The organism is Pseudomonas vanderleydeniana, from assembly GCF_014268755.2.
GTDB classification, from domain to species: Bacteria; Pseudomonadota; Gammaproteobacteria; order Pseudomonadales; family Pseudomonadaceae; genus Aquipseudomonas; species Aquipseudomonas vanderleydeniana.
This window is the reverse complement of the sequence record NZ_CP077093.1, coordinates 1,892,320-1,948,260: the sequence shown is the minus strand read 5'-3', so window position 1 is coordinate 1,948,260 and position 55,941 is coordinate 1,892,320. Positions and strand designations below refer to the sequence as shown.

Genomic DNA, 55,941 nt, shown 5'->3' with positions numbered 1-55,941 from the left:
CGCCAAGGACGAGAAGGTCGCGAAGTACGCCGGCAGCGTCGCCGGGGTCTATTGCATCGCCTACGGCCTGGCCTGTGCGCTGATCGGCATGGCCGCCCACGTACTGATCCCGAACCTGGACAACGTGAACAACGCCTTCGCCGCCATCGTCAAGCTGTCGCTGCCGGATGGCATCCGTGGCCTGGTGATTGCCGCCGCCCTGGCGGCGATGATGTCCACCGCCAGCGCCGGCCTGCTGGCCGCCTCCACCGTGCTGACCGAAGACCTGCTGCCCAAGCTGCGCGGCGGCAAGCCATCGAGCCTGGGCCTGAACCGTCTGTTCACCTGCCTGACCGGCCTGGTGGTACTGGCGATCGCCCTGGTGGTGAACGATGTGATCAGCGCCCTGACCCTGGCCTACAACCTCTTGGTCGGCGGCATGCTGATCCCACTGATCGGTGCCATCTACTGGAAACGCGCCACCACGGCCGGCGCCATCGGCAGCATGGCCCTGGGCTTCGTCACCGCGCTGGTGTTCATGTTCAAGGACGGCCTGGATGCCAACACGCCGATCTACTACAGCCTGGCCGTCGGCCTGGTCAGCTTTATCGTCATCAGCCTGATGTCGCGTCGCCCGGCGACCGTGGCCAGCGCTATCTGATACTGCGTTTACTTCAGCGGGTGCGACGTCGGTTGTCGCATCCGTTTTTTTGCCGGTCGCCACTCTCCGACCAATGGTTGGATGCTTTTTGACCAACCTGTGCTGTACTGGCACTTAGCGACTGCCTTAGGCATTAGTCCAAAGGTACAAGGATCGCTGGTGTCATGCTCATGACAGCCATCGCAATGCCCTGGGAAAGGGAGCCACAACCCTATCCTTTCCTGCGAGGCCATCATGAACAGGTCCGAGATCCATCAACAGATCTGCCACTCCATTGAACAGCAATTGTCGATGAAATGGCTGCAAGATCCCTCCCACGCTGAAGAACACAGCTATTCCCTCGATATCGCCGCCCTGTTCCATGAACTGGAAGCCCAATTCCACGTGCAACTGGATATCAAGCGAGACCTGCGCGGTATCAACACGATCGAAGACTTGAGTCGTTTTATCTACGCGAAAACCCGAGCTGCCTGAGGATCGGGCCCCGGGCCAACGCGGATCCTCGCGGTTTCGCAACAGGGTACGACCCGCGTCGTACCCTGCCTCGCACCGCGAACGGTACCCGTTACCCGGTTCAGGAGGAGGTCGTGAGCCTGAAAGCGCCTAGCGGCGTGGCGGCTGGGACCGACGACGGCGGTCGTCGTCAGTGCGGATCGGCACCGGTTGCAGCGGGGGCTCGATCAGGCCGAGGGCGACACCGAGGTCATGGAGCCAGGTTTGCAGTTTGTCTTTCATAAAGCCCCCTTCAGGGTAATGCGAGCGACGTGGTTCTTAGCCGCCTCAAACAGATCATAGCTCCAAGTCCTGTTCAATGCTTCCTTTGCACAACCTTCATTACGCTAAATCATGGCAAAAAGCTACAAACCCGGCCAGAAGCCCCGGTTTTCCTGCCCAACGGCGTAGTCGGGCAGTCACTTCAGCTGGTTGGCGAAACGCCCTACCGCACCCACCACCTGCTTGGCGCCGTCCTGGATCTCGACGATCACCTCACCGGCCTGGTTGGCCAGGGACAAGCCCTGCTCGGCCTTGACGCGGCTGGTGGACATGTCCCGTACCGCCTCGTCCACCAGCTTCTGGTTCTGCTGAACCACCGTGACGATTTCCTCGGTGGCGGCGCTGGTGCGCCCGGCCAGTTGCCGGACCTCGTCGGCCACTACCGCGAAACCGCGCCCTTGCTCGCCGGCCCTGGCGGCCTCGATCGCCGCGTTCAGCGCCAGCAGGTTGGTCTGTGCGGCGATACTGCCAATGGTCTGGACCATCGAGGTGATCAACATCGACTGCTTGCCCAGCGCCTCGATACCTTCCGAGGCCGACTGCATCTCCTCGGAGATTTCCTGCATGGTCGCCACCGTGTTCTTCACCACCGAAGCACCGCGCTGCGCCGTGGTGTCAGTCTGCTGCGAAATACCGTAGGCGATGACTGCCGCCTCGCCGACCTCTTTCTCACGCACCACCTGGTCGGTCACCACGTTGGCGAACTTGACCACCTTGTACAACTGGCCCTGGGCGTCATGCACCGGATTGTAGGTTGCTTCCAGCCAGACCTCCCGACCTTGGCTGTCAAGGCGCATGAAGCGATCGGCGACATACTCCCCGCGGTTGAGCCGGCCCCAGAACGCCTGGTACTGGCTGGAGTTGGCCTCCTCGGTCGAGCAGAACATGCGGTGGTGCTTGCCGACGATCTGCGGCAACGAATAGCCCATGGCCCGCAGGAACTGGTCATTGGCCGTGATCACTTCGCCACCGAGGGTGAATTCGATCACGGCCGTCGAACGCAGCAACGCCTGGATGAAGGCCTCGTTCTCCTTCATGGTTTCGACCGTATGGGTGACATCACGGGCAAAACACTGGATATGCAGCAGATCGCCCTTCTCGCTCTTCACTGGCTGCCAACTGCCGTGCAACCAGGCCAGGCTGCCATCGGCGCGCAGGAACCGGTAGTTGTCACTGACCGATACGCCCTTGGCCACGGCGGCTTGCAGGTTGTGGAAACAGGGCAGGTTCTTGACGTAGGCCGGAACGAAATTATCCAGCGGGCGATCCCTCATCTGCTCGGCCTTGTAGCCCAGCAGGTCGAGAAAACGCTGATTGAAGTCGATGACACGAAACTGCGGATCGAGCACTACCGAGATCATTTCAGCGGTCATGCCGTGGAACAACTGCTTCAGCTCGAAAAGCTCTTCTTCTTTGCTCTCAAGTATCTTCTTCAGATGAGAATTGAACATGACTGCAAGAATCCCTTTTTGCCCCGCTATTCCAAGACTATCGGTACATTCGAGCAATCGCTGAGACCATTCGTCGCCGGCAAGCCGGCGCCGCAGATTGCTCGAAAAACCGACAGCCACCCGTCACCGGCCCGAACCGTTCAGGCGTAGTAAGGAAAAACATAGCTGAGTTCGGGAAAACTTGCCGAAAGAGAGTGGACACGAGGTTTATCGGCCCGAAACCGGCGGGATTGCGCATGAGCGCCAAGGCGCCGGGGACAATGCCGGAGCCTTGGCGATGGGGGTCAGCTCAGTTCGATGCGATCGGCATGGATGACGATCTGGCCCTGTTTGTAGAGTGCACCGATGGCTTTCTTGAAGTTGCCCTTGCTGACTCCGAACAGATCACTGATCAGCGCAGGGTCGCTCTTGTCGCTGACCGCCAGCACGCCGTTGCTTTCGCGCAGCTTGGCGAGAATCTTCGCGCTCAGGCTACCGGCGGCCTCTTCACCGACCGGCTGCAGGCTCAGGCTGATCTTGCCGTCGGCACGGATCTGCTTGATGTAGCCCTTTTCCTGCTTGCCGGAGCGCAGGAACTTGAACACCTCGTTCTTGTGGATCAGGCCCCAGTGCTTGTTGTTGATAATGGCCTTGTAGCCCATGTCGGTGGTTTCGACCACCAGCAGGTCGACTTCCTGGCCGACCTTGTAGTTGGCCGGGGTCTTGTCCAGGTAGCGATCCAGCCGCGCGGTGGCGGTGATACGACGGGTGTGCTTGTCGAGATAGACATGCACCACGCAGTAGTCGCCGGCATTGAGCTGGCGCTTTTCCTCGGAGTACGGCAGCAGCAGGTCCTTGGACAGGCCCCAGTCGAGGAACACGCCGATGCTGTTGACCTCCTTGACCTTGAGGCTGGCGAACTCGCCGACCTGGACCTTCGGGGTCTCGGTGGTGGCGATCAGCTTGTCGTCGCTGTCCAGGTAGATGAAGACGTTCAGCCAGTCCTCGTCCTCGCTGGGAACATCCTTGGGGATATAGCGATTGGGCAGAAGAATCTCGCCATCCTGCGCACCATCCAGGTACAAACCGAAGTGAGTGTGCTTGACCACTTGCAAGCTGTTGAAGCGCCCGACTAAAGCCATTTCCGATACCCTCATTGCGTGGCCGCCATTCTACCCGAGTTTGGCCGGGCTGTTTCAGCCGCGCCGGGCCAAAGCCGCCATCTTTGCATTGAACCGCCAGCCCATACGGTGTTCTATGGGGATAACGCCCCAGCAAGGATCCGCTCATGCCGTGCCGACGCGCCCTACTGCTCTGCTGCCTGGCCCTGAGCCTGGCGATCGCCGCCTGTACCCGGATCGGCCTGGCCTATCGCAACCTCGATGTGATCATCCCCTGGACCCTCGGCGACTACATCGACATGCATCGCGAGCAGAAAGGCTGGCTCAACGAGCGCCTCAAGGAACACCTGCAATGGCACTGCACCACGCAATTGCCCGGCTACCTGCAGTGGCTGGACCGCGTGCAGGCCATGGTCGAGAACGGCCAGGTCGATGACGCCCACTTGCAGGCGCGTACCGCCGAAGCCCGGGCCGCGATTGCCCAGGTCGCCCGGGAAATCACCCCGTCAGCCATCGAACTGCTCAAGGGCCTGGACGACCGGCAGGTGGCGGAAATGAACGAAACCTTCGCCAAGGAACAGCGCGAACGCCAGGCCGAGTATGTCGCGCCGCCGCTGGACGAGCAGATCCGTGATCGCGGCGAACGGATGAGCAAGCGCCTGAAGGCCTGGATCGGCCCGCTGAGCCTGAGCCAGCAGCAGCGGGTGATCGCCTGGTCGACGACCCTGGGTGAACAGAACCGCCTGTGGATCGCCAACCGGGCCTATTGGCAGACGCAACTGAGCGAGGCGGTCGCCGAGCGCCAGAATGCCGACTTCGAGCAGCGGATCGCGCAGTTGCTGCAACACCAGGACAGTTTTTGGACCGCCGAGTATCGACAGGCCTACGCCCATACCGAACGGGCAACCCGCAGCCTGATAGTCGATCTGGTGGCCGAAAGCAGCCCGACCCAGCGAGCGTTGCTGCTGAAGCGGATTACCGATCTGCGGCGCGATTTCAGCGAGTTGAAATGCCTGAAGGACGGTTAGGTGCATGGCTGGACGGCCCATTCGCGAATGAGCCCCCCAGACGACAAATCCGCTGAAGCCTCAGGCGATCTGCGCCTTGGACGCCACCTCATCGAACACCTGCGGATCCAGCGCATCCTGCTGGTCATCCAGCACCAACCGAGGGTGGTCATTGCCGGGAATACTGCTGTCGATCAGGCTCAGCAGGCTGGAACCGCGCGGCGTCAGCACGAAGTTCTCGCCATTGCCGCCTTCCTCTTCCGGGCGCGGCGCAATGAAGCCGTTCTTGAGCAGCAGGCGCTCGTAATCGGCGGCCAGGGCCTTGAGGGCATCGAGATTGCCCGGTGGCTCGCCCGCCGCTGCCTGGGCCGTGGCATGCTGCTCGGCATAGGCCCGCGGGGCGAAGTTGTGGCCGGCGCTGTTCTGCACCTCGTGGAGCAGACGTTCGATCAGTTCCCAGTTATAAGTCGTCATCCTGATACAACCTCCCACTGTGATAGGAAAAGTCTCCCTTCCCACTAGTGACAGGCAACAACCAGCGCCGTTCAGCCGGATTCCCCCAGCGCGACGACCGTCGGGCGGAAACGACAGGGGGCAGCCCAAGCTGCCCCCCGTCTGCACCCGGACATGCCAGCCAGCCGCTACTTGCGCTTGGAGCCAGAGGAACTGCTCGACGTGAAACTGAAGCTGAAACTGCGGGTGGTCGTCTCGCCGGACACCACCTTGGCGGCCTTGCGATGCCGCTCCACCTGCTGCTGCACCTGGTCCAGGGAGATACCGCCCCGCATGAAACCGGACATCAGCTTTGGCAGATCGATCTCCTCGGAGTAGCTGTACTGATTGCTGACATGCTCATCCGCCTGCATGTCGCGCTCGAGCTGCTTGGCCCGCTCGTAGTCGCTGGTGGCATCCCGACAACGCATCTCCAGCAGCGGGATGCGCACGCGCAACTCGTCCAGTTCGGTACGCAGGTCACGCAGGTGCAGCACCAACCGATCATCCGCGGTGCCGGTGGTCTGCCCGGCCAGGCGTTCCAAGGTCACGTTGCTCATCTCGGCCAATTGCCTGGCCAGCAGCTCCGAGGCCTTGGCGAAGTACGGATCCCGGCGATTGACGAACTGGTCGAGGCGCCCGTGCAGGACATTGGCCCCGGCCTTGCCGGCATCGAGTTCCTTCTGCGCCTGCTGGCGACGCTTCTGCAACGTCGTCAGGTCGACCGTCGCCAGTATCTCCTGCTGCAGGCGTGCCAGTTCGGCCTCCTGTATGCCGCGGTTGGTATCGCGCTGCCAACTGGCCGCCTCATTGGCCTCCTGCATGGCCAGCAGCGTACGCTCCGAGGCATGGTTCTCGCTGAAATTGCACAGTTTGGCCAGCCAGCGGTCAAGCGTGCGCCACAAGGCCCAGCTGGAATAGCCGTCAGTCCCGAAACCACGGGCCTTGAGATAGAGATAGAACGGATCGGTCTGAAACGCCGGCAGCTTGCGGCTGCACTCGGCACGCAGCTCCTTGTAGGAACGCGCCGCATCGCTGCACTGCGCCACCGCCTGCTCATGCAAGGCAAGCTGCTGCAGGTAACGTGGGTCCTGTTCCAGCTTGCGCTCGAGCGAGGTGGCCGCCTCTTCGAGCTCCTCGACCATGCGGGCCAGCGCCTCGGCCTGGGCGGCGATACCCTGCTCGACCTGCACCAGTTGCTGACGCAACCCGGCCTCGTCCTGGGTACGCTGGTCGAGCACAAGCTGCACCTCGCCAGAGATCGTCGCACCACCGGCCAACTGGTGCCCGGCCAGTTGCGGGAAGATCCTGCCGATCTCCTGCTGCAGGCGCAGCTCCTGATCGTGGGCATTGGACAGCTCCAACTGGAACTTGCGCAGTTCGTATTCGTATCGCCGGGAGTTCTCGTTCAGCGATGCCAGTATGCTGCTCGCGTTCATCGGTCCTCCTGGTGGGCCGTGGGCACCAGCCGCAGGCGGCGCCCCAGGTTGATATAGGCCTGTGCCAGCCGCCGGGACAACGGCCCGATCGAAGGCGGCTGGTAGGTCAGGCGGTTGACGAAGAAACTGCGCACGCCTTCGTCGACCACGGCGTCATCGACCTCCATGTTGCGGGCACGGTAGTACTCGCGAATCCGCTCGGCAATCTGCTGGCGCTGCAGCGGCAGGTCGAGATGCTTCTGCAGCTCGGCCTTGCTGTAGCGCAACTCATCGACAAGGGCCATCGCCCCCATCATCTCGGAGAGAGGGACGCCGCTCACGTCAGAGCCCCTTCTGCAGCAGCGCGGTGAACCGACGCTTGCTGTCCTCGGTGATCGATTCGATCTCGGCGGAGGCGGCGGTGGACTCCTTGCGCAGCTCCTGGATCAGATTCAGGCTGCTGGCCTGGAAGTCGACCACGGCATCGGCCAGGGCCCTGACCGAGCTGACTTTCAGGGTGGTGCCATAGCCGGCCTTGAGCGCGGCATTGAGCTGGTCGCCACCGACCTTGGCCTGGACCTCGAGGCTGGTGTTGATGCCATCGTTCATCGCATTGAGGGTGTTGGTCACCTCGGCCAACCCGCCGGATGCGGTAAAACCCGCCGCCAGGCCGGTGAACACGATCTCGTTGGTGGCGAAGAAACTCACCGCGCGCTGGTACAGCCGCTCCTTGACCGAGTGATACTGGCTCAGGCGGGCGAATACCAGCTCCGCGGCGTTGTAGCCGGCCTTGAGCTGGTCGGCGATGTCGGTGATGATCTGGAAACGCTTGTCCTCGTCCTGCAAATCACGCAAGGCCACGTCCCGCGCCAGCTCGCGCTTGGAACGCTCCGGGGCTTCCAGCTCGCCTTCCAGAGCGGCAGTGGCGTCGGCCAGGGCCTGGCGCCGGGCATCCATCCTGCCCTGGGCGATCTTCTGCACTTCGCTGGCATCGACCTCGGCGGTCTTCATCGCCAGGCGATAGTCCTGGTAGGAATCCAGGATCAGCGTTTCCAGGCGAATCTGCTCGTTGGCCGACTTGGCCACATCGAGGTAGGTGGTGCGGATCTTCTCGAAACGGTCCGGGATCGAGCCACGGCGCATGTTCAACCAGGCCAGTTGGATACGTTCGGAGAACTGCAGCTTGCCGTCGGCCATCCACTCAAGCATCTGCCGCGCATCGCTCTGGATCGAGTCGAAGCTGCTGGCGATATCGGCGTAGCGGGTGCTGATGTCCATGCCCTGCAGTTTGTCGCGGATCGCGGCGTTGAACACCGTGGACTGTTGCAGGGTGGCCGCGATATTGGTGACGCGCGTGCTGTCATACACCGCAACCTGGTCCAGCAGCGCCAGCACCGGGGCATTCTGGTCAGGAAAGGTAATGCCGATGGAGCGCAAGGCGGACATGGAGCGTTCGAGGTAGTTCATGAGCATATTCCCTATGTGGAGCCGTCCAGGGCTCCATCATCCTGCTGACGTGAGCGGGAAATACTACAGAGCGCGATAACCCCAGCGCCACTGTCCGCGCCGATCTTTTAGCAAAATGCTACTAGCGCCTGAGCGAACCCCATGAAACGCCAATGCCCCGGCAGGCGGGGCATTGGTGGGTGCATCGGTTTCAACCGGCCGACTGGCGGTTACTCGCCGGCCGAGGCCTGTGGCTTGCGCCGCTTGAGCGGCGCCATGCCATCCTGGCTGACCAGCTTCGGCGCATCGCTCTTCGGCCGGTTGGCGGTCTTGCGCTTGGTTGGCGTCTTGGCCGCCGACTTCTTCTTGTCGCCCTTGGCATCGGTCTTTTTCTTCTTGGTACCGGCAGCCTTGCCCGACGCCTTGACCTTCTTCGGCCCGCTGTAGGTGCCCTTGACCTCCTTGATGGTGCGGCGCTCGAAGCTCTGCTTGAGGTAACGCTCGATGCTCGACATCAGGTTCCAGTCGCCATGGCAGATCAGCGAGATCGCCAGGCCGTCGTTGCCGGCGCGACCGGTACGGCCGACTCGGTGTACGTACTCGTCGCCGCTACGCGGCATGTCGAAGTTGATCACCAGGTCCAGGCCATCCACATCCAGGCCGCGAGCGGCGACGTCGGTGGCGACGAGGATCTTCACCGCGCCCTGCTTGAGACGGTCGATGGCCAGCTTGCGGTCCTTCTGGTCCTTCTCGCCGTGCAGCACGAACGCCTTGTAGTGCTGGGCGACCAGGCGGCCGTAGATCCGGTCGGCCATGACCCGGGTGTTGGTGAAGATGATCGCCTTCTCGTAGGTCTCGTTGGCCAGCAGCCAGTTGATGATCTGTTCCTTGTGCTGGTCGTGGTCGGCCGTGATGATCTGCTGGCGGGTGTTCTCGGCCAGTTGGCTGACGGCGTTGAGCTGCAGGTGCTCGGGGTTGTTCAGCACCTTGGCGATCATCTCGCGCAGGCCGGAACCGCCGGTCGTGGCGGAGAACAGCAGGGTCTGCTGGCGCTTGGCGCACTCGTCGACCAGGCGCTGCACGTCGTCGGCAAAGCCCATGTCGAGCATGCGGTCGGCTTCGTCGAGCACCAGCACTTCAACTTCCTTGAGGTCCAGGTTGCCGGCGTTCAGGTGCTCGATCAGGCGGCCCGGGGTGCCGATCAGGATGTCCGGCACCTTGCGCAGCATCGCGGCCTGCACCTTGAAATCCTCACCGCCGGTGATCAGGCCGGACTTGATGAAGGTGAACTGCGAGAAGCGCTCGACTTCCTTCAGCGTCTGTTGGGCCAGCTCGCGGGTCGGCAGCAGGATCAGGGTCTTGATGCTGACGCGGATCTTCGCCGGGCCGATCAGGCGGTGCAGGATCGGCAGGACGAACGCGGCGGTCTTGCCACTGCCGGTCTGCGCCGTCACCCGCAGGTCACGCCCTTCGAGCGCGAGCGGAATGGCCGCTGCCTGCACCGGGGTGGGCTCGACAAAGTTAAGCTCGGCCACGGCTTTGAGCAGGCGTTCGTGCAGGGCGAATTGGGAAAACACGGGGGCTGACCTCGAAGAAATGCAAAATATCAGCTGCATAGGTTAACGGTTTCCGGCGCCGAGGCCGAGTTTCTTTGCACAACCGCCGATAAACAGTGACGTTTTTGTGAACGCACGTGTCTTCAACGGTCATCTTCACCCGGTTAAATGCTCTAATCCCTCCCCGCCATTTCCTGCAGAAGAATCCTTATCCCCATGGAAATCAAAAAGCTCTGGATCGGCGCCCAGGACCTCTGGGGCGCCCTCGACCAACATCCCCTGCTGCATACCGGGCTGGCGCTGGCCCTGCTGCTGGTCGTCGCGCTGCTGCTCGGCCGGCTGGCGCGCTACCTGATCCTGCACGCCACCCGCCTGCTGGGCCGGCAACCGGCGATGCACTGGCTCAACGACCTGCGCCAGAACAAGGTGTTCCACCGCCTGGCGCAGATGACCCCGTCACTGGTGATCCAGTTCGGCCTGTACCTGGTGCCGAACCTGGGCAAGACCGGCCTGCTGTTCCTCGGCAACGCCGCGCTGGCGGTGACCATCCTGTTCCAGATGCTGGTGCTGAGCGCCCTGCTCAACGCCCTGCTGGATATCTACGCACGCACCGAACATGCCCGCACACGCTCGATCAAGGGCTACGTGCAACTGGCGAAGATGGTGCTGTTCGTGCTCGGCGCCATCGTCATCGTCGCCACCCTGATCGATCGCTCGCCGCTGTTGCTGCTGTCCGGTCTGGGCGCCATGTCGGCAGTGATCCTGCTGGTCTACAAGGACACCCTGCTGTCGTTCGTCGCCAGCGTGCAGTTGACCAGCAACGACATGCTGCGGGTCGGCGACTGGATCGAGATGCCGCAGGTCGGCGCCGACGGCGACGTGGTGGACATCACCCTGCACACGGTCAAGGTGCAGAACTTCGACAAGACCATCGTCTCGATCCCGACCTGGCGCCTGATGTCCGAGTCGTTCCGCAACTGGCGCGGCATGCAGCAGTCCGGTGGACGGCGGATCAAGCGCAGCCTGTTCATCGACGCCAGCGGCATCCGCTTCCTGCATGACGACGAGGAACAGCGCCTGACTCAGGTACGCCTGCTCACCGACTACATAGGGCGCAAGCAGGCCGAGTTGAAAACCTGGAACGAGGCCCAGGGCAACGTCGCCGCGATGTCGGCCAACCGCCGGCGCATGACCAACCTTGGCACCTTCCGCGCCTATGCCCTGGCGTACATCAAGAACCATCCGGAAATCCAGCAGGGCATGACCTGCATGGTCCGCCAGATGCAGACCACCGCCCAGGGCGTGCCGCTGGAAATCTACTGTTTCACCCGCACCACGGTGTGGGCCGACTACGAGCGCATCCAGGGAGATATCTTCGATTACCTGCTGGCGGTGTTGCCGGAGTTCGGCCTGAGCCTCTACCAGCAGCCGAGTGGCGGCGACCTGCGCGCGGGGATGTTGCCGGCGTTGCTGGGGGCCAGCCATATTCCGGAGCCGCAGAGCCGGGCGCTGTAGCGGCACGGCGGCGAGGCCCGGAGGCCTCGCCTGTCCTGCTCAGGCGCAGCGCTTGAGGAGGGTCTTGATCGGGCGCCGCACCCGGCGCTTGGAAACCTGCCGGGCGCTGATCCAGCGGCACGCCTCGATTTCGTTGCAAGGGCGAGGTTTCGAAGCGGTCTTGCGGGCCTCGAACAGGTAGTGGATGACCTTGGCCTCGCGGAATTCGGAGATGTAGCGCAGCTCGTCGAATGCCAGGCCCGTCTCCTCGGCCATCTCCCGATGCGCGGCCTGCAAGGGCGTTTCATCGTGTTCGACGGTGCCGCCGGGCAGGTTCCACTTGGAATTGCGCTTGCGTACGAAAAGCACCTCCCCGTCCTTGCGGTAGATCACCGTCGCCCGGAGCTTGATACCTTTCCTTTTGGCTGTAGCAGTGTCCATTGCCTTCATGGGGGTCATCTCGAAATCAGTGGCCGGACTGACGTCTATTGAAAGAGCCTCGTCCGAGCGTAATGGTTCAAGATGTCGATTGGATGACGGCCGGAAGCGACCTGCTTGCCCGCTTGCAGCTTCGCCGAAAACGCGATCCGACCTCTCGCCCAACCTAGCAGCCAGATCAAGAGCATGCCTTGACGCGGAGCAGGCCACTTGCTTTCCAACAGGACACGGATAAAGATGAATGCCCTGTTGGCAGGCAACACCATAGCTGAAGAATATGATGAATCTCGTTAATAGCAGTCGCCGTGAGCTGATTGATTTTACTACCGGACAACTGACTGTCTTTTTTCCAGACGGAAGAAGCGCCCCTATCAAAGGCGTTATCGAACAACATATCGATGAGGCCCTGGCGAGATTGCGACACTGCATCAACGCGGTGAAAACCTGGGAGCAGGACAGTTTCAACTACCTGCATTCTTCCCAGTACTGTACCTACCTTTATTTCCTGGCCAACACCATCTGGCGCAACACTCGAGAAATTGAAGTTCCTACAAAGCTTTTCCTGCTGAACAAGCTGTTGAATGGCATCGACATGTTTTACGAGATAGCCATGCCGGACATCTTCTTCATCGGGCACTCGACAGGTATTGTTCTGGCGAAGGCAAACTACAGTAACTACCTGGTCATCTATCAGAATTCAACAGTAGGCAAAAACCACGGTGCGGCGCCTTCACTGGGAGAAGGGGTCATCATGTACCCAAACTCAGCGATCATTGGCGGCTGCAACATTGCCGACCACTCGATCATCGCCCAAGGCGTGAGCGTAGTGAACAACGATATACCGGGCCGCTGCATGGTTTTCTCCGGAAGAGAATCGGTTGTCTGCAAGCCACTGAAGCGAAACATCATCGAAGATTTTTTCAGGTTTTAAGCTCTCAATACCGGAAAGCATTCCCACTCTCGAAACAGTTTGAGGCTCCCTCATTCTGGAGTCGGGAATCGTATCTGGAGGGATGGAGTGACGGCTCCAACCACCGGGTTGGAGATTTGCCATGTTCAAGGTCACCCCGAACCTGCCACAGGAAACGATGAATCCCCAAACGGCCGGCTACGCCTTCGCACACTACGAACTGCCATCCGCCGCTGCACTCAACGACCGGTACCACTGCGCATAGGGCGTTCGCATGACGTTGTGCCGGTTGTAGTCCGGGCTCCCATCGGTCCACCAGGGCGCGCCGCGTTCGCCTAGCGCCACCTTCGCCGCATCGACCCGTGCCCTGGCAACCTTCAGCGCATGGGCATCGTCGTTGCCCATCGCCTGCTTCACGTCTCGCCGCGCCTGCATCAGTTCGTTCACATGCTGCTGGCGCAGCGATTCCGGCAGCGCGGGATTGGAACACCGCCAAAGCCGGTCCTTGACCACGAAGTATCGACCGTCTGGAGTCTGTGGATACCACATGGATGCTCCCCCTCTCTACCCTTTCCAATATCGACAGGGCAAAACCGCTGCAGGCTCCGTTCCGGACAGACTGCCCACCCTCCGACATCACCAAACCGACACCGACAGCGAAGGCCAAAACCGCTCAAGCCCGGGCACGCCAGCAAAGGTTTGACTGTGCCAACTCACAATTATACATTATGTATACATTGTGAATTCATTGATCCACATCAACACATTCAGCTGCCCAGAGCGCGGCGCATCGCCAGAAACCGTGTGCCTGGCGACGTTTGAAAAGTTTTCCCTCCTCTCAGAGTTAACCTGAAATGACCGTCTCACGAAGAAATCTACTGATTGGCGCTGGCGTAGGTGCCGGTATCGTGGCAGCCGGGGGCGCGGCGTCGCTGCTGTCCGATGGTTTGCCAAGCGATCCGGACAGCCTGCAGCGCATCGGTTCGCTGCCCAGCGACGACTCCTCCCCCGGCTGGTTCCACACCAGCCGCCTGCGTCAGCCGCGCCCGCCACTGATTGGCGATGCCCAGGCTCCCTGGGTGGTGATCGGTGGTGGCTTCACCGGCCTGGCGGCAGCCCGCCAATTGGCGCTGAACTTCCCCAATGACACGGTCATCCTCGTCGAGGCCCAGCAGGTCGGTTTCGGCACGTCGGGGCGCAACGCCGGCTTCCTCATCGACGTGCCCCACGACATCGGCGCACCGGACTACATCGGTGACCAGGCCAACGCCAAGAACATCCTGGCGCTGAACCAGCGCGGCCAGCACATCCTTCGTGACCTGGTGGAGCAGCACAACATCGTCGACGCCCAGTTGCGCCACTCCGGCAAGTACCAGGCGGCCATCGAGGACAAGGGCATCGCGGTGCTCAACGCCTACCGTGGCGGCCTGGAGAAACTCGGCGAGAAGGTGCAGCTCATCGAGGGCGACGAGCTGAAGGAGCACATCGGCACCTCGTTCTACCGCAAGGCACTGTTCACCCCGGGCACCATGCTGGTCCAGCCATCGGCGCTGGTCAAAGGCCTGGCCGACAGCCTGCCGGAGAACGTCAAGCTGTACGAAGACACGCCGATCACCGCGGTCGATTACGGTCAGAAAACCACCCTGCACCACCCGACCGGCCGGATCATCGCCGACAAGCTGATCCTCGCCAACAACGCCTTCGGCCAGTATTTCGGCTTCCTGCAGGGCCGCATGCTGCCGATCTTCACCTACGGCAGCCTGACCCGCCCACTGACCGCGGCCGAGCAGGCCAGCATCGGCGGCAAGGACTTCTGGGGCGTGATCCCGGCCGATCCGTTCGGCAGCACCCTGCGCCGCACTCACGACAACCGGATCCTGGTGCGCAACAGCTTCAGCTTCAACCCTGATGGTCGCCACAAGCCGGGCTACACCGACAAGGTTCGCCAGTCCCACCGGTTGTCCTTCGAACGGCGCTTCCCGACGTTGACCAATGTCGAGTTCGAACACACCTGGGGTGGCGGCCTGGCCATGACCCGCAACGGCCAGGGCTTCTTCGGCCAACTGCGCGAGAACGTCTACGGCGCGTTGGGTTGCAACGGCCTGGGCACCGTCCGTGGCACCGCTACCGGCACGTTGCTGGCCAACATGCTGGCAGGCAAGAACGAGAGCCTGACCGAGTTCCTGCTGGCGGCACCGAAGCCGAACTGGAATCCGCCGGAACCAGCGCTGTCGATCGGCGTGAATTTCACGCTGCGTACCGGCCAGGCCCGCGCCGGGCTCGAAGCCTGAGACCCCGAGGGGTTTTATTGAAGAGACAGTCGAACCCGCGTCGGCCAGCCGTGCGCGGGTTCAAGTGTCGATCACTTGAGGATGCCTGCAATGATCAGCAAACTTTCCATCAGTCTCATCAGCGCCCTGGCCTGCAGCTACGCCTTCGCCAACCCACCCGGCAAAGCCGAAGACGTTGCCTATGCGATCGAGAATCCGCTGCGCCCGGGAGCCAAGGCACCGTACTGCGAGACGCAGACTGAAGCCTTCGATGGCTGCACTTTCCACAGCGTCGCCGGCGATGCCTACCGTGCAAAACTGATGGTCAAGCAGGGTGAAACCTGGGTCGCCAGCACGTCGGATGCCGCAACGATCAAGTTCCAGGACGCTGCCGCGACCGAAGTCGTGGATGGCAAGACCTACCAGGTCATCAAGGTCGAGCCCAGCCCGGCGAAAAACGCGGATGTGACCGTCACCTTCGACAAGCTCACCGGCGGCGCCGGCGCGCTCAAGGTCATCGAGCGGCGGCGGATCAACGTCATGATCCACCCGGCGTGATCGATTCAGGGCCTGCACTGCAAATCTCCCTGAAGCGCCGCCCGCAGCAGACTACCGCCGATCGTTCCCACGTACTGCGTGGAAATGCCTCTCTGGACGCTCGGCGTCCGCTCTTGTGACGCAGAGCGTCACGGGCTGCATTCCCACGCGGAGCGTGGGAACGATCAAATCACCTAGTTGCACCACGGACCAATGTGGCGAGCAGGCTTGCCTGCGCTGGGGCGCGGAGCGCCCCCAGATCCGGTCAACGCGATGCATCAGCGGGGTTACGGCTGCTTTGCAGCCGAGCGCGGCGGTGCAACGTCCCGACAAGCCCGCTCGCCACAAAGGCTGCGGCGTGCCCCTTTCGGTTTTTACCGGACACTAGTGACGCGGAGCGTGGGAACGAGCACGCCTACAGGGGACAGTGCGCTTATGCACAATGAGTGTCAGATCGGCGCACGCCCAAGCGGCTGATCCAGACCGCAGCCAGGATGACACCACCGCCCACGAACAGGCGCAGCAGATCTTCGTGCAGGTTCCAGATCAGCAGATTCATCAACAGCCCAACCGGAACGTGCAGGTTGTTCATCACCGCCAGGGTGCCACCGTTGACCAGGCACGCCCCCTTGTTCCACCAGTACATGCCCAACGCCGTGGCGACCAGGCCGAGGAACACCAGCACCAGCCACTGCGCAGTGCCATCCGGCAGGTAATGGGCCTTGCCGAACAGCAGGAAGGCCGGCAACGCCACCGCCAACGCCCCGAGGAAGAAGTAGCCGAAATGCCGGTAGTGCGGCTGGTCGCTCGGATGGCGTGCGACCAGGTGCTTGTACATGACCTGGCCCGCAGCGTAGGTGAAGTTGGCCAGTTGCAGCAGCAGGAAGCCCATGAAGAAGTCCGGGTTGATCCGGTCATAGCGGATCACCGCCGCACCACTGACCGCCACCAGGGCCGCGACCAGCGCCCACGGGTTGAAACGCCGGTTGAGGGCATCTTCGATCAGGGTCACGTGCAACGGCGTGAGGATGGTGAACAACAGGACTTCCGGCACCGTCAGCACGCGAAAGCTCAGGTACAGGCAAACGTAGGTGACGCCGAACTGCAGAGCGCCGATCAGCAGCATGCCGCGCATGAACGCCGGTGGCACCTGGCGCCAGCGGGTCAGCGGGATGAAGATCAACCCGGCCAGTACCACCCGGACCAGTACCGCGAAATAGCTGTCGACGTGACCGGCCAGGTATTCGCCGATCAGGTTGAAGGAAAACGCCTGGATCAGCGTGACGATAAGCAGGTAACCCATGAGGCCTCGTAGATGTTGTGGCCGAACACAACCTCTGTGAGAGCCGGGCTTGCCCGCGAAGCTTTCAGGCTATGTATGAAATCGCTTGAAACTTGGTTATGCGGCGTTAAAAACCGGCTCGGAATGCTCATTGACAACCAGTCAAGTCGGGCGCGCCCCCGGTCGTTCCTCGCCGGTTTTTGCCTTGCTAACCCGCGTTTCAAACAATTTCACACACAGCCTAGCGGCCTTGAGGGCCCATTCGCGGGCAAGCCCGGCTCCTACAGGAGTGGTGTCAAGCCAGGGGAATCAGGAATTTCGCACAAAATGAATGGCGGCGACCTTAACGGCTTTTCCGGCGCGCGGCCATAAAAAAACCCGATCGGGCACGGGGGCCGGATCGGGTTACATGCACTCAGGAGCAACCAGTGCAAAGGGAGGTTCGATGCGCAAACAACTTGAAGGGGCTGTTTGAAGAACTTGCAGACAGTTAACCCCTTCGCGATTAGCTGAAGATTAAGACCTCAGGCGATCTGGGCCAGGCGGGCTTTCGCCTGGTTCAGGCCCTTCTCGTGCAGGTCGCCGCCCATGTTCAGGCCTTCGGCATGGATGAAGTCCACGTCATGGATGCCGATGAAGGCCAGCACCTGGCGCAGGTAGGGTTCCTGGTGGTCGTTGGTGCCACCGGCGTACAACCCGCCACGCGCGGTCAGCACGTAGGCTTGCTTGCCGGTCAGCAGGCCCTGCGGCCCGGTTTCGGTGTACTTGAAGGTCACGCCGGCACGCAGCACGTGGTCCAGCCAGGCCTTGAGGGTGCTGGGGATGGCGAAGTTGTACATCGGCGCGGCCAGCACCAGCACGTCGGCCGCCAGCAGTTCGTCAGTCAGCTCGTTGGAACGTTCCAGGGAAGCCTGCTCGATCGCGCTGCGTTGTTCCTGCGGTTTCATCCAGCCGCCCAGCAGGTTGCTGTCCAGGTGTGGCACCGGGTTCTGCGCCAGGTCACGCACAGTGATCTCGTCGGCGGGATGCGCGGCTTTCCATTGGCTGATGAACTGCTGGGTCAGCTGACGGGAAACCGAGTCTTGCTGGCGGGCGCTGCTTTCGATGATCAGTACGCGGGACATGGGAAGTGCTCCATCGGTGAATGCGTTAAGTCGATGGAGCAAAGATTAAACAGGACGATATCGATTAAAAAGCGGAAAAATCTGCTTCAACCTATCTATAAATTTGTTCATAGAAGGCGCATGCTTATCGGTAATGGAACGGTGGTGTCATTTCGCCGTGCAACTGAGGTTCATCCGCAGCCGGATGATCTTGCGGTTGAACTTGGCGGTGACGTTCACGCTTTTACCGGCCAGCACCTCCACCTGGCGGGTCTTCGGCGCCTCGGGGCCATTGGTGAACACTACCCGGCACAGCGCGTCGGTCTTGCCGTAGTTGTTCAACTGGAGGGAGCCGATGTCCTGGTCGGTGTCATGGGCCGTGTAGTCGATGCTCAGGCCATTGAGCTGTTTCTCGACATCGATCGGGTAGGCAAAGGCGCTGAGCGGTAGCAAGGCCAGCAACACACAACAGAACTTTCTCATTCGGCGGTCTCCAATGTGGACCGCCAGCTTAGGACAAGAGGAACCCAACTTGAAAGCGCCCCGCGTGACCCTCGATCAATGGCGAACGCTGCAGGCCGTGGTCGATCATGGTGGCTTCGCCCAGGCGGCCGAAGCCCTGCACCGCTCGCAGTCGTCCGTCAGCTATACCGTGGCCCGCATGCAGGATCAGCTCGGCGTGCCGCTGCTGCGTATCGACGGGCGCAAGGCGGTGCTGACCGAAGCCGGCGAGGTGCTGTTGCGACGCTCGCGGCAACTGGTCAAGCAGGCCAGCCAGCTCGAGGACCTGGCGCACCACATGGAGCAAGGCTGGGAGGCCGAGGTGCGGCTGGTGGTCGATGCCGCCTACCCCAACGCCCGGCTGGTCCGCGCGCTGACCGCGTTCATGCCGCAGAGCCGCGGCTGCCGCGTTCGCCTGCGTGAAGAAGTACTGTCCGGGGTCGAGGAGGTACTGCTCGAGGGCGTCGCCGACCTCGCTATCAGCAGCGTCAATATTCGCGGCTACCTGGGTACGGAAATGAGCACGGTAGAGTTCGTCGCCGTCGCCCACCCGGAACACGCCCTGCACCGTCTGCAACGACAACTGACCTTCCAGGACCTGGAGAGCCAGTTGCAAGTGGTGATCCGCGACTCCGGCCGCCAGCAGCCACGGGACGTCGGCTGGCTCGGCGCCGAACAGCGCTGGACCGTCGGCAGCCTGGCCACCGCCGCCAGCTTCGTCGGCAATGGCCTGGGCTTCGCCTGGCTGCCGCGCCACCTGATCGAACGGGAAATCCGCGAAGGCCTGCTCAAGCAACTACCCTTGGACCAGGGCGGCAGTCGCCACCCGGCGTTCTACCTGTACTCGAACAAGGACAAACCCCTGGGGCCGGCCACGCAGATTCTCGTCGAACTGCTGCGCACCTTCGACACCGCACCGCTGGATGCACCGTTTGCCGCTCCCCTGCAAGCCTGACAGGACGTTGACCGATGGCCTATTTCGAACACGATGGTTGCAGGCTGCACTACGAGGAACACGGCGAGGGCACGCCGGTTCTGCTGGTCCACGGGCTGGGCTCCAGTGGCCTGGACTGGGAACTGCAGGTGCCGGTCCTGGCCGAGCGCTATCGGGTGATCGTCGTCGACATCCGCGGCCACGGCCGCTCCGACAAGCCACGCCAGCGCTACAGCATCGCCGGTTTCACCGCCGACGTGGTGGCCCTGATCGAACACCTGGAGCTGGGCCCCACGCACCTGGTGGGCCTGTCGATGGGCGGCATGATCGGTTTCCAGCTGGCCGTCGACCGCCCCCGGCTGCTTCGCAGCCTGTGCGTGGTCAACAGCGCGCCTGAGGTCAAGGTCCGCACCGCCAACGATTACTGGCAGTGGGCCAAGCGCTGGAGCCTGGCGCGCCTGCTGAGCCTGAACAGCATCGGCAAGGCCCTGGGCTCGATGCTCTTTCCCAAGCCGGAACAGGCCGAATTGCGCCGCAAGATGACCGAGCGCTGGGCCAGGAACGACAAGCGCGCCTACCTCGCCAGCTTCGATGCCATCGTCGACTGGGGCGTTCAGGAACGACTGTCGGCGATCACCTGTCCAACCCTGATCGTCAGCGCCGACCGCGACTACACGCCGGTCTCGCTCAAGCAAAGCTATGTCAAACTTATTCCCGATGCCCGACTGGTAGTCATCAACGACTCCCGTCACGCTACCCCACTGGACCAACCCCAGGTCTTCAACCGGACCCTGCTCGAGTTTCTGAGCGCAGTCGAAACCACCACCCAGGATCACTGAACCATGCTGAAAAAAATCGCCCTGTTCACCGGCTCCGTCCTGTTCGCCGCCAACCTGATGGCCGCCACCGAGGCAGCCAAGGCGCCTCACGTGCAACTGGTGACCACCAACGGCACCATCGAAATCGAACTGGACCCGGTCAAGGCGCCGATCAGTACCAAGAACTTCCTGTCCTACGTTGACAGCGGTTTCTACAACAACACGATTTTCCACCGGGTGATCCCGGGCTTCATGGCCCAGGGTGGCGGCTTTACCGCGCAGATGAGCCAGAAGCCAACCAACGACCCGATCAGGAACGAAGCCAGCAACGGCCTGCACAACGTCCGTGGCACCCTGGCCATGGCCCGCACCTCCGACCCGAACTCGGCCACCAGCCAATTCTTCATCAACGTCAAGGACAATGACTTCCTCGACCCGGGCCGCGATGCCGGCTACGCGGTGTTCGGCAAGGTGGTCAAGGGCATGGACGTGGTCGACATCATCGTCAACTCGCAGACCACCAACCGTGGTGGCATGTCGGACGTACCCGTGGACCCGGTCTACATCAAGTCGGCCAAGCGCATCGACTAACGGCGGCAGCCGGCCGTGGGCAGGAAGCCTCGGCCGGCTCTGCGTCACCTTCAAGGAGAGCCCGATCGACGGGCACCAGATCCCATGCTCTATCGTCGCTTTGAACAACTGATCGATATCTTCCGCGACGCGCCCACCGCCGCGCCTCCCAACAAGGTCCTGCCCTTCTACCTTTATTACCTGCGCCAGGTCTGGCCGAGCTTCGTCGCCCTGCTGATCGTCGGGCTGTTCGCCGCCTTGATCGAAGTGGCGCTGTTCAGCTACCTGAGCCGGATCATCGACCTCGCCCAGGTCACCCCCAATACCCAATTCTTCTCGGTGCATGGCGGCGAGCTGTTGTGGATGGCAGTGGTCGCGCTGGTGCTGCGGCCGATCTTCTTCGGCCTGCACGACCTGCTGGTACACCAGACCATCAGCCCCGGCATGACCAGCCTGATTCGCTGGCAGAACCACAGCTACGTGCTGCGCCAGAGCCTGAATTTCTTCCAGAACGACTTCGCCGGACGCATCGCCCAGCGCATCATGCAGACCGGCAACTCGCTGCGCGACTCCGCCGTGCAGGCGGTCGACGCGCTGTGGCACGTGCTGATCTACGTGATCAGCGCCATGGTGCTGTTCGTCGAGGCCGACTGGCGCCTGATGATCCCACTGCTGCTGTGGCTCGCCGGCTACTGCGGCGCGCTCTACTACTTCGTGCCGCGGGTCAAGCAGCGCTCGGTGGAGTCCTCCGACGCGCGCTCCAAGCTGATGGGGCGGATCGTCGACGGCTATACCAACATCACCACCCTGAAGCTGTTCGCCCACACCCATTTCGAGCAGCAGTACGCCCGCGAGGCGCTGGTGGAGCAGACCGAGAAGACCCAGCTGGCGTCAAGGGTGGTGACCAGCATGGACGTCGCCATCACCAGCATGAACGGCCTGCTGATCGTCAGCACCACCGGGCTGGCATTGTGGTTGTGGACACAGTCGCTGGTATCGGTCGGCGCCATCGCCCTGACCACCGGGCTGGTGATCCGCATCGTCAACATGTCCGGCTGGATCATGTGGGTGGTCAACGGCATCTTCGAGAACATCGGCATGGTCCAGGACGGCCTGCAGACCATCGCCCAGCCCATCACTGTCACCGACCGCGAACAGGCGCCACGCCTGGCGGTGAGTCGTGGCGAGGTACGCTTCGAGCATGTCGACTTCCACTACGGCAAGCGCAGCGGGGTGATCTCGGACCTCAACCTGACCATTCGCCCGGGCGAGAAGATCGGCCTGATCGGCCCTTCCGGCGCCGGCAAGTCGACCCTGGTCAACCTGCTGCTGCGCCTGTACGACGTGCAGGGCGGGCGGATCCTGGTCGATGACCAGGACATCGCCCAGGTCGCCCAGGAGAGCCTGCGCGAGAGCGTCGGCATGATCACCCAGGACACCTCGCTGCTGCACCGCTCGATTCGCGACAACCTGCTCTACGGCAAGCCCGATGCCAGCGACGCGCAGCTCTACGAGGCGGTGCTCAAGGCCCGTGCCGACGAGTTCATCCCGCTGCTGTCGGACGCCGAGGGACGCACCGGCTTCGATGCGCATGTCGGTGAGCGCGGGGTGAAACTCTCCGGCGGTCAGCGCCAGCGCATCGCCATTGCCCGCGTGCTGCTCAAGAACGCACCGATCCTGATCATGGACGAAGCGACCTCGGCACTGGACTCGGAAGTGGAGGCGGCGATCCAGGAAAGCCTGGAAACGCTGATGGAAGGCAAGACCGTGATCGCCATCGCCCACCGCCTTTCGACCATCGCCCGCATGGACCGCCTGGTGGTGCTGGAGCATGGCCGGATCGCCGAGACTGGCAGCCATGCCGAACTGCTGGCACGGGGCGGCCTGTATGCGCGTCTGTGGCAACACCAGACCGGTGGCTTCGTCGGCATTGACTGAGGCCTGTACAGGCAGAGGTTTGAGACCAGAGGTTTTCTTGCGGCGAGCGAACCTCTTGTAACGAACAGGCCTCTTGTGGCGAGCACACCTCTTGTTGCGGGAAGCAGACCTCCTGTCTTGGGGAGTAGACCTCTTGTCTTGGGGAGCAGACCTCCTGTCTTGGGGAGCAGACCTCCTGTCTTGGGGGAACAGACCTCCTGTGGCGAGCGGGCTTGCCCGCGCTGGGGCGCGAAGCGGCCCTGAAACCGACCACCCCGCTCTACCTGATGTACCGAGGTAGCTGGTCCAGGGGCTGCCATGCAGCCCAGCGCGGGCAAGCCCGCTCGCCACAAAAAGCCCGCTCGCTACAGGAAAGAGAGCCGTCCCAAAAACGCAGGGCAGCCATGAAAGCCTACCAGCCCAAAACCTCAGGGCTGCCGGTAAGGCAGCGCCGCCCTCGCCTCTTCGGCATACTCCAGGATGCCAACCCGCTCGCGTTCAAGGAAGTCCGCCACCGCCGCCTTGAGGCCGGGATGGCGCAGGTAGTGCCAGGAATGGGTGATCACCGGTTCGAAGCCGCGAATCAGCTTGTGCTCGCCCTGGGCGCCGGCGTCGAAGCGCTTCAGGCCGTGGGCGATGGCGTAGTCCATGCCCTGGTAGAAGCAGGTCTCGAAGTGCAGTCGGTCGAACTCGGCCAGGCAGCCCCAGTAACGCCCGTAGAAGCTATCGCCACCAACCAGGCTGAACGCCATCGCCACCGGCCGGCCATCCTGCTGCGCCATGACCACGCGGATCGCCTCCGGCATGCGCTCGGCCAGCAGGCTGAAAAACGTTCGCGTCAGGTACGGCGCCTGGCGGCGTACCGCGTAGGTGTTGGCATAGCAGGCGTAGACGAAGTCCCACTGCGCCTCGCTCAGTTCGCGGCCTTCCAGCCACTCGAACTCGAAACCCTGGGCCGCGACCTGCTCACGCTCCTTGCGCATCTGCTTGCGCTTGCGCGAGCTCAAGGCATCAAGAAAGTCCTGGAAGTCACGGTAACCGCGGTTCTGCCAGTGGTACTGGCAACCCAGGCGCTGCAACCAACCAGGCTGCCCGGCCAGCGCGGCATCGGCCAGGGCATCGGTGAAGTTGATGTGGGCGCTGGACAGTTCCTCGATCTCCAGGTAGCCCGGCAGTGCCGCCAGCAACTCGAAACCGTCCTCGGCGCTGGCCGCCAGCAGGCGCGGGCCACCCACCGGGCTGAATGGCACGGCAGTGAGCAGCTTGGGGTAGTAGGCGATGCCGGCGCGCTGGCAGGCGTCGGCCCAGCCGTGGTCGAACACGTACTCACCGTAGGAATGCCATTTGCGGTAGCTGGGCAGTGCGGCGATCAGCCGTCCCTGTTCGATGTGCAGCAAATGCTCCGGCTGCCAGCCGGTACGCTCGCCGAGGCTGCCGCTGTCCTCCAGGGCGCCGAGGAAGGCGTGACGCAGAAAGGGTTGGCCTGGAGGCACCAGCGCATCCCAATCCTCGGGCGCGATCTCACGGAGGCTTTGCAGGCGTTGTAGCGGCATCGATATCCCCAGGGCAGGTGCATTCGCTGGCGCAGTATCGCGCAGGGAGAGGAGATTAAAAACTATTTCATTGGACTGGGAAGAGGTATGGGGACACCATGTCGCCACGGGTCTGGACAGGCATTGCAAGGCAACTTCCGGAGGGTGGGCTGAACGGGATTTGTAGCGAATTCTAGGGCCTCTTCGCGGGCAAGCCCGCTCCCACAGGCTCCGGGACACACATGAAACTTGTGAACGATGCGGACATTGTGGGAGCGGGCTTGCCCGCGAAGACGTCAGCAGCCACACCGCAAAATACGCAAAAAAACGCCCCGTCGGCATTGCGCCGAGCAGGGCGTGAAGTGAAAAAGAGCTTACAGAAGAGCGCTTACAGCAGTGGAATCGAGTAGCTGACGATCAGGCGGTTTTCGTCCTGGGTGCTGGAAGCCACGGCGGAGCTGGTGCGCCACATGGCGTTTTTCCAGGCAAAGCCCAGGTTCTTGAAGGTGCCCTGCGGAATCACGTAGGCCAGGCTGATGTCGCGTTCCCACTCGCTCTGGTCGCCAGCAGTGTTCTGGATGTTGTCGCCGTGCAGGTAGGTCACGCCGGCGGTCAGGCCAGGTACGCCAACCTTGGCGAAGTCGTAGGCGTAGCGAGCCTGCCAGGTGCGCTCGCCGGCACGGGCGAACTTCTGGATCTGGGCGTCGGTGATGGTGCTGTTGGACGAACCGTCACCCTGGTTCAGCCAAGGGAAGTCACTGTCGCCACGGGTGTACTGGTAGCCGGCACCAAAGGTGTGGCCTTCAACCGAGTACAGGGCCAGGTAGCTGTACAGGTCGTTGTCGACCTTGCCCTTGGTACGGCTGTTGGCTGGCTTGTCATCATAGTAGCCAGAGGTGAAGTAGGCACTGGTATCACCGTTCGAACCGTTGTCACGGCTGCGGTAGTAACGCAGGTCGCTCTTCAGCACGCCTGGACCGATGGCCCAGTTATGCACCAGACCGAGGAAGTTCTGCGAGTAGAAATCCTTCAGCTCGCCATGGTAGAACGAAGCGGTCAGGTCCTTGGTGATCTTGTAGTCGGCACCACCGTAGTAGAACTTGTTGCTGCGACGGCCGGTCGAGGTCGGGTTGTTGGCACCGGCGATGGACAAGCCTTCGTCGTTGCTCGAGTTACGGCCCTTGGCCGCTTCAACTTGACCTGCGACCAGGGTCAGGTCCTTGATTTCGTTCGACTTCAGCTCGCCACCGGTGAAGGTCTGTGGCAGCAGGCGACCATCGTTGTACTTGATGACCGGGTTGTTCGGCAGCAGGGTACCGATCTTCAGCTCGGTCTGCGAAACGCGAACCTTGCCGGTCACACCCAGGCTGCCGAAATCATTGACGGCCTTGGCATTCTTGCCATCGGTGGCTTGAGCCGGGAACATGCTGGTGCCGTAGGAAGTGGTGGTACCACCGTTGGTGCCACGGCCGGAGTCCAGACGAATACCTTCCAGAGCGATCACATCCAGACCGAAGCCGACGGTGCCCTGGGTGTAGCCGGAGTTGAAGCGCAGGTCGAAGCCCTGACCCCACTCCGAGGCCAGGCTCTGGGCAGGCTTGCCACTGCGGTTATCGGTGTTGATGTAGAAGTTACGCAGACCCAGGGTCGACGTAGCACCTTCGACAAAACCTTTGGCGTCAGCCTGGCTCTCGGCAAATGCCTGTTGGGACAAAACCCCTACGGCCACTGCCAGGGCCAAGGTGCACTTGTTCATTGTTTCGCTCCTCTGGATTCAAACGCTTCGGGTCTGTTTTGCGACGTCCACTGTCATCGTGCGGGGGCACGGCTGTTGCCGGGGACTGACCCGCTTTGTTGGGAGGGAATCTTGGCGTGGGGTTATTTCAGGACCGTTGCCGTTATATAAAGCTTTTATGACAACGGAACTTTTTAGAGCAGGCAGAAAAAAGCGCAAAGCCCCGATCTACGGGGCTTTGCGCTTTAGGTAATGGCTTTTTGAGATTATTGCGGCGCTGTCTTTTTCCACATGCCGCCAGACAGGCAGCGCTCGATCAACGCTTGCGCAGGATCACGCTACCGATCGAATAGCCGGCACCAAACGAGCTGAGCACCGCCAGCGAGCCGGCCGCCAGGTCGTCCTGGTTCTTGTGGAACGAAATCACGGAACCGGCCGAACTGGTGTTGGCGTAGGTGTCGAGGATCACTGGCGCTTCCTCTTCGGTCGCATCGCGCCCCAGCAGCTTCTTGACGATCAGGTGGTTCATGCTGAGGTTGGCCTGGTGCAGCCAGAAACGCTTCACGTCACCCACGTTCAGCTGGTTCTCCTGCAGGTGCTGGCCGATCAGCTCCGCCACCATCGGGCAGACGTCGCGGAACACCTTGCGGCCTTCCTGGACGAACAGCTTGTCGCGGGCATCGATGCCCTCTTCACCCGCGCGGTTGAGGAAACCGAAGTTGTTGCGGATGTTGTTGGAGAACTTGGTCAGCAGCTTGGTGCTGACGATGTCGAACTGGTAGGGCGAGGTCGCCAGGTCCGCGCGCTCGATGATCACCGCCGTTGCCGCGTCACCGAAGATGAAATGGCTGTCGCGATCGCGGAAGTTCAGGTGGCCGGTGCAGATTTCCGGGTTGACCATCAGGATCGCCCGGGCCTGGCCCAGTTGCACGCTGTTGCAGGCGTTCTGGATGCCGAAGGTCGCCGAGGAACAGGCGACGTTCATGTCGAAGCCGAAACCCTGGATACCGAGCGCTTCCTGAACCTCGATCGCCACCGCCGGGTACGGCCGCTGCAGGTTGGAGCAGGCGACGATCACCCCGTCGATGTCGGCGGCGGTCTTGCCGGCCCGTTGCAGGGCCTGCTCGGCGGCGGCCACGGACATCTGGCAAAGGATCGACCACTCGTCATTGCTGCGCTCGGGCAGGCGCGGCTTCATCCGCTGCGGATCGAGAATGCCGTCCTTGTCCATGACGAAACGGCTCTTGATGCCCGAGGCCTTTTCGATGAAGGCGGCGCTGGACTCGGTCAAGGCCTGAACCTCGCCGCGCTCGATGGCTGCCGCATTTTCCTCGTTGAACTGCTGTACATAAGTATTGAAAGAGTGCACCAGCTCTTCGTTGGAAATGCTGTTGGCCGGGGTGTACAGGCCGGTGCCGCTGATGACGACGTTATGCACGGTCGTTCCTCTATGTTCTGTTCAGGCAGAAGGCATTGGTACAGTCGTACCAACATGTAAAAAGGCCAACCCCTGAAAACGGGGTGGCACCGATGGTGTTCTTCCGGCTCAATCGCCGAACCGGGCATTTATTCCGCGAAGTGTGCCATAAACACGGGAGTTTGGCCCATTGTGAAGATCAATGGGCCTGCCCATATGGCTAGGCTTCGACCTGGCTCCACTGCTTGTTCAGGCGTTTGTCCGAGATCGGTGCCTTTGTCCCCAACTGCTGGGCGAACAACGAGACCCGGTACTCTTCCAGCCACCAGCGATACAGTTCCAGCTGCGGATCGCGCTTGCCTTCCTGGGCATGCTTGTTCGCACGGGTCTGGTACTGGCTCCACAGGCCACCCAGCTCGGTACTCCAGACGCGGTCCTTCTGCACCTGGGCCGGCAGTTTCTCCAGGCGCAACTCGATCGCCTTGAGATAGCGCGGCAACTCCTTCAGCCACAGCCCCGGCGTTTCGCGGACGAACCCGGCATACACCAACTGGCCCAGCTGCTGCTTGATGTCGTTGAGCGCCACGGCCTGGGCCAGGTCGATCTTGCCCTTGAAGCGCTTCTGCAAACCGTGCCACAGCTTGAGGATCTCCAGGGTCAGGCGCGCCAGGCGCTCGGCGTGCTCGGTCCAGCTGCCACGCTTGCGCTCGGCCAGGGATGCCAGGCCCGCACCGTCGCGCGGCAACGGGTCCTCACCCTCGAGGATGCAGCTGTCGAGGCTGGCCAGCAGGATGTCTTCCACCAGCGCCTCGACCCGCCCCAGCTCACGGTACAGCAGGCCCAGCTCGGTCAGCCCCGGCAGCTTGCCGCGCAGGAACTTCGCCGACTCCGCCAGTTGCTGCAGCAACAACCGCTGCAGCGCCCGGCGATGCTGGTACTCGGCTTCGGCCGGGGTGGAGAAGCGACCTTCCTTGACCGTGCCGCCCTCTTCCACCAGCGCCGGGTAGACCGTCATCGACAGGCCGGCGATCTTCTGCTGGGTGGTTTCAGCCACGGCGGCGAAGCCCTTGGCCTCCACCGGCTGCTGGCTTTTGGCCGTCTGCGGCACGGCCAGGGCTGCCTGGCTGGCCTGGGCGAAGCGTGCGGTCAGCTCGGCCAGGTCGCGGCCCTCACCGAGGAACTTGCCCTGGGCGTCGACCACCTCGAGGTTCATCTTCAGGTGGCTTTCCACCTGCTGAGCCGCTTCCGCCCAGGCGTCGTCGCTGACCCGTGCGCCAGTCATGCGCAGAAGCTCGCGACCGAGTGACTGCGGCAACGAGCCCTCGGCGAAGTCGATCCGTTGCAGTGCCGCCTTGACGAAATCCGGCACCGGCACGAAGTTCTTGCGCAGCGCCTTGGGCAGGTTGCGTACCAGGGCAATGCACTTGGCCTCGATCAGCCCCGGTACCAGCCACTCCAGCCGTTCGGCGGGCAGCATCGGCAGCAATGGCGCCGGCACGCGCAAGGTCACGCCGTCGCGGGGATGATTGGGCTCGAAGTGATAACTCAGGGCCAGGGTCAGGTCACCCAGGTGCAGGGTGTCCGGGTACTGCGCGGCGGTCACTTCACTGGCCTCGCGGGCCAGCACGTCTTCCTCGCGCATGATCAACAGCTGCGGATTCTTCTGGCTGTGGATGCGGTACCAACTGTCGAAGGTCGCGGTCTGGTGGATCTCCGCCGGCAGGCGCGCGTCGTAGAAGGCGAACAGGGTTTCCTCGTCGGCGAGGATGTCACGCCGACGGGCCTTGGCCTCCAGTTCGTCGAGCTGTTCGAGCAGGTGCGTATTGGCCCCCAGGCACTTGGCCTTGGACTGGATCTCGCCCCGCACCAGCGCCTCGCGGATGAACAGCTCGCGCGACACCACCGGATCGACCGGACCGAAATGCACTGGACGACGGCCCACCACGATCAGGCCGAACAGGGTGATCTGCTCGAAGGCCACCACCTGGCCACGTTTCTTCTCCCAATGCGGTTCGAAATGGTTCTTCTTGATCAGGTGCCCGGCCAGCGGCTCGATCCAGTCCGGCTCGATCTTGGCGACCATGCGCGCGTAGAGCTTGGTGGTTTCCACCAGTTCGGCGGTCATCAGCCACTGCGGGCGCTTGCGGCCCAGGCCCGAGGACGGGTGAACCCAGAAACGCCGCTGGCGCGCACCGAGGTAGTCGCCCTCTTCGGTCTTCTGGCCGATCTGGCTCAACAGGCCGGACAGCACCGCCTTGTGCAGCTTGGGATAGTCCGCCGGGTCCTTGTTGACGCTCAACTGCAGGTCGCGGCAGATCAGCCCGAGCTGGCGGTGCGAATCGCGCCACTCGCGCATGCGCAGGTAGTTGAGGAAGTTCTTCCGGCACCAGTTGCGCAGGGCGCTGGCACCCAGGGCCTGGCGCTGCTCCTCGAAACCGCGCCAGACGTTGATCAGCCCGGCGAAGTCCGAATCGGCGTCCTTCCATTGCGCGTGGGCCTGGTCGGCGGCCTGCTGGCGTTCCGGCGGCCGCTCGCGCGGGTCCTGCACCGACATGGCACTGGCAACGATCAGCACTTCCTGCAGGCTGCCGAGCTTGGCCGCCTCAAGCAGCATGCGACCCATGCGCGGGTCCACCGGCAAACGCGCCAACTGACGGCCGAGCGGGGTCAGCTGGTTTTCGCGGGTGACCGCCGAGAGTTCCTGCAGCAGGTTGAAACCGTCGCTGATGGCCTTGCCATCCGGCGGTTCGATGAACGGGAACGCGGTGATTTCGCCCAGGCGCAGGTGCAGCATCTGCAGGATCACCGCCGCCAGGTTGGTACGCAGGATCTCCGGGTCGGTGAACTCCGGCCGACCGTTGAAATCCTCTTCGCTGTACAGCCGCACGCAGATCCCCGGCTCGACCCGCCCGCAGCGGCCCTTGCGCTGGTTGGCACTGGCCTGGGAAATCGCCTCGATGGGCAGCCGCTGGACCTTGGCCCGATAGCTGTAGCGGCTGATGCGCGCGGTGCCGCTGTCGATCACGTAGCGGATGCCCGGTACGGTCAGCGAGGTTTCCGCGACGTTGGTCGCCAGGACCACGCGCCGCCCCGCGTGTGACTGGAAAATCCGCTGCTGCTCGGCCGGTGTCAGCCGCGCATATAAAGGAAGAATTTCGGTGTGCTTGAGCTGCGCCTTGCGCAGCATCTCGGCGGCATCGCGAATCTCGCGCTCACCCGGCAGGAACACCAGCACGTCGCCCGGGCTCTTGCGCTCGTTGCGCTCATGGGCGGCGATTTCGTCGAGGGTGGCGAGGATCGCCTGGTCGACGGTGAGGTCGTCCTCGACGCGGTTGCCCTCCTCGTCCTGCTCGGAAGTCATCGGCCGGTACCAGGTTTCCACCGGGAAGGTACGGCCCGAGACCTCGACGATCGGCGCATCGTTGAAGTGCTTGGAAAAACGCTCCAGGTCGATGGTCGCCGAGGTGATGATCACCTTCAGGTCCGGGCGCCGCGGCAGCAGGGTCTTGAGGTAGCCGAGCAGGAAGTCGATGTTCAGGCTGCGCTCATGGGCCTCGTCGACGATGATCGTGTCGTAGCGTTCGAGGTAGCGATCGTTCTGGGTTTCCGCCAGCAGGATACCGTCGGTCATCAGCTTGACCAGGGTATTGGCATCGCTCTGGTCCTCGAAACGCACCTGGTAGCCGACCAGGCTGCCCAGCGGCGTCGCCAGCTCCTCGGCGACCCGGCTCGCGACGCTGCGGGCCGCGATCCGGCGTGGCTGGGTATGACCGATCAAGCCGTGTTGGCCGCGGCCGATTTCCAGGCAGATCTTCGGCAACTGCGTGGTCTTGCCCGACCCGGTTTCGCCGGCGATGACCAGCACCTGGTGCTTGAGCAGCGCCGCCTTGATCTCGTCGCGCTTGGCGGCGATGGGCAGGCTGTCGTCGTAGCGAATCGTCGGCACGCTCTGGCGCCGCGCCGTGACCAGGGCGCAGGAGGCCTGCATTCTCTCGACCCACTGGGCCAGCTTGGCTTCATCGGGTTTCTTGCGCAGCTCGAGCAGTTGCCGCCGCAGGCGATGGCGGTCGGCGATCATGGCAAGGTCGAGGTTTTTCAGCAGTTGGTCGATAGCGGGCGATTCGTCGGTCATCGGGTCGGCAAGGGTCGTCTATTTGGGCAGGGGGCGGATTGTCGCAGATTTGCCCCGCTCTGTGGCGAGCTGGGGCCGCTTGTGGCGAGCGGGCTTGTCGGATCGCCGCACCGCCGCGCTGGGCTGCCGGGCAGCCCTGAAACCTGCTGCCACGTTGTCTCAGGAATAATGAGGTGACAGGATTTGCGGCTGCTGTGCAGCCGAGCGCGGGCGAGCCCGCTCGCCACAACTGCGTATCAGTCGTTGTCCAGGGCCCGGCGCCGGTAAGGGAACACATCGATGACCTTGCCGGCGAGAATCGCCTCCTGCAGCCCCTTCCAGTAGTCGGCATCGTACAGCTCGCCGTGCAACTGGGCGAACAGCCGGCGCTGGCCGATATCGGCGAACAGAAACGGCGGGAACTCCTCGGGGAATACATCCAGCGGACCGATGGAGTACCAGGGCTCGGACGCCATTTCATCCTCGGGGGTACGCGGTGGCGGGATATGCCGGAAGTTGGCTTCGGTCAGGAAGCAGATTTCGTCGTAGTCGTAGAACACCACGCGGCCATGGCGCGTGACGCCGAAGTTCTTCAGCAGCATGTCGCCGGGGAAGATGTTCGCCGCCGCCAGTTGCTTGATCGCCAGGCCATAGTCATCCAGGGCCTCGCGCACCTGGGCTTCGTTGGCATTGTCGAGGTAGAGGTTGAGCGGGGTCATGCGCCGCTCGGTCCAGCAGTGGCGGATCAGTACCGTCTCGCCCTCGACCTGCACGGTGGATGGCGCCACCTCCAGCAATTCCTCAAGGCAGGCCGGCTCGAACTTGCCCAGGGGGAAACGGAAGTCGGCGAACTCCTGGGTATCGGCCATGCGCCCGACCCGGTCGACGCTTTTCACCAGGCGGTACTTTTCGATCACGGTGGCGCGGTCGACGTTCTTCGACGGCGAGAAACGGTCCTTGATGATCTTGAACACCGTGTTGAAGCCCGGCAGGGTGAACACGCTCATGACCATGCCGCGCACGCCCGGGGCCATGATGAAACGGTCGTCGGTGCTGGCCAGGTGGTCGATCAGCGCGCGATAGAACTCCGACTTGCCGTGCTTGTAGAAGCCGATCGAGGTGTACAGCTCGGCCACGTGCTTGCCCGGCAGGATGCGCTTGAGAAAGCCGACGAACTCGGCCGGCACCGGTATGTCGACCATGAAGTAGGAACGGGTGAAGGAGAAGATGATCGACACCTCGGCCTCGTCGGTGATCAACGCATCGATGCGGATCCCGCGGCCCTCCTGGTGCAGGAACGGAATCACCAGCGGCCATTGCTCGTCGCGGGTATAGATGCGCCCCACCAGGTAGGCGCCCTTGTTGCGGTAAAGCACCGAGGAAAACAGCTCGACGCACAGCTCCGGGTCCTTGCACACCCAGTCCGGCAGGTTCTCGCGCAGTTGCGCTTCCATCCGCTGCAGATCACCGGGCAGGTCGGCGTAGTCCTCGCTGAAGCGGTAGTCGCTGAAGATCCGTTCGAGCATCCCCGACAACTCGCCTTGCGGCCGATAGGTCCGGGTCTGCGCGCCCCGGGCGCGCCGCAGCGACGGCCGGGTGGTGTGGATGAACATGCAGCCGTCGCTGATCAGGTCGTGGCTGAACAGGCTGCAGAAGGCCGAGTTGTACCAGGTTTCCGCCAACTCATCGTCGAAGCGCACATCGATCAGGCCGATGTAGGCGCTTTTCACCAGCGGCCAGATGCCGACGTCGAGCAACGCCTCCTCATCGAAGGCGGCCCGCAGGCGGGCGTTGACCTCGGCGACCTTTTCCTCGTAGAGATTGATCCGGGCCGCCGACGCCGCCTGCGCCTCCTGCCAGCGGGCCCCCTCGAAACGGGCGCGGGCCCCGTCGGTGATCTGGCGAAAATGCTCGCGATAGTTATCGAAGCCATCAAGAATCATGCGGGCGATATCGGCGGCCGGCCATTGCTGCGGCATAGTCAAACCTCTGCGGGATTTTTTGATCGTTGTTCTGGTCGCGAGCCCGTTGAGCTTAGAAGCCAGTCATCGTGTTGTGCAACCTTGCCCTGAACGTAACATCCCGACACACTTGCTCGCCTTCCCCTGCCAAGGACGTCCCACCGTGAATCCCGCCGATATCGTCCGCATGTTCAGCCTGGCCGCCGTCTGGGGCGCCAGTTTCCTGTTCATGCGCATCATCGCCCCTGTACTGGGCGCCTTCCCCACCGCGTTCTTTCGCGTCTCGATCGCGGCCGTCGGCCTGCTCGCAATCCTCGCGCTGATGCGGGTCAAGTGGGACTTCAAGGGCAAGTTCCGGGTCTGCCTGATGCTCGGGGTGATCAACTCCGGGCTGCCGGCGACGCTGTACTCGGTGGCGGCCAAGGTGCTGCCGGCTGGCTATTCGTCGATTTTCAATGCCACCACGCCGCTGATGGGCGTACTGATTGGCGGCCTGTTCTTCCATGAGAAACTCAGCCTGAACAAACTGCTGGGCATTTTCCTCGGGCTGTTCGGTGTCGCGGTGCTGACCCGTGCCGGCCCGGTGGCCTTCGACCTGCAACTGCTGATGGGCGCCGGGGCCTGCCTGCTGGCCACCACCAGCTATGGTTTCGCCGGATTCCTGACCCGACGCTGGCTCGATCACCAGGGTGGGCTCGATCCCCGGCTGTCGGCCCTGGGCAGCATGTGCGGGGCCACCCTGGCGATCCTGCCGTTCTTTGCCACCAGCGCCATCACCCAACCGCCAGCCAGCTGGGGCGGGTTCGAAGTCTGGGGCGCCCTGCTGGGGCTCGGCCTGATCTGCACGGCGTTCGCCTACATCATCTACTTCAAGCTGCTGAGCAATATCGGGCCGGTGAAATCGATGACCGTGACCTTCATGATCCCGGCGTTCGGGGTGCTGTGGGGCGCGCTGTTTCTCGACGAGCCGTTGTCGATGGCGCACCTGTATGGTGGGGTGTTGATTGCGGTGGCGTTGTGGCTGGTGCTCAAGCCGGCGGTGGTCAAGGCCAGCGCCGTGGCGGACCGCTAGCCTTGCAGGGAATCTGATGGCCTCTTCGCGGGCAAGCCCGCTCCCACAGGTTCCAAGGCGAACATAAGTCCTGTGACCGACACGGACATTGTGGGAGCGGGCTTGCCCGCGAAGAGGCCGGAACAGGCACAGCAGCACTGCGCTGCTGCACCCGCCTCAAGGACGCGTCAGCCCGCCTTGCGGAACACGAACACCAGGCCGACGATGATCAGCCCCATCCCCAGCATGCTCAGCAGCGCCAAGCGATTACCGAAGATCAGATAGTCCATGATCGCCGTCACCGCCGGCACCAGGTAGAACAGGCTGGTGACGTTCACCAGGTTGCCCCGGGCGATCAACCGATACAGCAGCAACGTCGCCAGTACCGACACCACCAGCCCCATCCACAGCACCGGGATGATGAAGCCACTACCGGTTTCGACATGAAACGGCTGGAACGGCACGAACACCCCGCACAGCAACAGGCCGACCAGGTACTGCACCGGCAACGTGCCCAGCGGATTGTCGGTGATGCGCTTCTGCATGATCGAGCCGAACGTCATGCTCGCCAGCGCCAGCAGGCCGAAGAGCATCCCGGCCAGCGACATGCCCGCCAGACCGATCCCCTGGTAGACCACCAGGACCAGCCCGGCCAGGCCCAATCCCAGGCCGAACATCCGGCTCCAGGAGCGCTGGCGCTCCATCAGCACCGCCGTGAGGATCGGCTGCACGCCCATGATCGTCGCCATGACGCCCGGCGTGACCTTCAGGTCCAGCGCCAGCAGATAGAAAATCTGGTAGGCGCCAAGCAGCACCAGCCCGGTCGCCGCGGCATAGAGCAGCGGCTTGCCGCGCCTGGGCCACTTGAACTTGAGCAACGGCCCCAGCAGCAACAGGCCCAACAGGGCTATGGAAAAACGCACCAGCAGAAAGGCGAACGGCGAGGCATGCGCCAGGCCCCACTTGGAGAAGATCGCCCCGCTGCTCCAGAGCAGCACGAACAGACTCGTCGAAGCCGCCGCAGTCGCGGATTGCTTTGAAATGACCAACATGGATACCACCTGTGATTCAGGCAAATGCCAACTCAGCTGTGAAGCTGAAGATTCAGTAGGTTTTTTCAGGCGGGCAGGAAGGAGAGCAGCAAGCTTCGCTGATCAGCCCTGGATGCCAACGCCCGGCGGTGATACGACGGCGTACACCGGCGTGCTACTGACAGGTGGTGGGTAATGACTGATCTGCACCGGTTGCTGGCTCCCGCACGGCACTACGCCAGCGTTGAGCGCTGGAACGACGACCGCGTTGATGGAGGAAGCTGGCATAGGCAGATCTTCTGTGAAGGGAAACAACGGTGGATCAGGCGATGCACCGAGCGCCGACTATAACCAGCGCTCGACATCAATTGCAACAGGTCAGCCGAACAGCCAGTAGCCCAGGGCCCAGGCCACCACGACCGCCAGCACTGGACGCATGATCCGGTAGGCCTTGGGATGCTTGCGCTTCCACTGCTTGACCACGCTGCTGAAGCTGTCGCTGAATTTCTTGCTCCAGGCATAGGCCTGGTTGATCCCGCCGACGCGTTCCTCATCGACGTTCTGTGGCGCGGTGGCACGCCCCAGGAAAGCGCTGACCGAGCGGTTGATCGAGGTCATCAGGCGGTTGCTCAACGGCCGCTCGACGTCGCAGAACAGAATGACCCGGGTCTGCTCGGTTTCGTTCTTGACCCAGTGCACGTAGGTCTCGTCGAACATCACGTCTTCACCGTCGCGCCAGGCGTAGATCTGGCCATCGACGAAAATCCGGCAGTCATCGGAGTTCGGTGTCGACAGGCCCAGGTGGTAGCGCAGCGAACCGGCGAACGGATCGCGGTGCGGGTTCAGGTGGCTGCCGCCGGGCAACAGGGCGAACATCGCGCCCTTGACGTTGGGGATGCTGCTGACCAGCTCGACGGTCTTCGGGCAGAGCGCTTCAGCCGACGGCAGTGGCTTGTCGTACCATTTCAGGTAGAAACGCTTCCAGCCTTTCTTGAAGAACGAACCGAAACCGGCGTCGTTGTTCTTCTCGGCGGCACGGATGTAGCCCTCGTCGAACAGGTGCATGGCTTCCTCGCGGATCACCTGCCAGTTGTCCTTGAGCACGTCCAGCTCGGGGAACTTGCTGCGGTCCAGGTACGGCTTGGACGGCACGGCGGAAAACAGGTACATCAGGGCGTTGTACGGAGCGAACAGCGCCGAATGGTTGACGAACTGGCGCAATACCGGCAAACGCGCCTTGCCCCGCAGATGCACGTAGAGCGTACTGCCTACGAACAGCAGCAAGACGGCGGCCTTGGCGGCGAAGGAAAAGGTCATTCAACACTCCTCGAAAATGGGCAACGTCCGGGTAGGAATAATCCACGAGACGTGGCAGCCGGCCATGATAAACATTACCGGCCGCAGGAAAAACCCGCGCGACTCAACAATCAGTGTTAAGAGCTGCGCAACAAAGCGTTAATTAGCATAAAGCACCTGAATGCTGACTGATGCAGGTCAGCTGAATGCAGGATGCCTCGTAGGCCAGCCTCCGTGGGAGCCGGCCTGCGAGGGAAAACGCCGGGGGCGGCCCGCGCCTTACTGCTGGTTTTCCTGCTCGGTGAACAGGTCGCTGAACAGCATGCTCGACAGATAACGCTCACCGGAGTCCGGCAGCACCACCACGATAGTCTTGCCCTGCATCTCCGGGGTTTCCGCCAGACGTACGGCGACCGCCATCGCCGCGCCGCAGGAAATGCCGCAGAGGATGCCCTCCTCCTGCATCAGGCGCAGGGCCATGGCCTTGGACTCCTCGTCGGTGACCAGCTCGACGCGGTCGACCAGCGACAGGTCGAGGTTCTTCGGCACGAAGCCGGCACCGATACCCTGGATCTTGTGTGGCGACGGCTTGACCTCCTGCCCGGCCAGGGTCTGGGTGATCACCGGCGAAGTCACCGGTTCCACCGCCACCGAGAGGATCGGCTTGCCCTGGGTCTGCTTGATGTAGCGCGAAACGCCGCTGATGGTGCCGCCGGTACCGACGCCGGCCACCAGCACGTCGACCGCGCCATCGGTGTCATTCCAGATTTCCGGGCCGGTGGTCTTTTCATGAATCGCCGGGTTGGCCGGGTTGTCGAACTGCGCAGGCATGAAATACTGCGCCGGATCACTGTTGACGATTTCGCCAGCCTTCTCGATCGCGCCCTTCATGCCCTTGGCCGGCTCGGTCAGCACCAGCTCGGCACCGAGGGCCTTGAGCACCTTGCGCCGCTCGATGCTCATCGACGCCGGCATGGTCAGCAGCAGCTTGTAGCCACGGGCAGCAGCGACGAACGCCAGGCCGATACCGGTGTTGCCGGAGGTCGGCTCGACGATGGTCATGCCCGGCTTGAGACGACCGCTGCTTTCAGCCTCCCAGATCATGTTCGCGCCGATCCGGCACTTCACCGAATACCCCGGGTTGCGCCCTTCGATCTTGGCCAGGATGGTCACGCCACGGGGCGCGATGCGATTGATCTGGACCAGGGGCGTATTACCGATGGAATGGGCGTTGTCGGCAAAAATACGGCTCATGACGGATCCTTCGGGCAATGGAGAATTAGCCCACAAGGTTATGCCCCGAGGTGACGGGCGTCCAGTCATGCGAACGTATCCCATTGCCAGGGGTCCATCGCCTATGGACAGTCTGCGGGGCATATCGATGAAACGTCGTTACAGTTGGCCGTTGTGGGGGCTGGCAATCGTGATTCTGCTGGTGGTGGCGGTGAACCTGGCCCTGCCCTACCTGGTGCGCAACTACCTGAATGAGAAACTTGCCGACATGGGCGACTACCGCGGCCAGGTGGCGGATGTCGACCTGGCCCTTTGGCGCGGGGCCTACCGGATCAACGGGCTGGAGATCGTCAAGGTCGCCGGCAAGGTTCCGGTGCCGTTTCTCAAGGCGCCCCTGATCGATCTGTCGGTGAGCTGGAAAGCCCTGTGGGACAACCACGCGGTGGTGGCCGAGGTGCAGTTCGTCGAACCGGAACTGAACTTCGTCGACGGCGGGGCGAACAATCGCCAGGCCTCCCAGACCGGCCGAGGCACCGACTGGCGCGCCCAATTGGGCAAGCTGCTGCCATTCACCCTCAACGAAGTGCGCATCGACAACGGGCGCATCACCTTTCGCAACTTCAACTCCCAGCCACCGGTCAACCTGCAGGCCACCCAAGTCAATGCCAGCCTCTATAACCTGACCAACGTCGTCGACCTCAAGGGCCGGCGCGATGCCCGCTTTGAAGGCAAGGCTCTGCTGCTCGGCCATGCGCCGCTGGAAACCACCGCCACGTTCGATCCGTTGAGCAATTTCGAGGACTTCGAATTCCGCCTGCGGGCCACCGGGATCGAGCTGCGCAAGGTCAACGACTTCGCCGCGGCCTACGGCAAGTTCGACTTCAATGGCGGCAGCGGCGACGTGGTGATCGAGGCGCAGGCCGAGAAAGGCCAGCTCACCGGCTATATCAAGCCGCTCCTGCACGACGTCGAGGTATTCGACTGGCAACAGGATGTCGAGAACCAGGACAAGAGCCTGCTGCGCTCGGTCTGGGAAGCTATTGTCGGCGCTGGCGAAACCCTGCTGAAGAACCAGCAGAAGAACCAGTTCGCTACCCGCGTCGAACTCAGTGGCAGCGTTCACCGGCAGGATATCAGCGCGTTCGCCGCCTTTTTGCAGATCTTGCGCAACGGTTTCATCCAGGCCTTCAATGCCCGCTACGAACAACCCAAGCCCACCACCGGCCAATAGGACTGACCAGGTCAGGATGTGACGCTCCATTCAGAGACTGAATAAGCCGTCTGCGTTCACACTCGACCGGACACCGCGTTATAGTCGGGACATGGAATTTCCCCCGCCGCCCGCTGCCGGACCGGCGCTACCGTTCGAGGAAACACAGATGAAGTTCGAAGGCACCCAGGCCTATGTCGCCACCGCTGACCTGAAGTTGGCCGTCAACGCCGCCATTACCCTGGAGCGTCCGCTGCTGGTCAAGGGTGAGCCCGGCACCGGCAAGACCATGCTCGCCGAACAGCTGGCCGAGTCCTTCGGCGCCAAGCTGATCACCTGGCACATCAAGTCCACCACCAAGGCGCACCAGGGCCTCTACGAGTACGATGCGGTCAGCCGCCTGCGCGACTCGCAACTGGGCGTGGACAAGGTCCACGACGTGCGCAACTACCTGAAGAAGGGCAAGTTGTGGGAAGCCTTCGAGTCCGAGGAGCGGGTGATCCTGCTGATCGACGAGATCGACAAGGCCGACATCGAGTTCCCCAACGACCTGTTGCAGGAACTCGACAAGATGGAGTTCTACGTCTACGAGATCGACGAGACCATCAAGGCCAAACAGCGCCCGATCATCATCATCACCTCCAACAACGAGAAGGAACTGCCGGACGCCTTCCTGCGCCGCTGCTTCTTCCACTACATCGCCTTCCCGGATCGCGAAACCCTGCAGAAGATCGTCGACGTCCACTACCCGGACATCAAGAAGGACCTGGTCAGCGAAGCCCTCGACGTGTTCTTCGACGTGCGCAAGGTGCCGGGCCTGAAAAAGAAACCGTCGACCTCGGAACTGGTGGACTGGCTGAAACTGCTGATGGCCGACAACATCGGCGAGGCCGTGTTGCGCGAACGCGATCCGACCAAGGCCATCCCGCCGCTGGCCGGTGCCCTGGTGAAAAACGAGCAAGACGTACAGCTACTGGAGCGTCTCGCCTTTATGAGCCGTCGCGGCAGCCGTTAAACCATTGAAGGGCAATAGCCATGCTGCTCAACCTGTTCAATGAAATGCGCGCGGCCAAGGTACCGGTGTCGGTGCGCGAGCTGCTCGACCTGATCAACGCGCTGAAACAGCGCGTGACCTTCGCCGACATGGACGAGTTCTACTACCTGGCGCGGGCGATCCTGGTCAAGGACGAACGGCATTTCGACAAGTTCGACCGGGCCTTCGGCGCCTACTTCAACGGCCTGGAAAAGCTCGACGACCATCTGCAGGCGCTGATCCCCGAGGACTGGCTGCGCAAGGAGTTCGAACGTTCGCTGAGCGACGAGGAACGCGCACAGATCCAATCCCTTGGTGGCCTGGACAAGCTGATCGAAGAGTTCAAGAAACGCCTGGAGGAACAGAAGGAACGCCATGCCGGTGGCAACAAGTGGATCGGCACCGGTGGCACCAGCCCGTTCGGCTCGGGCGGTTTCAACCCGGAGGGCATCCGCGTCGGCGATGCCGGCAAGCGCCAGGGCAAGGCGGTCAAGGTCTGGGACCAGCGCGAGTACAAGAACCTCGACGACCAGGTCGAACTGGGCACGCGCAACATCAAGGTGGCCCTGCGTCGCCTGCGCAAGTTCGCCCGCCAGGGTGCCGCCGAGGAACTGGACATCGATGGCACCATCGACCATACCGCCCGCGATGCCGGCCTGCTGAACATCCAGATGCGGCCGGAGCGGCGCAACACCGTCAAGCTGTTGCTGCTGTTCGACATCGGCGGTTCGATGGATGCGCATGTGAAGATCTGCGAGGAACTGTTCTCGGCCTGCAAGACCGAGTTCAAGCACCTGGAGTACTTCTACTTCCACAACTTCATCTACGAGTCGGTGTGGAAGAACAACCTGCGTCGCAGTTCGGAGCGGACCTCGACCCAGGACCTGCTGCACAAGTACGGCGCCGACTACAAGGTGGTGTTCGTCGGCGATGCGGCGATGGCGCCCTACGAGATCACCCAGGCCGGCGGCAGCGTCGAGCACTGGAACGAGGAGCCGGGCTACGTGTGGATGCAACGCTTCATGGAGAAGTACAAGAAGCTCATCTGGATCAACCCGTATCCGAAGGACACCTGGGGATACACCTCTTCGACCAATATCGTGCGCGACCTGATCGAGGACCAGATGTATCCGTTGACCCTGCGGGGGTTGGAAGAAGGGATGCGGTTCCTGTCCAAGTGATGCGGGTTCTCGTGGCGAGCGGGCTTGCCCGCGCTGGGGCGCGAAGCGGCCCTGAAGTCAGGCACCTGCGCACGAACCGGTATACTGCGCTTGCCCGTTCTGGGGCTGCCTTGCAGCCCAGCGCGGGCAAGCCCGCTCGCCACACAAAAGCCACGCTCAGGCAAACCGGCTGATGTACTCGACATGCTGCCGATGCGCCGACTCCTGCACCGTCGGCACCAGCCGCACCTCACTCCCCGGCAGGCACTGCGCCAGGCGCGCCAGCGACAATGGCGTCAAGGCACCCAGGCGCGGATAACCACCGATGGTCTGCCGATCATTGAGCAGCACGATCGGCTGCCCATCCGGCGGCACCTGGATCGCGCCCAATGGAATGCCTTCGGAAATCATCGGCCGCCCCTGGTACTTCAGCTCCGCCCCGAGCAGGCGGATGCCCATGCGGTCGCCACGACTGTCGAGGGTCCAGGGACTGTTGAACGCATCGAACAGGCTCTGCCCACTGAACTCACCGATCTGCGCGCCCAGCACCACCTGCAGCGTGGCGACCGCCTGGAAGTCAGGGACCTGCGCACTCGGCACCACGGCGGCGGGTACCGCCGCGCCCGAATAGCGCAGGCTGTCCCCCTTGCCCAACGGCTGCCCCAACCCATCCAGGCCACCCAGTTCCTCACGCACCACACAGGCGCTGCTGCCGAGCACCTGCGGCGCGAGGAAACCACCCGGCGCCGCGAGGTAGGCCCGCGCGCCCAGCAGTGGCTGGGTAAATTGCAGGCGCTGCCCCGCCTCCAGGACGAAGCTGCGCCAGGGTGCCAGCGCCTGGCCATCCACCTGGGCACCGAGATCGGCCCCGGCCAAAGCCAGGCAACAGGTTTCCTGCGCCACCACGGCAAAGCCGCCCAGGGCGATTTCCACCACCGGGGCATCCAGCGAGTTGCCCAGCAGGTGGTTGGCCCAGGCCATCGATACCCAGTCCAGCGCCCCGCCCTGGGTCACGCCGAGATGACGCACACCGAAGCGCCCACGGTCCTGCAACAGGCACAGCCGGGTGCTGGCCTCGATCAAAAGATGGCTCATGCCAGGGCCTCCAGAGGCGTGTCGTCGCCACCCAACCTGATGAATTCGGCATGCTCGACCGCCGCAAAACGCACCGTGTCGCCCGGCTGCATCAGGCTGTAGCCGTCACGCTGGCGGTCGAACAGTTTGCTCGGGGTTCGGCCGATCAGATTCCAGCCGCCGGGCGACACCACCGGGTAGGCGGCGGTCTGGCGCTCGGCGATCCCGACGCTGCCGGCCGCGACCTTCTTGCGCGGAGTATCGAGCCGCGGCGCCGCCAACGGCTCGACCACCAGTCCCATGAAGGCGAACCCTGGCGCGAAGCCGAGGGCGAAGACCTGGTACTCGCGCTCACTGTGACGGCGAATCACCTCACTCACCGACCAGCCGCTGCGCTCGGACAACAGGCGCAGCTCCGGGCCGACGCTCAGGTCGTACCACACCGGCAGCACATGGCACTGGCCGCTGGTCGTGGCATTGGGCTGCAGATCGCTCAAGGCCTCCGCGATCAGCTCCCGGGCCTGGCCCGGGCCCAGCCGGGTCAGGTCGTAATGCACCATCAGGGTCGTATAGGACGGCACCAGGTCGACCAGGTGCCCGCCGAAGCCGGCCCGCAGGCGTTCGCTGGCCGCGAGCATCCATGGCATGTTCTCTTCGGCGATCACCTCGAACAGGCGCACCATCAGGCAATCGATCGCCACCACCTCGACGCGTGGCTTCACCGGTGCCGGGCTCATGGGTTCGCCTGCCGATCGAGGGCCTCGCGGATACGCTGCACGGCCTCGACCGAGCTGGCGTTGTCGCCATGCACGCAAAGCGTGTCGGCGTGCAGGCGCAGAGCGCTGCAGTCGCTGGCGGTCAGGGGGTCGCCACGGGCGATGGTCAGGGCCTGTTCGATGATCCGCTGCGACTCGTGGTGCACGGCACCCGGCAGCTGTCGGGAAACCAGGCGCCCCTCGGGGTCGTAGGCGCGATCGGCAAAGGCTTCGAACCACAGGGTCACACCGAATTCATCAGCCACTGCCTGGGCCGCGCTGTTGTCGCGCATCGCCAGCAGCATCAGGGGCAACTCGCGATCGTAGGCGGCGATCGCCTGGATCACCGAGCGCAGCTGTTGCGGGTTGGCCATCATGTCGTTGTACAGCGCGCCGTGCGGTTTGACATAGCTGACCCGAGCGCCCTGGGCCCGGCAGATGCCATCCAGCGCACCGATCTGGTAGTGCAGCAGGTCCTGGATTTCCTGGGGCGTACAGGCCATGGAACGGCGGCCGAAACCGACCAGGTCCGGGTACGCCGGATGGGCGCCGATCCGCACGTCATTGGCCAAGGCCAGGCTGACGGTCTTGCGCATGATGCTCGGATCGCCGGCGTGATAGCCGCAGGCGATGTTGGCGAAGTCGATGAACGGCATGACTTGCGCATCCAGACCCATGGTCCAGTTGCCGTAACTTTCCCCGATATCGCAGTTGAGTAGCAGGCGGCTCACGGTAGCAGCTCCTGTGGGCGGTCATGAACGGGTGGCATTGCCTTGGTGGGCGGCAATGCTTATGGTGATTCATCGGTCGAGGGTCATTTTCGATGGCGCCCGCCCCGCGCGTCCAACTAATAAAAGCCGTTACCAGACATAAGAAAAGTTGATTGCATGAACCTCAAGTTTCTCGAAACCTTCGTCTGGGTCACACGGCTCAAGAGTTTTCGCCTGACTGCGGACAAGCTGTTCACCACCCAGGCCGCCATTTCCAGCCGCATCGCCGTGCTCGAGAGCGAACTGGGCGTCAAGCTGTTCCTGCGTGATTCGCGTGGAGTCAAGCTGACGCCCGAAGGACTCAAGGTACTCGAGCATGCCGAGCAGATGCTCGGCACCCTGCAAGCGCTGCGGCACGCCATCGAACCCGGTTCGACCAAGGTCGGGCGCATACGGATCGGCGTGATGGACACGGTGATCCACACCTGGCTCAGCCCGCTGGTGGCAGAAATGACCGAGCGCTTTCCGCGGGTGGAAATCGAGCTGGTGGCCGACACCGCACTGAACCTCGCCGACCAGCTGCAGAAGGGCTTCGTCGACCTGGTCCTGCAGACCGATCCACTGCGCCAGGAGTCCATCCGCAGCCTGGAACTGGCCAGTTATCCGATGGGTTGGGTGGTCGCCAGTCATTCGCTCTACAACCGCGAATACACGAACCTGGAAGACCTTGCGCGAGAGCGGATCGTGACCTTCTCGAAAAACTCCCGGCCACACCAGGAGCTGCTCGCGCTGCTGCAGGCTCATGGCGTTCCAGCGCCACGGCTCAACTGCGTGAACTCGGTATCGGCGATCACCCGCCTGCTGCGTGATGGTTTCGGCATCGGTGCACTACCGCTGGCGCTGGTCAGCGAAGAACTGGCCCGTGACGAATTGACCCTGCTTTCGCTACCGGTGTGTGCGCCGAATCTGGAGCTGGTGGTGTCCTGGCGGATCGGCGAAGAGCTGGTGGAGGAGATCGTCGCCCTGTGCCAACAGGTGCTGCACGATTATGCCGACAAGATGGGGCAGCAGCATGTGGTGCTGAAGAAGGCGTGACCGCCAAGGCTACACAAACCTCTGTAGGAGCGTGGCTTGCCCGCGAATGGGCTTCTAAAAGCTTCGCGGGCAAGCCACGCTCCTACAGCGGCGGGATTACCAACCCCGCTCGCGCCGCGCCAGGCGCTCACGCTGGCGCTTGCCGCCCAACACCACCCAGTCCACCAGGCGGAAGAAGCCTTCGATCACGAAGGAGAGCAGCAGCGCCCCCCCCATGGCCCAACCGATCGCCTCGGGCGAGAGCAACACCTGGTAGGTGTAGCCCTGCAGGGTTTCCTGGCGGATCGCCGGGTCGGCGGCATAGGCCACCTGCAAGGCGCGCTTGTACCAGGGGCCCTGCATCGCCTGGAACTGGTCGTCGAGCAGGCGCTGGCGATTGAGCAGGCTGCCAAGGCTGTCGGCATCGCTGCGGAACACCGGGTCATCGCTGGCACGGTAATGCGCCACCAGCTTCTGCAGGTCGCCGTCGAAAAACTGCTCGGCGGTCTTCTGGAAGCCCTGCAGGCTGGTCTGCGCCTCGATCAAGTGCGCCTCGACGCGCTTGGTGTAGTCACTGAGAAAGCCGGGGACCTGGACGCCGATCAGCAGCCCCAGGGTAAACAGTATCAACCGCAGGTAACTCAACCACATGACAGGTGTCCTTATTCAGTCCGGCCCTGGCTGACGCATTCGCCACGCCGCCACAGGCTCCATTGACCCGGCTCGTAGCGGGTCCAGGTCTCGTTTTCGGTCAGGGGTTCGGTGGCAATCACCGTCACCACGTCGTTGGGCGTGGTCTCGGCCTGGAAGTCGACGATCACATCGACATCCTTCAGCCGCGCCGGACCAAACGGGGCACGACGGGTGATCTGCGCCAACTTGGTCGAGCAGTAGCAGAATAGCCAGTCACCGTCGCTGAGCAGGCAGTTGAACACGCCCTTGCCACGATACTCGGCGCAGGCGGCCACCAGCGAAGGCAACAGTTGCTCTACCTCGACCGGCTCGGGAAAGGCCGCGCGAACGCGGTTGAGCAGGTCGCAGAAGGCCGCCTCGCTGTCGGTATCGCCGACCGGGCGATAGAAGCTGTGCCGGGGCTGGAAGTCCGCCAACTGGCCGTTATGCGCGAAACACCAGTTGCGCCCCCACAGCTCACGAACGAACGGATGGGTATTGGACAGGCAGACCTTGCCGACGTTGGCCTGGCGGATGTGCCCGATCACCACTTCGCTCTTGATCGGATAACGCTGCACCAGTTGCGCGACCTCCGAATCACAGCTCGCCGCCGGGTCCTGGAACACCCGCAAGCCACGTCCCTCGTAGAAACCGATGCCCCAACCGTCACGATGCGGGCCGGTGCGGCCACCGCGCTGCATCAGCCCGGTGAAGCTGAAAACGATATCGGTCGGCACATTGGCGCTCATGCCCAACAATTCACACATGCTCGGACTCTCGCTTCAATGCTGGACGTGCTTACAGACGCGGCTCGACCCGCTGGCGACCGGCACCACCGGCAGGCGGCGGACGCCGTGGGCGCTCCTGGGACTGGGCGGCGAACGGCTGGTCGTCAGCCTCGATTTCGGCACGGGCCGCAGCTGCGGCGGCCTCGGCCTGCTGCTTGCGGGCCTTGCTCGAACGCTCGATCGGCCAGCGGATCAGCACGAAGACCAGGTACACGCCGGCGGCGATGACCAGGTACATGAACAGGTCGGAGACCGCGCGCCAGGCGTTATTGCCGACCTTGAACAACAGGTCCAGGGCGGTGATGGCGACCGCCGGGGCGAAACGCTCCTTCACCGGGTCGAGGATGGTCGGGCTGAACAGCAGCACCGCCACCAGCAGGCGCAACGGCTCGCGCAGCCAGCGCCAGGTCCAGCGGGTCAGGCGAAACCACACCAACAGGCAGCCCAAGGCGGCAAAGGCGTAGCAACCCCAGGCAATCAGATAGTCGTTCTCGGTCATGGTGTCCGTGGCAAGGCTGGCAATGAGGGGCTTATGATAACGGCTTTTCGCAGGTCCGGCTGCCCCGCCGTCAGCGATCCTCAAGACAGAGAGTTGTCCATGTCCCGCAAAGCCGCCATCAGCAGCGCCCCGATTGCCCGCAAGGGCCAAGGTCCCGATCCCTATGCCTGGTTGCAGGAGCGCGACAGCGAGGCGGTGCTCGATTACCTCAAGGCCGAAAACAGCTATCAGCAGGCGCAGTTGGCCGACCAGGCCGAACTGCGCGAAACCCTGTTCGAGGAAATCAGGGGACGGATTCTCGAGACCGACCTGTCCCTGCCCTCGCCCTGGGGCCCGTTCCTGTACTACACCCGCACCACCGCCGGCGACGAGTACGCCCGCCACTATCGCTGCCCGCGCCCGGCCGATGACAGCCTGACCGTCGATGAAGGCACCGAGCAACTGCTGCTCGACCCCAACGAGCTGGCCGCTGGCGGCTTCCTGTCCCTCGGCAGCTTCAGTGTCAGCCCGGACCACCAGCGCCTGGCCTACAGCCTGGACACCAGCGGCGACGAAATCTACCGCCTGTACGTCAAGGAACTGGCCAGCGGCAACGTCAGCGAGCTGCCCTTCGACGACTGCGACGGCAGCATGACCTGGGCCAACGACAGCCGTACGTTGTTCTTCGGCGAGCTGGACGACACCCACCGCCCGCACAAGCTCTATCGCCATGTGCTGGGACAGGATGGCGCCGAGGAAGTCCTGCATGAACCGGACGGGCGTTTCTTCCTGCACTGCTACCGCAGCAGCTCCGAACGGCAACTGGTGGCGCTGCTGGGCAGCAAGACCACCAGTGAAGCCTGGGTGCTCGACGCCGAGACACCAGGCCAACCCTTCACCTGCCTGGCGCCACGCGTCGAGGGCCACGAGTACTTCGTCGATCACGGTCGCTACCAGGGCCAGTGGCGCTGGTTCATCCGCAGCAACCAAGACGGCATCAACTTCGCCCTGTTCCACGCCGCCGACGATGGCATCCCCCGTCGCGACGACTGGCAACGGCTGGTACCCCACGATGACCAGGTGATGCTCGAAGGCGTCACGCTCAATGCCCAGGCCTTGTGCCTGAGCCTGCGCGAAGGCGGCCTGCCGATCATCGAGGTACGTCCCGAGGGTCTGCCGGCCTACCGCGTGCAGTTGCCGGATGCGGCCTACAGCCTCTACGTGCAGGACAGCCTGGAGTTCAGCAGCGACTGCATCCGCCTGCGCTACGAAGCCCTCAACCGCCCGGCCCAGGTCCGTCAGTTGAACCTGGCCAGTGGCGAGCAGATCGTGCTCAAGCAGACGCCGGTGCTCGGCCCCTTCGATGCCGATGCCTATGTCAGCCAACGACTCTGGGCCAAGGCGCCGGACGGCACCCGGATCCCGATCAGCCTGGTGGTCAAGCGCGAGCTGCTGGGCCAGGCCACCCCGCTCTATCTCTATGGCTACGGCGCCTACGGCGAAAGCCTCGACCCCTGGTTCTCCCATGCCCGCCTGAGCCTGCTCGAGCGCGGCGTGGCCTTCGCCATCGCCCACGTGCGCGGCGGCGGCGAACTGGGCGAGGCCTGGTATCGCGCCGGCAAGCAGGAGCACAAGCAGAACACTTTCGACGACTTCATCGCCTGCGCCGAGCACCTGGTCGCCGAAGGCCTGACCCGCTCCAGCCAACTGGTCATCAGCGGCGGCAGTGCCGGTGGCCTGCTGATCGGCGCGGTGCTCAACCAGCGCCCGGAACTGTTCCAGGCGGCGATTGCCGAGGTGCCGTTCGTCGATGTACTGAACACCATGCTCGACCCCGACCTGCCGCTGACCGTCACCGAATACGACGAGTGGGGCAACCCGCAGGAACCCGAGGTGCATGCCCGGCTCAAGGCCTACGCCCCCTACGAGAACGTTCGCGCCCAGGCCTACCCGGCGATGCTGGTGATCGCCGGCTACAACGACAGCCGCGTGCAGTACTGGGAGGCGGCCAAGTGGGTGGCAAAATTGCGTGCGACCCGCACCGACGAACATCTACTCTTGCTCAAGACCGAGCTGGGTGCCGGCCACGGCGGCATGAGCGGGCGCTACCAGGGATTGCGTGACGTAGCGCTCGAATATGGCTTCGTGTTCAAGGTTCTGGGTATCGCCTGAGGAACTCTGCCCGGCGCCAGTGTCATAGACCATGACTCCCGGTCGCCGGGCCGGGAGCGGACAACAACAATAGATCGTGAAACATGTCAGAACCGACCTCACTGAATAACGAAATTCGCGACATGCTGATGGACTGCGGTCTGTTCAGCCACCTCCTGCCCGCCGACTGCCAGGCGGCATCCGGCTACTTCAGCATCAGCAGCGTGGACAAGGGCGAGGAAATCTTCCATGAAGGCGATGCAGGCACCTTCATGTGCATCATCCATCATGGCAGCGTCAACGTGCAGAAGCTCAACGAAGCCGGCCAACCCGTGGTCATCGCCACCCTGCGGGCCGGGCGGGCCTTCGGCGAGATGGCGGTACTCGATGGCGAGCGGCGCTCGGCCAGTTGCGTGGCGGCCAGCCACTGCCAGCTGTTGAACCTGGGCAAGGACTCGCTGGAAAAGATGCTCAACGAATCGCCGAAAATCGCCGCCAAGATCATTCGTGCCATCGCCATCGCAATGTCCAAGCGCCTGCGCATGGTCGACGGGCAACTGCTCTCGCAGCAGGTCTAGTGGCCTGTACGGTTAACTCGGATACTCACATTCGAGCTCAAGGGTTTGCCAGGCAAGGCGCCATGACGGGTCATGGCCGGGCTACGGCGAGGAATGGCAACGCAGCCTGGCAAGGACTTGGGCCGAAGTTGAGTATGCGAATTGGCCACACAGGCCACTAGTGGCCTGGCTTGGTCTTGTCCGTCTTGTCGTTCTGCTCCAGGCCCGGCAGCGTCTGGTCCTTGGGCGGCGACGGCAGCTCGATGCTCGGCAGCGGTTCTCCGGGCTTGGGGGGCGTGCGTGGGGTAACTTGCGGGTACGGCGTCGGGGTGGCGGTACCCGGCGAGCCCGGAGCCGGTGTCACGGGGGCCGGCGCAATGTCCTCGGCCCAGGCCGTCGTCATCGTCAGCGCGGCCCACACAGCGGCCGCCAGGGTAATGCCTTTCATCGATAGCTCCAGCAATCTGTCTGCTACAGGCTACTCGCAACGCAAACATTTTGCCTCGCCCAATGACATTTCGATGAAATCGTCCCGGGGACGACAGGCCGCCGATCACCGAAACGCCAGGGAACTGCGCTAGACTTCATGGCACGACCGTCATTAACCCATTCGACAAGGTGAACCCATGAGTTCGGCCAACCCACCCTCCCATACCGCCAAGCTGGACCGCATCCTCGCCGATGCGAAACGCGACAAGGAGATGGGCTATCGTGACAAGGCGCTGAAGATGTATCCGCACGTCTGCGGCCGCTGCGCCCGTGAATTCTCCGGCAAGCGCCTGAGCGAACTGACCGTGCACCATCGCGACCACAACCACGACAACAACCCGCAGGACGGCTCCAACTGGGAGCTGCTCTGCCTGTTCTGCCACGACAACGAACACTCGCGCTACACCGACCAGCAGTATTTCGGCGACAGCTCCCTGAGCAGCCCGAAGGTCGCCAAGGCCACCCACAACCCCTTCGCCGCCCTGGCCGGGATGCTGAAGAAAGACGAGTGAGTCGCGCCTGTGCTGCCCGCCGCCACGCGGGCAGTCTCCAGCCCCTGATCGAGGAAGGCTCACGCCCTGCGGCGTTGCCGGTATACTCGCGTCTTTTTCCTGGAAGGCACCCCGCTCGTGGCAAACAAAAGGTACAGCTGCATTGGTTTGTATAACCCCAAGTCACCGGAGAACGTCGGCTCGGTGATGCGTGCGGCTGGCTGCTACGGCGTGGCCTCGGTGTTCTATACCGGCAAGCGCTACGAGCGCGCCCGGGACTTCGTCACCGACACCAAGAAGGTGCACCAGGACATCCCGCTGATCGGCATCGACGACCTGAAGAAAATCCTGCCCCTGGGCTGCATCCCGGTCGCCGTCGAGCTGGTGGAGGGCGCCCGCCCGCTGCCGGAATACACCCATCCCGATCGCGCGCTGTACATCTTCGGCCCGGAGGATGGCTCGCTGGACAAGGACATCCGCGATTGGTGCGAGGACGTCGTGTACATCCCCACCACCGGTTGCATGAACCTGGCCGCCACCGTCAACGTGGTGCTCTATGACCGCCTGGCCAAGGGCAACAACACCCGCTCGGGGCCCAAGTTCTGAATGTCTCGAGGAACCCGCCGGCGGTTCCGACAGTCTGCACTCTATCCAACGTCACTTGAGGGAGACAGATCATGAGCGACAGTAAAACCCTGCAGCGCATCGACTCCACGCCATTCCAGTCCCGGCCGGCCGAGCAGAACGTCCAGGGCTGGGAGCGCATCGGTTCCCTGGCCGGCGGCGTCGTGATGGTCGGCAAGGGCCTGCGCCGGGGTGGCGTGTTCGGCCTGATCCAGGTGGCCATCGGCGGCGTCGCAATGGCTCGCGGCATCACCGGCCACAGCTCGGCCAAGAGCCTGCTGGAAAAGGGCCGCCAGGACCTGCAAGGCGTACGTGCCAAGGTCGAGCGAGCGGCGGATGAGCTGCGGCAGATGAAGGCCAGTGCCGAGATGGCAACCCGTACCGCGACGGTGACGGGGAACGACTCGCTGGAAACGCCGAAGGCCTGATAGCGCCCTTGAGCACGCCCTCGCGGGCAAACCCTACTGATCGTTCCCACGCTGCGCGTGGGAATGCCTCTCTGGGCACTCAGCGCCCGCTCTGGTGACGCAGAGCCTCACGTGCTGCGTTCCCACGCAGAGCGTGGGAACGATCAAAGATCGGTAGCGCGCCAGCTACTTCAGCAGATCCGTCGCCAACACCTTCGACGGCCCACCCAGCACGCTTTCGCTCAACTGGACGAATTCCCGGGTGGTCACCGTGTCCAGGCGCATCGCTGCCCGGCTCACGTCATCCAGCGAATGCCGGTTGTCGGTCTGCTGGCGAATCTCCCGGTCCAGTTCCTGCAACAGCACGACCGCCCGGGCCACCGTCGCTCCGCTCACCTGGTCGCCCCGCAAGCTGCCGACCTTGTGTCCGAGCCGCGCCAGCCTGCCCTGTGCCGCCTGGTAGCGCTCCTCGCTCATCCCGCCGGCACGTCGCACCAGTTCGATGGCGTAGTACTCCGCCAGGCCTTCACCGATCCAGTCGCTGCGATGGCTGTCGTTGATCCGTCCGAAGACATGCACCAGCTCACGCACCAGCGGGCTGGCCCCGGACTCGCTGACCAACGGCCCGGTCGTGTGCAGGTAGATCGAATCATGGGCCGCCCGGGCACCCCGCATCATCGACTCTCCGGCCCCCACCACCAGCAGTTTCGGTGGATTGCGCGGAAACACCTCCTGCAGCTTGGGCCAGACGAAGGTCAGCAGCATCAGCACATCCATCCGCCGCATGCCCTCGCCCCGGGGACCGGCGACCGTCACCTCGGTTTCCCCCAGGCGCGTGCGCCGGCTGCCGAGATCGCCGGCCAGCAGCCAGCCGGTCGGCCGATCGAACAGGCGCGAGACGTTATCGACACGAAAGCGGTTCTTGCCGATCCGCGGCCAGGCCGTCTCGACGCTTTTCCAGCCATTGGGCAGCTCCACGTCCAACCGCGACACCAGCTCGGTACCATCCTGCTGGTCCAGGTGCGCCGGCGGCACCAGTTCCTCGCCACGCAGCAGGGCCCAGTGGCTGGTCATGCGGGTTTCGAACGTGCCATTGCGGCGCGGATGGCTGATGCTCACCCGATAGCTCAGGCTCGCCTGGCCGGCAGCCGGACGCCAGATACCGCGACTGTTGGTACCGGCCTGGTCCGGTCGTACCAGCCACTGGCCGTCGGCCTTGAAGTCGCTGTAGTAGCCCTGGGCTCCCAGGTCGAAATCCAGGCTGCGCACCGCCGCCCCCTGGGCCAGGGTCAGGCGCACTTCCACCTGGTCGCTCTGCGGCAACAGGCGCAGGTGGTAATCCAGGTCGACTTTTTTCCCGGCCCAGGCGCAGCCGGCCAGCATCAGCAGCAGCGATCCCGCCAACAGTCGGCCACGCACCGGCATATACGCTCCCTCGAGTTCGCCAGGATCAACCGGCGCGGAAAATCAGATGGTCTTCCCAATCGTCCTCGGGCACGCTGCCTTCGGCCAGCATCCGCCCGGACTGGGAGATTCGCTCGTGGTGCACCGCGTCGCGGTCGCCGCAGACCAGATGATGCCAGAGTGGCAGGTCCTTGCCTTCGCTGACCAGTCGATAACCGCAGGTCGGCGGCAGCCACTTGAACTCGTCGGCCTTGCCCGGGGTGAGCTGGATGCAGTCGGGCACCGAAGCGCGACGGTTGCTGTAGTCGGTGCACTGGCAGGTCTTGAGGTCCAGCAACTTGCAGGCGATACGCGTGTAGTAGACGCTGTTGTCCTCTTCATCCTCGAGCTTCTGCAGGCAGCACAGGCCACAGCCGTCGCACAGCGACTCCCATTCCTCCTGGTCGAGCTGATCGAGGGTCTTGCGTATCCAGAAGGGTTCGACTTTTGCGGCCATGGTTCAGACATCTGCATCGGGTAGTGAAAAGGTCGCCAGTCTAGTGCCCAGGCCGCAAAGGGCCAAGCATTGGCGACTGTCGGTTGAAGAAGGCTTGTCAGTCACGCCCGCGCGCAGTAGTTTGGGGACCCCAAAGCCCACTAGCCAACTGCCATTAGCGCTCCACGGCGCCGCACTCGGCAGACTGTAGACGGGCCAGGCATCACGACCGGACACCGCTCCAGCGGCCAGGGTCGCCCCAACACCCTTCACTTCGGACTCTAGTCAGGAATCGCCCATGAGTGCCAACCCACGTGTCGCCGATTACCCCATCGATGCCCAGTTCACCCAGCGCTGGTCGCCGCGCGCCTTCACCGGCGAAGCCATCCCGGAAGAAACCCTGCTGAGCTTCTTCGAAGCCGCACGCTGGGCGCCATCGGCCTACAACTCGCAGCCGTGGCGCTTTCTCTACGCGCGTCGCGACACGCCGAACTGGGAGCGTTTCCTCGGCCTGCTCAACGAGTTCAACCGCAACTGGGCGCAACATGCGTCGGCGCTGGTGATCGTGATCTCGAAAACCACCTTCAAGGTGCCCGGCGCAGCCGAGGAAACCCCGGCCCTGTGGCACACCTTCGACACCGGCTCGGCCTGGGGCTACCTGGCCCTGCAAGCCAGCCAGAGCGGCTGGCACACCCACGGCATGGCCGGCTTCGACCAGGAACTGACCCGCAAGGAACTGAAGATTCCGGAAGGTTACGCCCTGCACGCGGCCGTGGCCGTCGGCAAACTGGGCGACAAGGCCAGCCTCGCCGAATACCTGCAGGCCCGGGAAGTACCGAGCCCACGCGAGCCGGTAAGCGCGCTGGCGGCCGAGGGTGACTTCAGCCTATAACCATTTGCCAGCGACAGGCAGACTGTGGCGAGCGGGCTTGTCGGATCGCCGCACCGCCGCGCTGGGCTGCGCAGCAGCCCTAAAGCCAGACACCTCGCTTATTCAGATGCACCGAGTGTTCTGTTTTTGGGGCTGCTTTGCAGCCCAGCGCGGGCAAGCCCGCTCGCCACATCGTTGAATTCAACGGTCAGTAACCGCGCTCGAATTGCACTTCGCCGCGCAGCGACTCGCCCGCCTGGTACGCTCGCAGGTTCTCGACGAACAACCGCACCATCATCGACGGCGACGTCGGTGCCGAACTGTGGCCGGTCAGCAACAGGCCCCAGGCGGTCCAGAACGGATGGCGCTGCGGCAACGGCTCCTGGCGGCAGACGTCGATCACCGCACCGGCCAGATGGCCTTCCTTCAATGCCTCCACCAGGTCCGCGTCGACCACCGCCACGCCGCGCCCGGCGTTGATGAACAGGCCGGTCGGCTTGAAGCGCTTGAACATCGCCGCGTCGTACAGGTCATGGGTCGCCGGGGTGTTGGGCAACAGGTTGACCACGTAGTCCACCTCGCCTACCCGCTCACCCAGTGCCTCCAGGCCATCGACGCGGATGAACGGCGCCTGCTCGCGGGGCTCGCTGGCGATCCCGTACAACTCGACCCCGAACGGCTGCAGGAATTGCGCCACGCTCTGGCCGATATCGCCCGCGCCGACGATCAGCACCTTGCGCCCGGCCAGCCCCTGGCCGGTGCGGTTATCCCACTTGCGCTCGACCTGGCTGACCAGGCGCGCCAGGACCTCGCGTTCATGGCCGAGCATGTAGGTCAGGACATATTCGGCCATGGCCTGGCCGAAGATGCCCACGGCACGGGTCAGGCGATAGTCGCGCGGCAGCCCTTCAGCCAGCAGCGGGGTAATCCCCGCCCAGGTCGATTGCAGCCACTGCGGACGGTGGCCCTGGCGCAGCAGGCTGGCCATCAGGTCCGGCTGCCCGAGCCACACCGGACAATCGGAGGCCATGCCCGAAAGCTTGGCCGAATCGCCACTGGTCATGACTTCAAGTTCAGGCAGCGCCTGGTGCAGCAGGCGGGCGTACACGGCATGGTCGTGTTCGGCAATCAGAACGCGCATGGTTCAAACCTTTCAGAAACGGTACGGGCAGCCGCCGATGAAGCGCTCTCCATCGTGCTCGGCAGCCGCCGGAATGCATTCCATTGAAGTGGAGCGCCCCGTGGGCGCTCAGGGATGTGGATCAGACCGGGTCATTGCGCCGCAACAACTCTTCGGGCAGGTGTTCGATGTACTCGTCCTCGGCCGGTGGCATCTGCAGGTGGTAACCCTGCTTCTCGAGGTTCTCGAGCACCTTGTGGATATCCTCGCGCGCCAGCTTGCGCTCGGGCGTCAGCACCAGGTCGAAGGCATGCTGCGGCTTGCCGAACGCCTGCAGGAGGGTTTCCGGTACGCGCTCCAGGGCTTCGCTCTT

53 protein-coding genes and 2 pseudogenes (2 of these 55 cut by a window edge) are annotated in these 55,941 nt (G+C 63.2%); 22 read left to right on the top strand and 33 right to left on the bottom strand.

Going from position 1 to position 55,941, the window contains the following annotated elements:
* Both HU752_RS08785 and HU752_RS08780 read left to right on the top strand, forming a co-directional pair.
* A protein-coding gene (locus HU752_RS08785) for a sodium:solute symporter family protein (RefSeq protein ID WP_186677869.1) crosses the window boundary here: on the top strand, positions 1–640 show its end. Its footprint begins 740 nt before the window's first position; only the last 640 of its 1,380 coding nucleotides appear in the window; the start codon falls outside the window, past its left edge; its stop codon occupies positions 638–640.
* Positions 641–874: 234 nt separating this feature from the next.
* The gene (locus HU752_RS08780; protein ID WP_186677870.1) at positions 875–1,114 is read left to right on the top strand and encodes an acyl carrier protein; all 240 of its coding nucleotides are present in this window, start codon (positions 875–877) and stop codon (positions 1,112–1,114) included.
* A 129-nt stretch (positions 1,115–1,243) separates the two neighbouring features.
* Here the strand turns inward: HU752_RS08780 and HU752_RS31895 are convergent, their stop codons facing one another.
* From HU752_RS31895 to HU752_RS08770, 4 genes and pseudogenes are all read right to left on the bottom strand, one after another.
* Positions 1,244–1,375, bottom strand: coding sequence for a PA1414 family protein (locus HU752_RS31895; RefSeq protein WP_264083990.1), 132 nt, complete (start codon positions 1,373–1,375; stop codon positions 1,244–1,246).
* A gap of 176 nt (positions 1,376–1,551) precedes the next feature.
* Positions 1,552–1,983: pseudogene (locus HU752_RS32090) on the bottom strand (methyl-accepting chemotaxis protein); the annotation flags it as partial.
* A 117-nt stretch (positions 1,984–2,100) separates the two neighbouring features.
* Positions 2,101–2,865: pseudogene (locus HU752_RS32085) on the bottom strand (PAS domain-containing protein); the annotation flags it as partial.
* Positions 2,866–3,149: 284 nt separating this feature from the next.
* Positions 3,150–3,986: a CvfB family protein gene (locus HU752_RS08770; protein ID WP_186677872.1), complete on the bottom strand. Its 837-nt coding sequence runs from the start codon at positions 3,984–3,986 to the stop codon at positions 3,150–3,152.
* A 146-nt stretch (positions 3,987–4,132) separates the two neighbouring features.
* Between HU752_RS08770 and HU752_RS08765 the strand changes: the two genes are divergently transcribed.
* On the top strand, positions 4,133–4,993 hold the full coding sequence (locus HU752_RS08765) for a DUF6279 family lipoprotein (protein ID WP_186677873.1): 861 nt from the start codon (positions 4,133–4,135) through the stop codon (positions 4,991–4,993).
* Positions 4,994–5,053: 60 nt separating this feature from the next.
* Here the strand turns inward: HU752_RS08765 and HU752_RS08760 are convergent, their stop codons facing one another.
* The 5 genes from HU752_RS08760 to HU752_RS08740 all read right to left on the bottom strand — a co-directional run bounded on the left by HU752_RS08760 (position 5,054) and on the right by HU752_RS08740 (position 9,905).
* Complete coding sequence (locus HU752_RS08760) at positions 5,054–5,446, bottom strand: transcriptional regulator (protein WP_186677876.1); 393 nt, start codon at positions 5,444–5,446, stop codon at positions 5,054–5,056.
* A gap of 167 nt (positions 5,447–5,613) precedes the next feature.
* On the bottom strand, positions 5,614–6,903 hold the full coding sequence (locus HU752_RS08755; RefSeq protein WP_186677880.1) for a coiled-coil domain-containing protein: 1,290 nt from the start codon (positions 6,901–6,903) through the stop codon (positions 5,614–5,616).
* Entirely contained in the window at positions 6,900–7,223 is a 324-nt protein-coding gene (locus HU752_RS08750) for a DUF6384 family protein (protein WP_225920112.1), read from the bottom strand. Before HU752_RS08750 ends, HU752_RS08755 begins: the two co-directional genes overlap by 4 nt.
* Position 7,224: 1 nt before the next feature.
* On the bottom strand, positions 7,225–8,349 hold the full coding sequence (locus HU752_RS08745) for a merozoite surface protein 3b (RefSeq protein WP_186677883.1): 1,125 nt from the start codon (positions 8,347–8,349) through the stop codon (positions 7,225–7,227).
* Between the two features lie 209 nt (positions 8,350–8,558).
* Complete coding sequence (locus tag HU752_RS08740) at positions 8,559–9,905, bottom strand: DEAD/DEAH box helicase (RefSeq protein WP_186677887.1); 1,347 nt, start codon at positions 9,903–9,905, stop codon at positions 8,559–8,561.
* 195 nt (positions 9,906–10,100) lie between these two features.
* On the opposite strand from HU752_RS08740, the gene HU752_RS08735 reads away from it, so the two are divergent.
* Positions 10,101–11,399: a mechanosensitive ion channel family protein gene (locus HU752_RS08735; RefSeq protein ID WP_186677890.1), complete on the top strand. Its 1,299-nt coding sequence runs from the start codon at positions 10,101–10,103 to the stop codon at positions 11,397–11,399.
* 39 nt (positions 11,400–11,438) lie between these two features.
* Here the strand turns inward: HU752_RS08735 and HU752_RS08730 are convergent, their stop codons facing one another.
* Complete coding sequence (locus tag HU752_RS08730) at positions 11,439–11,819, bottom strand: NUDIX domain-containing protein (protein WP_225920111.1); 381 nt, start codon at positions 11,817–11,819, stop codon at positions 11,439–11,441.
* A 274-nt stretch (positions 11,820–12,093) separates the two neighbouring features.
* On the opposite strand from HU752_RS08730, the gene HU752_RS08725 reads away from it, so the two are divergent.
* Positions 12,094–12,747 (top strand): LbetaH domain-containing protein, encoded by a 654-nt coding sequence (locus HU752_RS08725; protein ID WP_225920110.1) that lies wholly within the window; start codon positions 12,094–12,096, stop codon positions 12,745–12,747.
* A 192-nt stretch (positions 12,748–12,939) separates the two neighbouring features.
* Here HU752_RS08725 and HU752_RS08720 read toward each other — a convergent pair whose 3' ends face one another.
* Positions 12,940–13,275: a hypothetical protein gene (locus HU752_RS08720; protein ID WP_186677894.1), complete on the bottom strand. Its 336-nt coding sequence runs from the start codon at positions 13,273–13,275 to the stop codon at positions 12,940–12,942.
* A 419-nt stretch (positions 13,276–13,694) separates the two neighbouring features.
* On the opposite strand from HU752_RS08720, the gene HU752_RS08715 reads away from it, so the two are divergent.
* Both HU752_RS08715 and HU752_RS08710 read left to right on the top strand, forming a co-directional pair.
* Positions 13,695–15,017, top strand: coding sequence for an NAD(P)/FAD-dependent oxidoreductase (locus HU752_RS08715; RefSeq protein ID WP_202894679.1), 1,323 nt, complete (start codon positions 13,695–13,697; stop codon positions 15,015–15,017).
* Between the two features lie 90 nt (positions 15,018–15,107).
* Positions 15,108–15,554 (top strand): hypothetical protein, encoded by a 447-nt coding sequence (locus HU752_RS08710; RefSeq protein ID WP_186677898.1) that lies wholly within the window; start codon positions 15,108–15,110, stop codon positions 15,552–15,554.
* 412 nt (positions 15,555–15,966) lie between these two features.
* Here HU752_RS08710 and HU752_RS08705 read toward each other — a convergent pair whose 3' ends face one another.
* From HU752_RS08705 to HU752_RS08695, 3 genes are all read right to left on the bottom strand, one after another.
* Entirely contained in the window at positions 15,967–16,836 is an 870-nt protein-coding gene (locus HU752_RS08705; RefSeq protein WP_186677900.1) for a carboxylate/amino acid/amine transporter, read from the bottom strand.
* A gap of 503 nt (positions 16,837–17,339) precedes the next feature.
* Positions 17,340–17,939: an FMN-dependent NADH-azoreductase gene (locus tag HU752_RS08700; protein WP_186677902.1), complete on the bottom strand. Its 600-nt coding sequence runs from the start codon at positions 17,937–17,939 to the stop codon at positions 17,340–17,342.
* Between the two features lie 147 nt (positions 17,940–18,086).
* Positions 18,087–18,401, bottom strand: coding sequence for a 3-phosphoglycerate kinase (locus tag HU752_RS08695; protein WP_186677905.1), 315 nt, complete (start codon positions 18,399–18,401; stop codon positions 18,087–18,089).
* A 49-nt stretch (positions 18,402–18,450) separates the two neighbouring features.
* On the opposite strand from HU752_RS08695, the gene HU752_RS08690 reads away from it, so the two are divergent.
* The 4 genes from HU752_RS08690 to HU752_RS08675 all read left to right on the top strand — a co-directional run bounded on the left by HU752_RS08690 (position 18,451) and on the right by HU752_RS08675 (position 22,679).
* Positions 18,451–19,374 carry a PA3225 family LysR-type transcriptional regulator gene (locus HU752_RS08690; RefSeq protein ID WP_017903336.1) on the top strand — a complete coding sequence of 308 codons (924 nt, stop codon included), beginning with the start codon at positions 18,451–18,453 and terminating at the stop codon, positions 19,372–19,374.
* Between the two features lie 14 nt (positions 19,375–19,388).
* Entirely contained in the window at positions 19,389–20,192 is an 804-nt protein-coding gene (locus HU752_RS08685; protein WP_186677908.1) for an alpha/beta fold hydrolase, read from the top strand.
* Positions 20,193–20,195: 3 nt separating this feature from the next.
* Positions 20,196–20,762, top strand: a complete 567-nt coding sequence (locus HU752_RS08680) for a peptidylprolyl isomerase (protein ID WP_186677911.1) — start codon at positions 20,196–20,198, stop codon at positions 20,760–20,762.
* Positions 20,763–20,846: 84 nt separating this feature from the next.
* Positions 20,847–22,679: an ABC transporter ATP-binding protein gene (locus tag HU752_RS08675; RefSeq protein ID WP_186677914.1), complete on the top strand. Its 1,833-nt coding sequence runs from the start codon at positions 20,847–20,849 to the stop codon at positions 22,677–22,679.
* A gap of 407 nt (positions 22,680–23,086) precedes the next feature.
* Here the strand turns inward: HU752_RS08675 and HU752_RS08670 are convergent, their stop codons facing one another.
* The 5 genes from HU752_RS08670 to aceK all read right to left on the bottom strand — a co-directional run bounded on the left by HU752_RS08670 (position 23,087) and on the right by aceK (position 33,432).
* On the bottom strand, positions 23,087–24,211 hold the full coding sequence (locus HU752_RS08670) for a GNAT family N-acetyltransferase (protein WP_186677916.1): 1,125 nt from the start codon (positions 24,209–24,211) through the stop codon (positions 23,087–23,089).
* A 367-nt stretch (positions 24,212–24,578) separates the two neighbouring features.
* Positions 24,579–25,946, bottom strand: coding sequence for an OprD family porin (locus tag HU752_RS08665; RefSeq protein ID WP_186677918.1), 1,368 nt, complete (start codon positions 25,944–25,946; stop codon positions 24,579–24,581).
* A 295-nt stretch (positions 25,947–26,241) separates the two neighbouring features.
* Positions 26,242–27,363 carry a beta-ketoacyl-ACP synthase III gene (locus HU752_RS08660; protein WP_186677920.1) on the bottom strand — a complete coding sequence of 374 codons (1,122 nt, stop codon included), beginning with the start codon at positions 27,361–27,363 and terminating at the stop codon, positions 26,242–26,244.
* Positions 27,364–27,562: 199 nt separating this feature from the next.
* Positions 27,563–31,474 (bottom strand): ATP-dependent RNA helicase HrpA, encoded by a 3,912-nt coding sequence (hrpA, locus tag HU752_RS08655; RefSeq protein ID WP_186677925.1) that lies wholly within the window; start codon positions 31,472–31,474, stop codon positions 27,563–27,565.
* A gap of 236 nt (positions 31,475–31,710) precedes the next feature.
* Positions 31,711–33,432, bottom strand: a complete 1,722-nt coding sequence (gene aceK, locus HU752_RS08650) for a bifunctional isocitrate dehydrogenase kinase/phosphatase (RefSeq protein ID WP_186677927.1) — start codon at positions 33,430–33,432, stop codon at positions 31,711–31,713.
* A gap of 145 nt (positions 33,433–33,577) precedes the next feature.
* Here aceK and HU752_RS08645 point away from each other — a divergent pair, with 145 nt between their 5' ends.
* Entirely contained in the window at positions 33,578–34,486 is a 909-nt protein-coding gene (locus HU752_RS08645; protein WP_186677930.1) for a DMT family transporter, read from the top strand.
* A gap of 167 nt (positions 34,487–34,653) precedes the next feature.
* On the opposite strand, the gene HU752_RS08640 is transcribed toward HU752_RS08645, so the two are convergent.
* The 3 genes from HU752_RS08640 to cysK all read right to left on the bottom strand — a co-directional run bounded on the left by HU752_RS08640 (position 34,654) and on the right by cysK (position 38,046).
* Positions 34,654–35,517: a DMT family transporter gene (locus tag HU752_RS08640; protein ID WP_186677933.1), complete on the bottom strand. Its 864-nt coding sequence runs from the start codon at positions 35,515–35,517 to the stop codon at positions 34,654–34,656.
* A 357-nt stretch (positions 35,518–35,874) separates the two neighbouring features.
* A complete protein-coding gene (locus tag HU752_RS08635; protein WP_186677936.1) occupies positions 35,875–36,813 on the bottom strand; it encodes an aspartyl/asparaginyl beta-hydroxylase domain-containing protein in 939 nt (312 codons plus the stop codon).
* Positions 36,814–37,071: 258 nt separating this feature from the next.
* A complete protein-coding gene (gene cysK, locus HU752_RS08630; RefSeq protein ID WP_186677939.1) occupies positions 37,072–38,046 on the bottom strand; it encodes a cysteine synthase A in 975 nt (324 codons plus the stop codon).
* 127 nt (positions 38,047–38,173) lie between these two features.
* On the opposite strand from cysK, the gene HU752_RS08625 reads away from it, so the two are divergent.
* From HU752_RS08625 to HU752_RS08615, 3 genes are all read left to right on the top strand, one after another.
* Positions 38,174–39,256: a DUF748 domain-containing protein gene (locus HU752_RS08625; protein ID WP_186677942.1), complete on the top strand. Its 1,083-nt coding sequence runs from the start codon at positions 38,174–38,176 to the stop codon at positions 39,254–39,256.
* 148 nt (positions 39,257–39,404) lie between these two features.
* Positions 39,405–40,250 (top strand): AAA family ATPase, encoded by an 846-nt coding sequence (locus HU752_RS08620; protein WP_017903350.1) that lies wholly within the window; start codon positions 39,405–39,407, stop codon positions 40,248–40,250.
* Positions 40,251–40,270: 20 nt separating this feature from the next.
* Positions 40,271–41,449 carry a vWA domain-containing protein gene (locus tag HU752_RS08615; protein ID WP_017903351.1) on the top strand — a complete coding sequence of 393 codons (1,179 nt, stop codon included), beginning with the start codon at positions 40,271–40,273 and terminating at the stop codon, positions 41,447–41,449.
* 156 nt (positions 41,450–41,605) lie between these two features.
* Here the strand turns inward: HU752_RS08615 and HU752_RS08610 are convergent, their stop codons facing one another.
* From HU752_RS08610 to HU752_RS08600, 3 genes are read right to left on the bottom strand one after another with little or no spacing between them, the layout of a single operon-like run.
* The gene (locus HU752_RS08610; RefSeq protein ID WP_186677944.1) at positions 41,606–42,523 is read right to left on the bottom strand and encodes a 5-oxoprolinase subunit C family protein; all 918 of its coding nucleotides are present in this window, start codon (positions 42,521–42,523) and stop codon (positions 41,606–41,608) included.
* Positions 42,520–43,224, bottom strand: a complete 705-nt coding sequence (locus HU752_RS08605) for a 5-oxoprolinase subunit B family protein (protein WP_186678086.1) — start codon at positions 43,222–43,224, stop codon at positions 42,520–42,522. Before HU752_RS08605 ends, HU752_RS08610 begins: the two co-directional genes overlap by 4 nt.
* 11 nt (positions 43,225–43,235) lie before the next feature.
* Complete coding sequence (locus tag HU752_RS08600; protein ID WP_186677947.1) at positions 43,236–43,988, bottom strand: 5-oxoprolinase subunit PxpA; 753 nt, start codon at positions 43,986–43,988, stop codon at positions 43,236–43,238.
* 156 nt (positions 43,989–44,144) lie between these two features.
* Here HU752_RS08600 and HU752_RS08595 point away from each other — a divergent pair, with 156 nt between their 5' ends.
* Complete coding sequence (locus tag HU752_RS08595) at positions 44,145–45,062, top strand: LysR family transcriptional regulator (RefSeq protein WP_186677950.1); 918 nt, start codon at positions 44,145–44,147, stop codon at positions 45,060–45,062.
* Between the two features lie 96 nt (positions 45,063–45,158).
* Here HU752_RS08595 and HU752_RS08590 read toward each other — a convergent pair whose 3' ends face one another.
* From HU752_RS08590 to HU752_RS08580, 3 genes are read right to left on the bottom strand one after another with little or no spacing between them, the layout of a single operon-like run.
* Positions 45,159–45,692: a DUF2937 family protein gene (locus HU752_RS08590; RefSeq protein ID WP_186677952.1), complete on the bottom strand. Its 534-nt coding sequence runs from the start codon at positions 45,690–45,692 to the stop codon at positions 45,159–45,161.
* Positions 45,693–45,703: 11 nt separating this feature from the next.
* Positions 45,704–46,480: a class II glutamine amidotransferase gene (locus HU752_RS08585; RefSeq protein WP_186677955.1), complete on the bottom strand. Its 777-nt coding sequence runs from the start codon at positions 46,478–46,480 to the stop codon at positions 45,704–45,706.
* A gap of 31 nt (positions 46,481–46,511) precedes the next feature.
* Positions 46,512–47,078 (bottom strand): MFS transporter, encoded by a 567-nt coding sequence (locus HU752_RS08580; RefSeq protein WP_186678088.1) that lies wholly within the window; start codon positions 47,076–47,078, stop codon positions 46,512–46,514.
* Between the two features lie 21 nt (positions 47,079–47,099).
* On the opposite strand from HU752_RS08580, the gene HU752_RS08575 reads away from it, so the two are divergent.
* Both HU752_RS08575 and HU752_RS08570 read left to right on the top strand, forming a co-directional pair.
* Entirely contained in the window at positions 47,100–49,151 is a 2,052-nt protein-coding gene (locus tag HU752_RS08575; protein WP_186677957.1) for a S9 family peptidase, read from the top strand.
* A gap of 83 nt (positions 49,152–49,234) precedes the next feature.
* Positions 49,235–49,708, top strand: a complete 474-nt coding sequence (locus HU752_RS08570) for a cyclic nucleotide-binding domain-containing protein (RefSeq protein WP_186677959.1) — start codon at positions 49,235–49,237, stop codon at positions 49,706–49,708.
* A gap of 157 nt (positions 49,709–49,865) precedes the next feature.
* On the opposite strand, the gene HU752_RS08565 is transcribed toward HU752_RS08570, so the two are convergent.
* Positions 49,866–50,135: a hypothetical protein gene (locus HU752_RS08565; RefSeq protein ID WP_186677961.1), complete on the bottom strand. Its 270-nt coding sequence runs from the start codon at positions 50,133–50,135 to the stop codon at positions 49,866–49,868.
* Positions 50,136–50,313: 178 nt separating this feature from the next.
* Here HU752_RS08565 and HU752_RS08560 point away from each other — a divergent pair, with 178 nt between their 5' ends.
* The 3 genes from HU752_RS08560 (at position 50,314) to HU752_RS08550 (ending at position 51,719) form a co-directional block, all read left to right on the top strand.
* Positions 50,314–50,688 carry a YajD family HNH nuclease gene (locus HU752_RS08560; RefSeq protein ID WP_186677963.1) on the top strand — a complete coding sequence of 125 codons (375 nt, stop codon included), beginning with the start codon at positions 50,314–50,316 and terminating at the stop codon, positions 50,686–50,688.
* Positions 50,689–50,805: 117 nt separating this feature from the next.
* Positions 50,806–51,273, top strand: a complete 468-nt coding sequence (locus tag HU752_RS08555; RefSeq protein ID WP_010450151.1) for an RNA methyltransferase — start codon at positions 50,806–50,808, stop codon at positions 51,271–51,273.
* A 71-nt stretch (positions 51,274–51,344) separates the two neighbouring features.
* Positions 51,345–51,719, top strand: coding sequence for a YgaP family membrane protein (locus HU752_RS08550; protein ID WP_186677965.1), 375 nt, complete (start codon positions 51,345–51,347; stop codon positions 51,717–51,719).
* Between the two features lie 165 nt (positions 51,720–51,884).
* Here the strand turns inward: HU752_RS08550 and HU752_RS08545 are convergent, their stop codons facing one another.
* Both HU752_RS08545 and HU752_RS08540 read right to left on the bottom strand, forming a co-directional pair.
* A complete protein-coding gene (locus HU752_RS08545; protein WP_186677967.1) occupies positions 51,885–53,123 on the bottom strand; it encodes a hypothetical protein in 1,239 nt (412 codons plus the stop codon).
* Positions 53,124–53,148: 25 nt separating this feature from the next.
* Positions 53,149–53,598, bottom strand: a complete 450-nt coding sequence (locus HU752_RS08540; protein ID WP_054061384.1) for a YcgN family cysteine cluster protein — start codon at positions 53,596–53,598, stop codon at positions 53,149–53,151.
* Between the two features lie 277 nt (positions 53,599–53,875).
* On the opposite strand from HU752_RS08540, the gene HU752_RS08535 reads away from it, so the two are divergent.
* Positions 53,876–54,469, top strand: a complete 594-nt coding sequence (locus tag HU752_RS08535) for a nitroreductase family protein (RefSeq protein WP_186677969.1) — start codon at positions 53,876–53,878, stop codon at positions 54,467–54,469.
* Positions 54,470–54,656: 187 nt separating this feature from the next.
* Here the strand turns inward: HU752_RS08535 and HU752_RS08530 are convergent, their stop codons facing one another.
* A complete protein-coding gene (locus HU752_RS08530; RefSeq protein ID WP_186677970.1) occupies positions 54,657–55,589 on the bottom strand; it encodes a D-2-hydroxyacid dehydrogenase in 933 nt (310 codons plus the stop codon).
* Positions 55,590–55,710: 121 nt separating this feature from the next.
* Positions 55,711–55,941, bottom strand: partial view of a YcgL domain-containing protein gene (locus HU752_RS08525; protein WP_186677972.1) — the 3' portion only. 63 nt of this gene lie beyond the right edge of the window; only the last 231 of its 294 coding nucleotides appear in the window; the start codon falls outside the window, past its right edge; the stop codon is at positions 55,711–55,713.

Excerpts from the sequence above, each read along its gene's own strand:
- HU752_RS08620 (WP_017903350.1), top strand. The coding sequence starts at position 39,405 with ATGAAGTTCGAAGGCACCCAGGCCTATGTCGCCACCGCTGACCTGAAG.
- HU752_RS08585 (WP_186677955.1), bottom strand. The coding sequence starts at position 46,480 with ATGTGTGAATTGTTGGGCATGAGCGCCAATGTGCCGACCGATATCGTT.
- HU752_RS08535 (WP_186677969.1), top strand. The coding sequence starts at position 53,876 with ATGAGTGCCAACCCACGTGTCGCCGATTACCCCATCGATGCCCAGTTC.
- HU752_RS08540 (WP_054061384.1), bottom strand. The coding sequence starts at position 53,598 with ATGGCCGCAAAAGTCGAACCCTTCTGGATACGCAAGACCCTCGATCAG.
- HU752_RS08625 (WP_186677942.1), top strand. The coding sequence starts at position 38,174 with ATGAAACGTCGTTACAGTTGGCCGTTGTGGGGGCTGGCAATCGTGATT.
- cysK (WP_186677939.1), bottom strand. The coding sequence starts at position 38,046 with ATGAGCCGTATTTTTGCCGACAACGCCCATTCCATCGGTAATACGCCC.
- HU752_RS08665 (WP_186677918.1), bottom strand. The coding sequence starts at position 25,946 with ATGAACAAGTGCACCTTGGCCCTGGCAGTGGCCGTAGGGGTTTTGTCC.
- HU752_RS08745 (WP_186677883.1), bottom strand. The coding sequence starts at position 8,349 with ATGAACTACCTCGAACGCTCCATGTCCGCCTTGCGCTCCATCGGCATT.
- HU752_RS08770 (WP_186677872.1), bottom strand. The coding sequence starts at position 3,986 with ATGGCTTTAGTCGGGCGCTTCAACAGCTTGCAAGTGGTCAAGCACACT.
- HU752_RS08720 (WP_186677894.1), bottom strand. The coding sequence starts at position 13,275 with ATGTGGTATCCACAGACTCCAGACGGTCGATACTTCGTGGTCAAGGAC.
- HU752_RS08635 (WP_186677936.1), bottom strand. The coding sequence starts at position 36,813 with ATGACCTTTTCCTTCGCCGCCAAGGCCGCCGTCTTGCTGCTGTTCGTA.
- HU752_RS08615 (WP_017903351.1), top strand. The coding sequence starts at position 40,271 with ATGCTGCTCAACCTGTTCAATGAAATGCGCGCGGCCAAGGTACCGGTG.
- HU752_RS08685 (WP_186677908.1), top strand. The coding sequence starts at position 19,389 with ATGGCCTATTTCGAACACGATGGTTGCAGGCTGCACTACGAGGAACAC.
- HU752_RS08680 (WP_186677911.1), top strand. The coding sequence starts at position 20,196 with ATGCTGAAAAAAATCGCCCTGTTCACCGGCTCCGTCCTGTTCGCCGCC.
- HU752_RS08695 (WP_186677905.1), bottom strand. The coding sequence starts at position 18,401 with ATGAGAAAGTTCTGTTGTGTGTTGCTGGCCTTGCTACCGCTCAGCGCC.
- HU752_RS08725 (WP_225920110.1), top strand. The coding sequence starts at position 12,094 with ATGATGAATCTCGTTAATAGCAGTCGCCGTGAGCTGATTGATTTTACT.
- HU752_RS08730 (WP_225920111.1), bottom strand. The coding sequence starts at position 11,819 with ATGGACACTGCTACAGCCAAAAGGAAAGGTATCAAGCTCCGGGCGACG.
- HU752_RS08710 (WP_186677898.1), top strand. The coding sequence starts at position 15,108 with ATGATCAGCAAACTTTCCATCAGTCTCATCAGCGCCCTGGCCTGCAGC.
- HU752_RS08640 (WP_186677933.1), bottom strand. The coding sequence starts at position 35,517 with ATGTTGGTCATTTCAAAGCAATCCGCGACTGCGGCGGCTTCGACGAGT.
- HU752_RS08590 (WP_186677952.1), bottom strand. The coding sequence starts at position 45,692 with ATGTGGTTGAGTTACCTGCGGTTGATACTGTTTACCCTGGGGCTGCTG.
- HU752_RS08610 (WP_186677944.1), bottom strand. The coding sequence starts at position 42,523 with ATGAGCCATCTTTTGATCGAGGCCAGCACCCGGCTGTGCCTGTTGCAG.
- HU752_RS08545 (WP_186677967.1), bottom strand. The coding sequence starts at position 53,123 with ATGCCGGTGCGTGGCCGACTGTTGGCGGGATCGCTGCTGCTGATGCTG.
- HU752_RS08560 (WP_186677963.1), top strand. The coding sequence starts at position 50,314 with ATGAGTTCGGCCAACCCACCCTCCCATACCGCCAAGCTGGACCGCATC.
- aceK (WP_186677927.1), bottom strand. The coding sequence starts at position 33,432 with ATGCCGCAGCAATGGCCGGCCGCCGATATCGCCCGCATGATTCTTGAT.
- HU752_RS08575 (WP_186677957.1), top strand. The coding sequence starts at position 47,100 with ATGTCCCGCAAAGCCGCCATCAGCAGCGCCCCGATTGCCCGCAAGGGC.
- HU752_RS08765 (WP_186677873.1), top strand. The coding sequence starts at position 4,133 with ATGCCGTGCCGACGCGCCCTACTGCTCTGCTGCCTGGCCCTGAGCCTG.
- HU752_RS08735 (WP_186677890.1), top strand. The coding sequence starts at position 10,101 with ATGGAAATCAAAAAGCTCTGGATCGGCGCCCAGGACCTCTGGGGCGCC.
- HU752_RS08595 (WP_186677950.1), top strand. The coding sequence starts at position 44,145 with ATGAACCTCAAGTTTCTCGAAACCTTCGTCTGGGTCACACGGCTCAAG.
- HU752_RS08760 (WP_186677876.1), bottom strand. The coding sequence starts at position 5,446 with ATGACGACTTATAACTGGGAACTGATCGAACGTCTGCTCCACGAGGTG.
- HU752_RS08530 (WP_186677970.1), bottom strand. The coding sequence starts at position 55,589 with ATGCGCGTTCTGATTGCCGAACACGACCATGCCGTGTACGCCCGCCTG.
- HU752_RS08550 (WP_186677965.1), top strand. The coding sequence starts at position 51,345 with ATGAGCGACAGTAAAACCCTGCAGCGCATCGACTCCACGCCATTCCAG.
- HU752_RS08570 (WP_186677959.1), top strand. The coding sequence starts at position 49,235 with ATGTCAGAACCGACCTCACTGAATAACGAAATTCGCGACATGCTGATG.
- HU752_RS31895 (WP_264083990.1), bottom strand. The coding sequence starts at position 1,375 with ATGAAAGACAAACTGCAAACCTGGCTCCATGACCTCGGTGTCGCCCTC.
- hrpA (WP_186677925.1), bottom strand. The coding sequence starts at position 31,474 with ATGACCGACGAATCGCCCGCTATCGACCAACTGCTGAAAAACCTCGAC.
- HU752_RS08700 (WP_186677902.1), bottom strand. The coding sequence starts at position 17,939 with ATGTCCCGCGTACTGATCATCGAAAGCAGCGCCCGCCAGCAAGACTCG.
- HU752_RS08705 (WP_186677900.1), bottom strand. The coding sequence starts at position 16,836 with ATGGGTTACCTGCTTATCGTCACGCTGATCCAGGCGTTTTCCTTCAAC.
- HU752_RS08670 (WP_186677916.1), bottom strand. The coding sequence starts at position 24,211 with ATGCCGCTACAACGCCTGCAAAGCCTCCGTGAGATCGCGCCCGAGGAT.
- HU752_RS08675 (WP_186677914.1), top strand. The coding sequence starts at position 20,847 with ATGCTCTATCGTCGCTTTGAACAACTGATCGATATCTTCCGCGACGCG.
- HU752_RS08565 (WP_186677961.1), bottom strand. The coding sequence starts at position 50,135 with ATGAAAGGCATTACCCTGGCGGCCGCTGTGTGGGCCGCGCTGACGATG.
- HU752_RS08780 (WP_186677870.1), top strand. The coding sequence starts at position 875 with ATGAACAGGTCCGAGATCCATCAACAGATCTGCCACTCCATTGAACAG.
- HU752_RS08755 (WP_186677880.1), bottom strand. The coding sequence starts at position 6,903 with ATGAACGCGAGCAGCATACTGGCATCGCTGAACGAGAACTCCCGGCGA.